This is a genomic window from Myxococcales bacterium (assembly GCA_016717005.1).
Lineage (GTDB): Bacteria > Myxococcota_A > Polyangia > Haliangiales > Haliangiaceae > UBA2376.
Window position 1 is genome coordinate 475,661 of sequence record JADJUF010000007.1, and the last position, 57,671, is coordinate 533,331.

The 57,671-nt window shown below is 74.5% G+C and carries 44 protein-coding genes and 3 pseudogenes (2 of these 47 running past the window's edge); 21 read left to right on the forward strand and 26 right to left on the reverse strand.

Annotation, left to right across the window (positions count from 1 at the left end; all coding sequences use genetic code 11):
• The 4 genes in view from IPL61_08930 to IPL61_08945 are tightly spaced (at most 53 nt apart) and all read right to left on the reverse strand, a layout consistent with a single transcriptional unit that may run on beyond the window.
• On the reverse strand, window positions 1–325 hold the start of the coding sequence (locus IPL61_08930) for a serine/threonine-protein kinase (protein MBK9031445.1). 2,321 nt of this gene lie to the left of the window's left edge; only the first 325 of its 2,646 coding nucleotides appear in the window; it begins with the start codon at window positions 323–325; the stop codon falls past the left edge of the window.
• Window positions 326–342: 17 nt separating this feature from the next.
• Window positions 343–1,632, reverse strand: a complete 1,290-nt coding sequence (locus IPL61_08935) for a hypothetical protein (protein MBK9031446.1) — start codon at window positions 1,630–1,632, stop codon at window positions 343–345.
• 53 nt (window positions 1,633–1,685) lie between these two features.
• Window positions 1,686–2,486, reverse strand: coding sequence for a transcriptional regulator (locus tag IPL61_08940; GenBank protein MBK9031447.1), 801 nt, complete (start codon window positions 2,484–2,486; stop codon window positions 1,686–1,688).
• Window positions 2,474–3,874 carry a hypothetical protein gene (locus tag IPL61_08945; GenBank protein MBK9031448.1) on the reverse strand — a complete coding sequence of 467 codons (1,401 nt, stop codon included), beginning with the start codon at window positions 3,872–3,874 and terminating at the stop codon, window positions 2,474–2,476. The genes IPL61_08940 and IPL61_08945 overlap by 13 nt, the downstream gene beginning before the upstream one ends.
• Window positions 3,875–4,016: 142 nt before the next feature.
• Between IPL61_08945 and msrP the strand changes: the two genes are divergently transcribed.
• From msrP to IPL61_08960, 3 genes are all read left to right on the forward strand, one after another.
• On the forward strand, window positions 4,017–4,985 hold the full coding sequence (msrP, locus tag IPL61_08950; GenBank protein ID MBK9031449.1) for a protein-methionine-sulfoxide reductase catalytic subunit MsrP: 969 nt from the start codon (window positions 4,017–4,019) through the stop codon (window positions 4,983–4,985).
• The gene (locus IPL61_08955) at window positions 4,972–6,669 is read left to right on the forward strand and encodes a ferric reductase-like transmembrane domain-containing protein (GenBank protein MBK9031450.1); all 1,698 of its coding nucleotides are present in this window, start codon (window positions 4,972–4,974) and stop codon (window positions 6,667–6,669) included. The genes msrP and IPL61_08955 overlap by 14 nt, the downstream gene beginning before the upstream one ends.
• A gap of 74 nt (window positions 6,670–6,743) precedes the next feature.
• Window positions 6,744–8,363, forward strand: a complete 1,620-nt coding sequence (locus IPL61_08960) for an FAD-dependent oxidoreductase (protein ID MBK9031451.1) — start codon at window positions 6,744–6,746, stop codon at window positions 8,361–8,363.
• 31 nt (window positions 8,364–8,394) lie between these two features.
• Here IPL61_08960 and IPL61_08965 read toward each other — a convergent pair whose 3' ends face one another.
• The gene (locus IPL61_08965) at window positions 8,395–9,891 is read right to left on the reverse strand and encodes a putative metal-binding motif-containing protein (protein ID MBK9031452.1); all 1,497 of its coding nucleotides are present in this window, start codon (window positions 9,889–9,891) and stop codon (window positions 8,395–8,397) included.
• Window positions 9,892–9,954: 63 nt separating this feature from the next.
• Entirely contained in the window at window positions 9,955–11,451 is a 1,497-nt protein-coding gene (locus IPL61_08970; protein ID MBK9031453.1) for a putative metal-binding motif-containing protein, read from the reverse strand.
• Window positions 11,452–11,564: 113 nt separating this feature from the next.
• On the opposite strand from IPL61_08970, the gene IPL61_08975 reads away from it, so the two are divergent.
• Together IPL61_08975 and IPL61_08980 are read left to right on the forward strand one after the other, a co-directional pair.
• A complete protein-coding gene (locus IPL61_08975; GenBank protein MBK9031454.1) occupies window positions 11,565–12,353 on the forward strand; it encodes a GNAT family N-acetyltransferase in 789 nt (262 codons plus the stop codon).
• Between the two features lie 109 nt (window positions 12,354–12,462).
• Window positions 12,463–13,023: an outer membrane beta-barrel protein gene (locus IPL61_08980; protein ID MBK9031455.1), complete on the forward strand. Its 561-nt coding sequence runs from the start codon at window positions 12,463–12,465 to the stop codon at window positions 13,021–13,023.
• A 192-nt stretch (window positions 13,024–13,215) separates the two neighbouring features.
• On the opposite strand, the gene IPL61_08985 is transcribed toward IPL61_08980, so the two are convergent.
• From IPL61_08985 to IPL61_09000, 4 genes are all read right to left on the reverse strand, one after another.
• Complete coding sequence (locus IPL61_08985; protein MBK9031456.1) at window positions 13,216–13,938, reverse strand: NUDIX hydrolase; 723 nt, start codon at window positions 13,936–13,938, stop codon at window positions 13,216–13,218.
• The gene (gene nadE / locus IPL61_08990; protein MBK9031457.1) at window positions 13,938–15,962 is read right to left on the reverse strand and encodes an NAD(+) synthase; all 2,025 of its coding nucleotides are present in this window, start codon (window positions 15,960–15,962) and stop codon (window positions 13,938–13,940) included. Before nadE ends, IPL61_08985 begins: the two co-directional genes overlap by 1 nt.
• Window positions 15,963–16,572: 610 nt before the next feature.
• Complete coding sequence (prs, locus tag IPL61_08995) at window positions 16,573–17,490, reverse strand: ribose-phosphate diphosphokinase (protein ID MBK9031458.1); 918 nt, start codon at window positions 17,488–17,490, stop codon at window positions 16,573–16,575.
• Complete coding sequence (locus IPL61_09000) at window positions 17,487–18,974, reverse strand: nicotinate phosphoribosyltransferase (GenBank protein ID MBK9031459.1); 1,488 nt, start codon at window positions 18,972–18,974, stop codon at window positions 17,487–17,489. Before IPL61_09000 ends, prs begins: the two co-directional genes overlap by 4 nt.
• 148 nt (window positions 18,975–19,122) lie before the next feature.
• Here IPL61_09000 and IPL61_09005 point away from each other — a divergent pair, with 148 nt between their 5' ends.
• Entirely contained in the window at window positions 19,123–20,007 is an 885-nt protein-coding gene (locus tag IPL61_09005; GenBank protein ID MBK9031460.1) for a hypothetical protein, read from the forward strand.
• On the forward strand, window positions 20,004–22,136 hold the full coding sequence (locus IPL61_09010) for a hypothetical protein (GenBank protein ID MBK9031461.1): 2,133 nt from the start codon (window positions 20,004–20,006) through the stop codon (window positions 22,134–22,136). The genes IPL61_09005 and IPL61_09010 overlap by 4 nt, the downstream gene beginning before the upstream one ends.
• Window positions 22,137–22,821: 685 nt before the next feature.
• Here IPL61_09010 and IPL61_09015 read toward each other — a convergent pair.
• From IPL61_09015 to IPL61_09045, 7 genes are all read right to left on the reverse strand, one after another.
• A complete protein-coding gene (locus IPL61_09015) occupies window positions 22,822–24,924 on the reverse strand; it encodes a choice-of-anchor D domain-containing protein (protein MBK9031462.1) in 2,103 nt (700 codons plus the stop codon).
• A 205-nt stretch (window positions 24,925–25,129) separates the two neighbouring features.
• A complete protein-coding gene (locus tag IPL61_09020) occupies window positions 25,130–26,071 on the reverse strand; it encodes a hypothetical protein (protein MBK9031463.1) in 942 nt (313 codons plus the stop codon).
• A gap of 1,066 nt (window positions 26,072–27,137) precedes the next feature.
• Window positions 27,138–28,421, reverse strand: a complete 1,284-nt coding sequence (locus IPL61_09025; protein MBK9031464.1) for a hypothetical protein — start codon at window positions 28,419–28,421, stop codon at window positions 27,138–27,140.
• A 4-nt stretch (window positions 28,422–28,425) separates the two neighbouring features.
• Window positions 28,426–29,262, reverse strand: coding sequence for an FAD binding domain-containing protein (locus tag IPL61_09030; protein MBK9031465.1), 837 nt, complete (start codon window positions 29,260–29,262; stop codon window positions 28,426–28,428).
• Complete coding sequence (locus IPL61_09035) at window positions 29,259–29,396, reverse strand: hypothetical protein (GenBank protein ID MBK9031466.1); 138 nt, start codon at window positions 29,394–29,396, stop codon at window positions 29,259–29,261. Before IPL61_09035 ends, IPL61_09030 begins: the two co-directional genes overlap by 4 nt.
• On the reverse strand, window positions 29,393–29,923 hold the full coding sequence (locus IPL61_09040) for a (2Fe-2S)-binding protein (protein MBK9031467.1): 531 nt from the start codon (window positions 29,921–29,923) through the stop codon (window positions 29,393–29,395). Before IPL61_09040 ends, IPL61_09035 begins: the two co-directional genes overlap by 4 nt.
• Window positions 29,920–32,208 (reverse strand): xanthine dehydrogenase family protein, encoded by a 2,289-nt coding sequence (locus IPL61_09045; GenBank protein ID MBK9031468.1) that lies wholly within the window; start codon window positions 32,206–32,208, stop codon window positions 29,920–29,922. Before IPL61_09045 ends, IPL61_09040 begins: the two co-directional genes overlap by 4 nt.
• A 64-nt stretch (window positions 32,209–32,272) precedes the next feature.
• Between IPL61_09045 and IPL61_09050 the strand changes: the two genes are divergently transcribed.
• Together IPL61_09050 and IPL61_09055 are read left to right on the forward strand one after the other, a co-directional pair.
• Window positions 32,273–33,283, forward strand: coding sequence for an aldo/keto reductase (locus tag IPL61_09050; GenBank protein ID MBK9031469.1), 1,011 nt, complete (start codon window positions 32,273–32,275; stop codon window positions 33,281–33,283).
• Complete coding sequence (locus IPL61_09055) at window positions 33,273–34,178, forward strand: hypothetical protein (GenBank protein MBK9031470.1); 906 nt, start codon at window positions 33,273–33,275, stop codon at window positions 34,176–34,178. The genes IPL61_09050 and IPL61_09055 overlap by 11 nt, the downstream gene beginning before the upstream one ends.
• A 751-nt stretch (window positions 34,179–34,929) precedes the next feature.
• Here the strand turns inward: IPL61_09055 and IPL61_09060 are convergent.
• The gene (locus IPL61_09060) at window positions 34,930–35,481 is read right to left on the reverse strand and encodes an alpha/beta hydrolase (protein ID MBK9031471.1); all 552 of its coding nucleotides are present in this window, start codon (window positions 35,479–35,481) and stop codon (window positions 34,930–34,932) included.
• A 70-nt stretch (window positions 35,482–35,551) separates the two neighbouring features.
• On the opposite strand from IPL61_09060, the pseudogene IPL61_09065 reads away from it, so the two are divergent.
• From IPL61_09065 to IPL61_09085, 5 genes and pseudogenes are all read left to right on the forward strand, one after another.
• Window positions 35,552–36,016: pseudogene (locus IPL61_09065) on the forward strand (class I SAM-dependent methyltransferase).
• A 67-nt stretch (window positions 36,017–36,083) separates the two neighbouring features.
• Window positions 36,084–36,434 carry a hypothetical protein gene (locus IPL61_09070; GenBank protein ID MBK9031472.1) on the forward strand — a complete coding sequence of 117 codons (351 nt, stop codon included), beginning with the start codon at window positions 36,084–36,086 and terminating at the stop codon, window positions 36,432–36,434.
• A gap of 51 nt (window positions 36,435–36,485) precedes the next feature.
• Window positions 36,486–36,719: pseudogene (gene secG / locus IPL61_09075) on the forward strand (preprotein translocase subunit SecG).
• Between the two features lie 479 nt (window positions 36,720–37,198).
• Window positions 37,199–37,606 (forward strand): annotated as a pseudogene (locus tag IPL61_09080) (diaminopimelate epimerase).
• A 109-nt stretch (window positions 37,607–37,715) separates the two neighbouring features.
• On the forward strand, window positions 37,716–38,117 hold the full coding sequence (locus tag IPL61_09085; GenBank protein ID MBK9031473.1) for a hypothetical protein: 402 nt from the start codon (window positions 37,716–37,718) through the stop codon (window positions 38,115–38,117).
• Between the two features lie 195 nt (window positions 38,118–38,312).
• Here IPL61_09085 and IPL61_09090 read toward each other — a convergent pair whose 3' ends face one another.
• Window positions 38,313–40,454, reverse strand: coding sequence for a DEAD/DEAH box helicase (locus tag IPL61_09090; protein ID MBK9031474.1), 2,142 nt, complete (start codon window positions 40,452–40,454; stop codon window positions 38,313–38,315).
• A 124-nt stretch (window positions 40,455–40,578) separates the two neighbouring features.
• Here IPL61_09090 and IPL61_09095 point away from each other — a divergent pair, with 124 nt between their 5' ends.
• Together IPL61_09095 and IPL61_09100 are read left to right on the forward strand one after the other, a co-directional pair.
• The gene (locus tag IPL61_09095) at window positions 40,579–41,493 is read left to right on the forward strand and encodes a cation transporter (protein MBK9031475.1); all 915 of its coding nucleotides are present in this window, start codon (window positions 40,579–40,581) and stop codon (window positions 41,491–41,493) included.
• Between the two features lie 323 nt (window positions 41,494–41,816).
• Complete coding sequence (locus IPL61_09100) at window positions 41,817–43,949, forward strand: hypothetical protein (GenBank protein MBK9031476.1); 2,133 nt, start codon at window positions 41,817–41,819, stop codon at window positions 43,947–43,949.
• Between the two features lie 83 nt (window positions 43,950–44,032).
• Here the strand turns inward: IPL61_09100 and IPL61_09105 are convergent, their stop codons facing one another.
• Window positions 44,033–45,292: a hypothetical protein gene (locus IPL61_09105; GenBank protein MBK9031477.1), complete on the reverse strand. Its 1,260-nt coding sequence runs from the start codon at window positions 45,290–45,292 to the stop codon at window positions 44,033–44,035.
• A gap of 76 nt (window positions 45,293–45,368) precedes the next feature.
• Between IPL61_09105 and IPL61_09110 the strand changes: the two genes are divergently transcribed.
• Window positions 45,369–46,058, forward strand: a complete 690-nt coding sequence (locus IPL61_09110) for a hypothetical protein (protein ID MBK9031478.1) — start codon at window positions 45,369–45,371, stop codon at window positions 46,056–46,058.
• Window positions 46,059–46,060: 2 nt separating this feature from the next.
• On the opposite strand, the gene IPL61_09115 is transcribed toward IPL61_09110, so the two are convergent.
• From IPL61_09115 to IPL61_09125, 3 genes are all read right to left on the reverse strand, one after another.
• On the reverse strand, window positions 46,061–51,481 hold the full coding sequence (locus tag IPL61_09115; protein ID MBK9031479.1) for a FecR domain-containing protein: 5,421 nt from the start codon (window positions 51,479–51,481) through the stop codon (window positions 46,061–46,063).
• Window positions 51,478–52,113, reverse strand: coding sequence for a sigma-70 family RNA polymerase sigma factor (locus IPL61_09120; protein MBK9031480.1), 636 nt, complete (start codon window positions 52,111–52,113; stop codon window positions 51,478–51,480). Before IPL61_09120 ends, IPL61_09115 begins: the two co-directional genes overlap by 4 nt.
• Before the next feature lie 206 nt (window positions 52,114–52,319).
• A complete protein-coding gene (locus tag IPL61_09125) occupies window positions 52,320–52,625 on the reverse strand; it encodes a hypothetical protein (protein ID MBK9031481.1) in 306 nt (101 codons plus the stop codon).
• Window positions 52,626–52,669: 44 nt separating this feature from the next.
• On the opposite strand from IPL61_09125, the gene IPL61_09130 reads away from it, so the two are divergent.
• Window positions 52,670–53,491, forward strand: a complete 822-nt coding sequence (locus tag IPL61_09130) for a hypothetical protein (protein MBK9031482.1) — start codon at window positions 52,670–52,672, stop codon at window positions 53,489–53,491.
• A 24-nt stretch (window positions 53,492–53,515) separates the two neighbouring features.
• Here the strand turns inward: IPL61_09130 and IPL61_09135 are convergent, their stop codons facing one another.
• Window positions 53,516–54,013 carry a Uma2 family endonuclease gene (locus tag IPL61_09135; protein ID MBK9031483.1) on the reverse strand — a complete coding sequence of 166 codons (498 nt, stop codon included), beginning with the start codon at window positions 54,011–54,013 and terminating at the stop codon, window positions 53,516–53,518.
• Window positions 54,014–54,201: 188 nt separating this feature from the next.
• Here IPL61_09135 and deoD point away from each other — a divergent pair, with 188 nt between their 5' ends.
• Window positions 54,202–54,912: a purine-nucleoside phosphorylase gene (gene deoD / locus IPL61_09140; GenBank protein MBK9031484.1), complete on the forward strand. Its 711-nt coding sequence runs from the start codon at window positions 54,202–54,204 to the stop codon at window positions 54,910–54,912.
• Between the two features lie 59 nt (window positions 54,913–54,971).
• On the opposite strand, the gene IPL61_09145 is transcribed toward deoD, so the two are convergent.
• Window positions 54,972–55,688 (reverse strand): hypothetical protein, encoded by a 717-nt coding sequence (locus IPL61_09145; protein ID MBK9031485.1) that lies wholly within the window; start codon window positions 55,686–55,688, stop codon window positions 54,972–54,974.
• A 9-nt stretch (window positions 55,689–55,697) separates the two neighbouring features.
• Between IPL61_09145 and IPL61_09150 the strand changes: the two genes are divergently transcribed.
• The gene (locus IPL61_09150) at window positions 55,698–56,156 is read left to right on the forward strand and encodes a hypothetical protein (protein MBK9031486.1); all 459 of its coding nucleotides are present in this window, start codon (window positions 55,698–55,700) and stop codon (window positions 56,154–56,156) included.
• A gap of 12 nt (window positions 56,157–56,168) precedes the next feature.
• Here the strand turns inward: IPL61_09150 and IPL61_09155 are convergent, their stop codons facing one another.
• On the reverse strand, window positions 56,169–56,837 hold the full coding sequence (locus IPL61_09155) for a hypothetical protein (protein MBK9031487.1): 669 nt from the start codon (window positions 56,835–56,837) through the stop codon (window positions 56,169–56,171).
• 157 nt (window positions 56,838–56,994) lie between these two features.
• Here IPL61_09155 and IPL61_09160 point away from each other — a divergent pair, with 157 nt between their 5' ends.
• Window positions 56,995–57,671 carry the 5' portion of a trypsin-like peptidase domain-containing protein gene (locus tag IPL61_09160; GenBank protein MBK9031488.1) on the forward strand. It continues 544 nt past the right edge of the window, so only the first 677 of its 1,221 coding nucleotides appear in the window; the start codon lies at window positions 56,995–56,997; its stop codon lies off the right edge, out of view.

Sequence of the window (57,671 nt, forward strand, 5' to 3'; positions counted from 1 at the left end):
GGGCCTCGACCAGCAGCCGGCGCGACCACGCGCCGTCGGGGTCGGCCAGCGCGAGCACCTTGACCGCGACCGCGCGCCGGAGCTCCTCGTCCCAGCCGCGGAACACCGTGCCCATCGCGCCGGCGCCGAGCCGCTGATCGAGGCGGTAGCGCCCCAGCCGTCGGCCGGCGAGGTCATCGACGCCGCCGGACCCCGCGTGCGCCAGCTCCGCCACCACCGCCGCGCAGGTCGCGCACTCGGCCAGGTGCTCCTCGAGCGTCGGCGCGTCGGCCAGCGCGCCGGCGTGCGCCAGCTCGACCAGCTCGTCCTCGGCCAGGCACTGCACGGCCATACGCTACGCCTTCACCGCGCGCCGAGCCACTGCGCCAGCGGCGCCCAGGCCTCGGTCGGCGCGTCGACGCCGAACAGCAGATCGCCGTGGCCGACGTCGCGCGCCTCCTGCCCAACCGGCTGGTGCCGGACGACCAGCGTCGTCACGTCGGTCGCGCCGACCAGCGTCGTCGTGTGCAGGCCGGCGTCGCCGTAGCCGCCAGCGGCGCCGAGGTACAGGACCGGCACCTCGATCGCGCCGAGGTCGAGGTCGAACGGGCCGCTGCCGTCGCCGCACCAGAGCGCGTCGGTGTCGGCGACCTCGCGCATCGCCTGGTGCGGCGGCGCGGTCTCGAACCAGGTCGCGATCACCGGCTCGGGCGACTCGGTGAACCCGACCGGCGCGCCGTCGACGAGCGCGGCCGCGGCCAGGTGGTAGTGCGGCGTCGGCGCGAACACCTCGAAGGTCTGGCCGCCGAAGTGGTAGAGCGTCTCGCGCGCGGTCCACTCGGGGATGAACGGGAACGGCTCGTCGGGCGCGGTCCGCGCGCGCTCGCCCAGGAGCTGCACGAAGCTGTTGTCCGAGTCGGTCCAGCCGTCGGCCAGGAGTTCGTACTCGAACGCCGCGCCCGCGCAGGTGGCGGCGCGGACGTCGGCCGCCTCGGGCGGCAGCTCGCCCCAGACGTCGAGCGCGATCAGCCCGCGGATCTGGCGCACGAGCGGCGGCCGGGCCGCGTCGCGCGCGGCCGCGGCGTAGGCGATCAGGCCGCCGCGCGAGAACCCCGCCAGGTGCAAGCGGCCGCCGCCCGCGCCGGTCACCAGCCGGATCGTCCGCGCCAGCGCCAGGCCGCGGTCGGTGTCGTCGAGCGCCTGGACCAGGCCGAGGTCGCCGAAGTCCGACAGATCGCCGTCGAGCGGCGTCGTGGCCCAGCGGCGATCGATGCCCCAGACGTCGAAGCCGCGCTCGGCCAGCCACACGCCCAGCCCCGGGCTCGCCGCCGGATCGAGGGTGATCGGCGCGAAGCTCGAGCCGAACGACGAGAAGTCGCCGTGCAGGAACATGACGCCGCCGCGGGTGGGGCGGACCCAGCCGGGCCCGCGCTCGCGCACGAGCCGGTGGACCCGGAAGCGGGCGTTGGGCCCCGCGCCCATGGTGACGGTGAACGTGGTGTGGGCGACGTCGCCGCGCACCAGCGTGCGCTCGATCGCGACCGTGGGCGCGGTGACGGCGGCGGTGGTCGCGCCGAGCTCCGGCGCGGTGGGGGTGTCGACACAGGCGGCGAGCGCGAGCGCGCCCAGACAGGTAGCAGACCAGCGAATCATCAGGACCTCCTACCGACCAGACGGAGGCCACCGCCGACCTTGCACAGAAATCGTCAGCCCTGCAGCAGCCGGGCGATCGACAGGTCGAGCTGCGAGCGCACCATGCGCGCGATGCTGTCGAGCTGATCGGCCGGCAGCGCCAGCCGCTCGGTCAGGCGCGCGCGCGCGGCGTCGGCCACCGCCTGGGCCGCGTCCCGCACCCAGCGCGACACCGTCGACTCGTGCACGCGGTAGAGCCGCCCGATCGCCGCCAGCGGCGTGCCCTCGACGAAGTGCAGCCGCAGCACCACCCGCGGCCGCCCGCCCAGCGCCGCCAGCGCGTCGGTCAGCGCCGCGCGCCACTCGACCTGGAAGCGGGCCTTGAGCGCGCGCAGCTCCGGGTCGGGCTCGCGCGCCGCCAACTCCGCGAGCACGTCGACCGGGACGTCGCCGCGCACCAGCGCGCGCTGGTGATCGATCGCGACCCGGGTCACCGCCACCCGCAGCCAGCCCGCGAGCGGCCCGGTGCCGCGGTACCCGGCGATGCGCGGTGGGCGATCGTCGCTGGCCACCAGCACCCGCACCCGCGCCAGCTGGCGCACCTCATCGCGCGCGGCCGGGTCGAGCCCGCGCGGGGCGATCGTCGCCATCAGGTCGTCGACGGCGCGGACCGCCGCCGGATCGCCGCGCCCCGCCGCCCACGCCACCAGCAGCTCGTCGAGGTGCTCCGGCCGAGCGCCGGCGCCGACCTGGGCCACCGCGTGCGCCGCGAACCCGGCGGCGGCGATCGTCGGCCGGCGCGCGCACGCCGCCGCGATCGCGTCCTCGAGCGACGCCACCGTCGGCGCGTCCGGGCCCGCCGTCAGATCGGGCACGGCCCCGTGCCGCAGAAGTACGCGGACACGGTGGTCGAGGCGTTCATCGTCAGGGTGCAGGTCCCGCCCGCCAGCGTGCAGCCGCTGATGTCGATCAGCGCATACCCTCCCGCCGGCGCCGGCGTCAGGGACACCGCGGCGCCGCGGTTGAAGGTCAGCGTGCACAAGGTCGTGTTGGGATCGGTGCTGGTGCACACGCTCGGGCCCATGACCGGCGACGGCGACGACCGCAGCGTGCCGCTGCCGTAGACCGACAGGGTCAGCGTCACCGTCGGCGCGAGATCGAACGTCGCGCGCGCGGACCGGGCCTGCGACATCGTCAGCTGGCACGGCCCGAACGCGCCGGTGCAGTCGCCGCTCCAGCCGCTGAACACGTTGTCGGCCGCCGGGGTCGCCAGGAGCCCCACCATCATCCCGGCGTTGTAGTTCTCGGTGCAGTCGGCGCCGCAGTTGATCCCGGTGCTGCCGCTGAGGTTGTTGACCGTGCCGGTGCCCGTGCCGGCGCGGGTGACCGTCAGCGTGAACTGGCGCAGGTCGAAGCGCGCGTCGACCGCGGTCGCGGCGTCGATCGTGACCACGCACGTCGTGGCGGCGCCGCTGCAGGCCCCGCTCCAGCCGACGAAGGTCGAGTCGGCGGCGGGCGTCGCGGTCAACGTGACCATCGTGCCGGGCGCGTAGACCTCGGCGCAGTCGGTGCCGCAGGTGATGCCGGCCGGCGCCGAGGTCACGGTGCCGCCGCCGGCGCCGCTGCGGGTCACGACCAGGCTCTGGCTCTGCCCGAACGCCGCGCTCACCTGGACGTCGTCGTTGACGGTGATCGCGCAGGTGCCGCCGCCGGTGCAGGCGCCCGACCAGCCGAGGAACGTCGACCCCGGGCTCGCGGTCGCGGCCAGCACCAGCGACGTGCCGTGGTCGACCGTGATCGTGCAGGTGCCGGGGCAGTCGATCCCCCCGGCCGGCGAGGTGACGCGCCCGGTGCCGTTGCCCGCGGGCATGACCGTGACGGTGTGGCGCTGGATGTCGAAGCCGGCGTTGACCGCGCTCGCGGCGTTGACCACCAGCGAGCAGGTCGGCAGCGCGCCCGAGCAGCCGCCGCCCCAGCCGGTGAACGACGCGCCGGCGGCCGGGGCCGCGGTCAGCGTGACCAGCGTGCCCACCGGGAAGCTGCCGGTGCAGCTGGCGCCGCACGTGATCCCGGCCGGCATCGACGTGACCGTGCCGGTGGCCGTGCCGCCGAGGACGACCGTGAGCTCGGCGGTCGCGGTGCCGCCGCCGTCGATCGCGGCGTCGACGCCGGGTGGCGCGGCGTCGGTGACCGCCTTGACCGGGTCGCAGCCCGAGGACGCGACGATGAACAGCGCAACCAGCGCGAGCAGACGACCGTGCATGAATCCTGACCTCCGCGCAGCCGAGCCGCGCCGCGGCATCGTAGTGCACCTGCCCAGTGAGCGCACGCGGGGTCGATCACACGTCGGGCCCACCCGTCCGCGGTAACCGCGTGCCCCAGGCGGCGTACCCTCCCGCACAGCGATGAGCGACCCGAGCCCGTCCGAGATCACCCCGCCGGCCGTCTACTGGAACCGACGCGCGTTCCTGCGCGGCGGCGCGATCGCCGCCGGCGCCCTGGCCAGCGCGGCGCTGTATCGCCGCTGGAACGGCGTCGAGCTGCGCCAGGTCGACACCGCCGCGATCGACGGCGTGCGCGCCGCGCCGGCGGCGACCGACCCGCGTGGGTTCCGCGTCGACGAGGCCCTGACGCCGCTGGCGAGCGTCGCCAACTACAACAACTTCTACGAGTTCACGACCGACAAGGACGGCGTCGCCGCCGCCGCCGCCGGCTTCGACACCCGCGGCTGGACGGTCGAGGTCGACGGCCTCGTCGGCAAGCCGCGCCGCTTCGACCTCGACGACCTGCGCCGGCTGGCCCCGCCCGAGGAGCGCGTCTACCGGATGCGCTGCGTCGAGGCCTGGTCGATGGTGATCCCGTGGGTCGGGTACCCGCTGGCCCGGCTGCTGGCCGCGGTCGAGCCGCTCGGCGACGTCCGCTACGTCGCGTTCGAGACCCTCCACGATCCGGCCCGCATGCCCGGGCAGCGGACCGACGTGCTCGACTGGCCGTACCGCGAGGGCCTGCGCCTCGACGAGGCGATGCACCCGCTGGCGATCCTGGCGACCGGCCTGTACGGCCGCGACCTGCCGCCTCAGGACGGCGCGCCGGTGCGCCTGGTGGTGCCGTGGAAGTACGGCTTCAAGGGCGTGAAGTCGATCGTCAAGGTCACGCTCACCGCGGGCGAGCCGCCGACCAGCTGGAGCCGCGTCGCCCCCGACGAGTACGGCTTCTACGCCAACGTCAACCCGGCGGTGCCGCACCCGCGCTGGAGCCAGGCCACCGAGCAGCGCATCGGCGAGTCAGGCCGGCGCAAGACCCTGCCCTTCAACGGCTACGCCGACCAGGTCGCGAGCCTCTATGCCGGGATGGATCTCCGTGCCCAGTTCTGACGCCGGCGCGGTCGCCGTCGACGCCCCGCCGCGACGCGCCGCCGCGCTCGGGTTCGACGCCAGCTTCGCGCGTCGGTTCGCGTGGGCGTGCGGCCTGGCGCCGCTGGTGGTGCTGGCCTGGGACGCCTACCGCGGCCAGCTCGGCGTCAACGCGGTCAACTACGCGATCCGGACCACCGGCATGCTCGGCCTGGTGTGCCTGGTCGCGGCGCTGGCGATCACGCCGGCCCGGCGGCTGACCGGCGCGGCGACGCTGATCGCCGCGCGGCGCCCGCTCGGCCTGCTCGGCTTCGGCTACATCGCGCTGCACTTCGCGATCTTCTTCTGGTTCGATCGCGACGCCAGCCTGGCCAGCACCGCCGAGGAGGTGCTCGAGCGCCGCTACCTGCAGATCGGGTTCGGCGCGCTGGTCGCGATGGTGCCGCTGGCCGTGACCTCGACCGATCGCATGATCGCCCGCCTCGGCCCGCGCCGCTGGAAGGCGCTGCACCGGCTCACCTACGCCATCGTCGTCGCCGGGGTCGCGCACTTCTACCTGCTGGTCAAGGCCGACGTGGCGCGCCCGCGGGCGTTCGCCGTGGTCGTCGGCGGCCTCTTGCTCCTGCGCGTCGCCGCGCACTACCTCGAGCTCCGCGCCCGGGCCGCGCGCCCGGCCGCGGTCGCGGCCCCGACCGCGGCGCCACGACCCTGGCGCGGCGCGCTGCGGGTCGCCCGGGTCTTCGACGAGGCGCCCGCCGTCCGCACCTTCCGGCTGGTCGCGCCCGACGGCGGCCCGCTGCCGTTCACCCACGCCCCCGGCCAGTACCTCACGCTCGAGCTGACCGTCGACGGCGCGCCGCTGTACCGCTCGTACACGATCGCGTCGGCGCCGACCCGCACCGGCGCGCTCGAGATCACCGTCAAGCGCGCCCGCGACGGCCACGGCTCGGCCCACGTCCACGCGACCCTGCGCGAGGGCGCCGAGGTGACCGTGCGCGGCCCCCACGGCCGGTTCGTGTTCGACGGCGCCGGCGCCGACCGCGTGCTCCTGATCGCCGGCGGCGTCGGCATCACGCCGATCATGGCCATGGCGCGCGCGCTGACCGATCGCGCGTGGCCCGGCCGGATCGATCTGATCGTCGCGGTCCACGCGCCGGCCGACGTGATCTTCGCCGACGAGCTGCGCTACCTCGCCGGCCGGTTCCCCAACCTGCACCTGTGCATCACCGCGTCGGCGCCCGACGACGCCTGGCCCGGGGCCCGCGGCCGGATCACCCCGGCGCTGTTGACCGAGCACGTCCCCGACCTGGCCGCCGCGCCGGTGTACCTGTGCGGGCCCGAGCCGATGATGGACGCCGTCACCGCGATGCTGCGCGCGCTCGGCACGCCGGCCGCGGCGATCCACACCGAGGCGTTCGTGGCCGCAGCCGCGCCGCCGCCGATCGACGCCGGCCCCGGCGAGGTCCGGTTCGAGCGCGCCGGCAAGCGCGGCACCGGCCTGACCGTGCTCGACGCCGCCCTCGCGTGCGGGGTCGAGCTGCCCTACGAGTGCCGGTCGGGGATCTGCGGCCAGTGCAAGACCCGGGTGGTGCGCGGCGACGTGGTGCTGGGCCCGGTCGAGGCCCTGACCGCGGACGAGCGCGCCCGCGGCTACATCCTGGCGTGTCAGGCCCGGCCGGCGGGCGAGGTCGTCGTCGACGCCTGACACCCGACCGCTACCCGCAGGGCGCGTGCGGTTGCCCTGGCATCGCCCCCCGACAATTTCGTAGACTGGTCGGAATGGCCCGCACCCCAATCGCATCGTCCTTGCGTTCGCTGTGGCGTGACCTGACCCGCGCCCGCGCCGCCGGCATCCCCGTTGACGAGCTCCGCGACCGCCGCGCGGCGGGCACGCGCCCGAGCCGCCGCGACGTGCTGCTCGGCGGCGCCGCCGGGGCCGCGCTGCTGGCCGCGCCCAAGCGCGCCCGCGCCGCCGGCAACGATCCGACGATCGCGATCGTCGGCGGCGGCATCGCCGGGCTGTCGTGCGCCCTGACCTTGCTCGACAAGGGCATCGAGTCGACCGTCTACGAGGCCTCGGGCCGGATCGGCGGCCGCATGTTCTCCAACCGCACCGGCTACTGGAACGCCGGCCAGGTCAGCGAGTGGGGCGGCGAGCTGATCGACACCGGCCACACCACCGTGCGCGGCCTGGCCGATCGCTTCGGCCTGCCGATCGACGATCTGTTCGCGGCCCAGCCGGCGAACTCGGTCGAGGTCTACAAGGTCGGCGGCGGCTACTACCCCAAGACCCAGGCCGACGCCGACTTCGACGCGATCTACCGGATCGTCCGCGACGACCTGCACGCGGCGCCGTTCCCGACCACCTTCGACTCGTTCACCGCCGCGGGCGCCGCGCTCGACGCGATGAGCGTCTACGACTGGATCGAGGCGCGCGTGCCCGGCGGCCACGCCAGCCCGCTGGGCCAGGTGCTCGACCTCGCCTACGCGATCGAGTACGGCGCCGACACCACCGCCCAGTCGTCGCTGAACCTGCTGTACCTGCTCGCCTACCAGCCCAAGCCGCGCGACCACACGCTGGCGGTGTTCGGCGAGTCCGACGAGCGCTACCACATCCGCGGCGGCAACCAGCGCCTGCCCGAGGCGATCGCCGCCTACCTGGGCGCGCGCGTGGTCACCGGCGAGAAGCTGGTCAAGCTCAAGGAGACCGCCGGCGGGCGCTACAAGCTCACGTTCGAGCGCGGCGCGCAGTGCGTCGATCGCACGTTCGACTACGTGGTGCTGGCGCTGCCGTTCGCGGCCTACACCTTCGACTACGCCCAGGCCGGCTTCGATCCGCTCAAGCTCGAGACGATCTCGACCCTGGGCCGCGGCCACAACGGCAAGCTCCAGCTGCAGTTCGACACCCGCGGCTGGCTCGGCAGCGGCCCGTGGCCCGGCATCTCCAACGGCTCGACCTACGCCGACACCGGCTACCAGTGCAGCTGGGACGTCACCCGCGGCCAGGCCGGCACGCCCGGCATCCTCAACCTGTACTCGGGCGGCGCGGTCACCGACGGCATGCGCGCCACCAGCGCGTTCGGCACGGCCGGCAACGCCCAGGTCCGCCAGGACGTCAACGCCGGGCTCGCCCAGCTGGCGCCGGTCTATCCCGGCCTCAGCTACAGCGGCAAGGCCACCCAGTCGATCTGGCACAAGGCGCCGCTGTTCAACGCGTCGTACTCGTACTACGGCGTCGGCGCGTACACCTCGATCGCCGGCTACGAGGCCGCGACCCAGGGCGGCGTGTACTTCTGCGGCGAGCACACGTCGATCGACTTCCAGGGCTTCATGGAGGGCGGCGCCGTGACCGGCGTCGACACCGCCAAGGAGCTCAAGCGCGCGATCCGCCACGCGTGAGCCGCGGCCGCGCGGCCGCCGCGCCGCGCGGTCAGTACGACCGGTCGTTGGTCGTGACCCAGTAGCCGGTCGTCATGCCCGGCGGGTGCAGCGGGGTCAGCGTGCAGCCGGTGGTGACACCGCCGACCACCGTCGGCGTCGCGTCGACCACGCGCCACATGTCGCCCGCGCCGAAGCCGCCCGACTGATCGAACGCGGTCACGACGTCGGGCGCGGCGCCGTAGGTGCCCAGCAGCCGACCGCCGCAGTACACGTTCACCAGCGGGCTGGCGACGCCGGTGCCGCTGTAGTAGTGGGCCATGACCCGGTAGGTGCCGTTGTTGACGGGCGTGTCGACGTTGATGTTCTCGGGCGTGCCGTTGCGGAAGATGCTGTCGATGTCGAGGCGCGGGTTGCGGCAGTACCCGAGCAGCGTCCACGACGCGCCCTCGGGCCCACCCGAGCACTCGGCGATCGGGCTGTTGGCGTAGCCCCAGTTCGCGGCCGGGCTGTCGGTGGCCGAGCAGTTGCGGTAGTAGCAGTCGTCGTTGTTGACGGTCGACCCGGTCGCGGTCGTGGTGAACCAGTAGCGCTGGCCGGTCGTGCCCGAGCGGTACAGGTGCAGATCGATGTCGGTGTTGGCGGTGCGATCGGAGCACTGCTCGATGCGCAGGCCGGGGCCGGCGACGTGGACGATGAACGTGCACTCGTAGACCACGCCGGCCGGGGTCGTGATCCGGACGTGCACGGTGTAGTCGCCCGACAGGGTCGGCCGCAACGTCAGCGTCGGCCCGTTGGCGCCGGTCAGCGTGAACGTCTGCACGACCGGGCTGGTCGTCGTCAGGAACAGCCGATCGCACGGGCCGCCGGTCACGTCCCACGCCCACGTCGCGACCGCGCCGCCGTAGAACTGGGTCCCGTCGATCACGTAGTTCTCGAACGGCGCGCCGTCGGGCAAGGACCCCGGCGCCGGGCACGCCAGCTCGACGATGCAGCACGCGGGGTTGTCGTCGACGCACCCGTTGCAGTTGTTGTCGAGGCTGTCGCACGGCTCGGCCGCCCCCGGCGCGATGCCGCCCACGCACGGCCCCCACTCGCGGAACTCGCCCGTCCCCTGGCAGGTCTGCATGCCGTCGACGCACGCGCCGACGTGCCGCCGCCCCGGCGGGCCGTTGAAACACTGCTGCACCGCCCCGGCCGTGCAGCCGCAGCCCTCGTCGACCATGCCGTTGCAGTTGTCGTCGGTGCCGTTGTCACACAGCTCGATCGCCATGCACCCGTCGTTGACCGGGTTCGTGCACGTCAGGTCGCCGCAGATCTCCGCGTCGGTCTCGGGGATCGCGTCGATCGGCAGCGCCGGCGCGTCGATCGGCACGTCGGGCGCGTCGACCGTCGACACGTTCGCGTCGGGGTCGGTGCCGGTGGCGTCGCCGCCACCACCGGGCGCGTCGACGTCGCCGCCGCCGGTGTTCGTCGGGCCGCAGCCCCAGGCGAAGGCGATCGCCAGCGCGATCACCGCCATCGAAGCCCCGCGCGTCCGCTTGTGCATGTCGGGCAGTCCCATCCGGCGCAGCCGCGCCACCGTGAACCGTTCGTCGAGGTAAGATCAGGATCAGTACGTGCGATCGCCGGTGGTGACCCAGTAGCCGGTCGTCATGCCCGGCGGGTGCAGCGGGGTCAGCGCGCAGCCGGTGGTGACGCCGCCGACCACGGTCGGCGTCGCGTCGACCACGCGCCACATGTCACCGCCGCCGAAGCCGCCCGACTGATCGAACGCGGTCACGGTGTCGGGCGCGGCGCCGTAGGTGCCCAGCAGCCGACCGCCGCAGTAGACGTTGACCAGCGGGCTCGCGACGCCAGTGCCGCTGTAGTAGTGGGCCATCACCCGGTAGGTGGCGTTGTTGGCCGGCGTGTCGATGTTGACGTTCTCGGGCACGCCGTTGTCGAAGATGCTGTCGATGTCGAGGCGCGGGTTGCGGCAGTACCCGAGCGCCTGCCACTGCGTGCCCTCGGGGCCGCCCGAGCACTCGGCGATCGGACTGTTGGCGTAGCCCCAGTTGACCGGCCCCTGCGACGCGAACGACGTGGCCTTGCAGTTGAAGTAGTAGCAGTCGTCGTTGTTGATCTGCGAGCTGCTGCCGGCGCCGCCGACGACGGTCGAGAACCACGGCGTGGTCGTGCCAGGCTTGTGGACGTGCAGATCGATGTCGGTGTTGGCGGTGCGGTTCGAGCACTGCTCGATGCGCAGGCCGGGGCCGGCGATGTGGACGATGAACGTGCACTCGTAGACCACGCCGGCCGGGGTCGTGATCCGGACGTGCACGGTGTAGTCGCCCGACAGGGTCGGCCGCAACGTCAGCGTCGGCCCGTTGGCGCCGGTCAGCGTGAACGTCTGCACGACCGGGCTGGTCGTCGTCAGGAACAGCCGATCGCACGGGCCGCCGGTCACGTCCCACGCCCACGTCGCGACCGCGCCGCCGTAGAACTGGGTCCCGTCGATCACGTAGTTCTCGAACGGCGCGCCGTCGGGCAAGGACCCCGGCGCCGGGCACGCCAGCTCGACGATGCAGCACGCGGGGTTGTCGTCGACGCACCCGTTGCAGTTGTTGTCGAGGCTGTCGCACGGCTCGGCCGCCCCCGGCGCGATGCCGCCCACGCACGGCCCCCACTCGCGGAACTCGCCCGTCCCCTGGCAGGTCTGCATGCCGTCGACGCACGCGCCGACGTGCCGCCGCCCCGGCGGGCCGTTGAAACACTGCTGCACCGCCCCGGCCGTGCAGCCGCAGCCCTCGTCGACCATGCCGTTGCAGTTGTCGTCGGTGCCGTTGTCACACAGCTCGATCGCCATGCACCCGTCGTTGACCGGGTTCGTGCACGTCAGGTCGCCGCAGATCTCCGCGTCGGTCTCGGGGATCGCGTCGATCGGCAGCGCCGGCGCGTCGATCGGCACGTCGGGCGCGTCGACCGTCGACACGTTCGCGTCGGGATCCCCGGCGTCGCCGCCGCCCCCGGGCGCGTCGATCTCATCGCCGCCGCCGGTGTTCGTCGGGCCGCAGCCCCACGCGAAGGTGATCGCCAGCGCGATCGAGGCGAGGCAAGTCCCGCGCATGTTCATTGGCCGATGCTAACCAAACCTGCGGCAATCCGCGCGGTGCGTCGATATCCGACACCGCCTACACGCGCCCGCCGACTCACCGGGGCGAGATCGAGTAGCGTTCGGTGGTGCAGCCGCAGAGCCTCGTCCTGCGCACCGAGCTCGCCGTCGCCCGGCTGTCCAGCGCCGTCGACGATCGCGGCGATCACCTGGTGATCACCACGGCCGCCGAGCCCGACTTCTTCTGGGGCAGCTTCCTGGCGATCGCGCCACCGCGCACCGCCCCCGCCGCCGAGGTCTGGCTGGCGCGGGCCGCCGCCGCGACCCCGCCGGGGGCCGCCCACGCGGCGCTGATGATCGACGCGATCGATGGCGCGCTGGCGCCGAACGTGGCCGCGGCGCTGGTCGCCGCAGGCGCGACCATCGAGACGACGATCGCGATGGTCTGCGATCAGCCGCTGCGCGCGGTGACGGCGGCCGACGTGACCGTGCGGCGGTTCGATCGACCCGCCGACTGGGCCGCGCTGCTCGGGTTGTCGCTGACGATCGATCCCGAGACCCCGGCCCTGCGGCGCTTCCTCGAGGTCCGGATCGCCGCACGCGCCGCCGCAGCAGCCCTGGATCAGGTGCGCTGGTGGGGCGCGTTCGCCGGCCCCACCCTGGTGGCGTCGGCCGGCGTGGTGCCGCTGGCCGACTGCGCCCGCTACCAGGACGTCCAGACCCACCCCGACCATCGCCGGCGCGGCCTGGCCTCGGCGATCCTGGCCGCCATCGCCGTCGATCAGCGCGCCGCCGGGCGCACGCGCCTGGTGCTGGTGGTGGCCGAGGACAACGCGCCGGCGCGCGCGGCGTACCAGCGGCTCGGCTTCGTCGAGCGCGACCGCGCGGTCAACGCGCTGCGCCCGCCGCTCGCCTAGGTTTTCAGAGACTCTGCGTTTGCGCCCGTCGTCGCCTCAGGAATCCGAGGTCCGCGCCCGTGGTTTCGCACGCCTGGCGGTGGCACACCCCGTGCTAAACCTGGGACCGATGCGCCTCCTCCCCGCCGCCATCCTCGCCTCCGCCGCCCTCCTCGCCCCCTCGCTCGCGCACGCCGGCCGCTTCGCGGTCGGCGTGTCCCTCGGCCGCACCCAGACCGAGGCCGACGCCAGCCTCGACGCCAGCTCGACCGCGGCGCTGTGGGGCCGTGTCGGCTTCGGCAAGCGCTTCGGGCTCGACCTCGAGCTCGGCAAGATCAGCACCGAGGACGACACCACCCGGATCCGCACCCTCAACCTGGTGGGTCGGATGTCGATCGCCGATCTGCACGGCGGCGCCGTCCACCCGATGGTGCTGATCGGCCTCGGCACCGACTCGACCGACGCCGCCGACTACACCCACGGCGAGTTCGGCGCCGCGATCGAGGTCGACCTCGCCAAGGACTTCGTGCTCGGCGCCGACTTCCGCTTCGGCGATCGCACGGTCGACGCCCAGCCCGCCGTCGACGGCCTCACCGACCCTGTCACCCCGCAGCCGGCGTTCCGCCAGCCCTACGATCTCACCGACGGCAGCTACCGCGCCGGGCGCCTGTACCTCGGCGTCCGGCTGTAGCGCCCCCGCCGCGCGCGCCGCGCACGCCGCGCAACCGTCTGGGTCCAGCACCGGTCCACCCGCCGGGAGTTTTGCGTCCTGGTTGGGGGCCCGTCGGGGCTGGCGCCCGACGTACCGACCCGATCGGGGCGCGACCGTGGACCTCCGAGTCCCCCTGCGCCTGCCGGGGTTCGGCGACGAACTCGTTGGCGCTCAGATCGCGAACTCGAAGCCGTGCTTGACCAGCCGGTCGTACTTCTTGCGATCGAACCGGTACAGGCGCGCGGCCCGGTGACGGACGCCGGTCTGCCACTCGTCGGTCTCGATCACCAGATCGAGCGACAGGATCTTCTTGCGGAAGTTGCGCTTGTCCAGCTCGCGCTCGAGGATGATCTCGTAGAGGCGCTGGAGCTGGGTCAGCGTGAACCGGGGCGGGAGCAGCTCGAAGCCGATCGGCGCGTAGCGGACCTTGCCGCGCAGCCGGGCCACCGCGGCGTCGATGATCGTCGCGTGGTCGAACGCCAGCGTCGGCAGCCTCGCCAGCGGGTGCCAGCCGGCCGCGGCCGCGTCGGTGCCGGCCGCCAGCCGGAAGTCGGCCAGCTTGGCGAGCGCGTAGTACGCGACCGAGATGACGCGGTGGCGCGGATCGCGCTCGGGCGCGCCGAAGGTGTAGAGCTGCTCGAGGAACACGTCGGTGATGCCGGTCTCCTCGGCCAGCTCGCGCCGGGCCGCGTCCTCGAGGCCCTCGCGCTCGCCGACGAACCCGCCCGGCAGCGCCCAGGCGCCCTGCCACGGCTCGAGGCCGCGGCGGATCAGCAGCACCTTCAGATCGTCGGTGTCGAGGCCCAGCACCACGCAGTCGACCGCGACCGCGGGCCGCGGGTAGTCGTAGGTGTGGCGGCCGGGCGGCGGCGGGGTCCAGCGCGCGGTCGCCATCAGCGCCCCCGCTCCGCGACCCAGGCCGCGAACTCCGCGGTGGTCGTGTAGGCGCGCAGCGCCGCCAGCTCGCGGGCGAACCCGCCCGACAGGATCGGGAACCGGCACCACGATCGCGGATCGAGGTTCTTGTCGTCGAGGTGGAAGCCCGGCGCGAACCGCTCGCGCTTCCACTGGTTCCGGCACCACAGCGTGAAGAAGCGCTCGATCCACACGACCAGATCGGCCAGCGCGTGCGCCGGGAACATCGGCGCGACCTCGGCCAGCACCTCGAGCGGCATGCGCTTGTCGCGGATGGCCTCGTCCTCGATCGCCTCGAGCACGTCGTACGGCATCAGGTCCTTCTCGTCGGTCTGGCCCTGCCCCGGCGGCCGCAGCTCGGCGGTCGGCTGCTGGGCGTTGATGAAGCGCAAGGCCGGGATCGGCGCCAGCCCGCTGACGCCGGTGGTCTCCATCCACCGCAGCCACACCCGCAGGTAGGTCTTGTCGATGCCGCCCAGCGGCGCCAGCCCGCCGGCGGTGTCGCCGTCCATCGTGGCGTAGCCGACCGCGGCCTCGGAGCGGTTCGACGTCGTCAGCAGGATCGCGTTGCGCAGGTTCGCGAGCAGCCAGATCGACGGCGCCCGCACCCGGGCCTGGATGTTCTGCAGCGCCACGTCGTCGCGCTCCCAGGTGAGCGGGCGGCCGATCGCGGCCTCGACCGTCGCGGTGTAGCCGCGCAGCAGCGCGTCGACCTCGAACAGGTGGAACTCGGCGCCGACCGCGGCCGCGACCTCGCGCGCGGCGGTGCGCGTGACCTCGCCCGAGTTGGCGGTCGGCTGGTACGCGCACGCGAGCAGCTGGTGGGTCAGCGCCGCGGGGTCGGCGGCGGTGGCGGCGTCGATCGTCAGGTGGCCCAGCGCCGCGCGCACGCCGTCGGTGCCCAGCTCGGCCAGCGCCAGGTCGAGCGCGGTCCGCACCAGCACCGCGCACGCGGCCGAGTCGGCGCCGCCGGAGATCGACACGACGTAGCCGCCGCTGCGGCTCTTGCGCAGGTAGTCCCACAGCCCCAGCGCGACCGCGCGCGCGAACTCCTCGTGCCGGGTGTCGGGCCCGTCCTCCCACGACGCGGCCAGGGTCGTCGGCGCCTCGGGGCGGCGGGTCGGCCACGCGAAGTCGATCTCGACCACGCCCATCTCGGCGTCGTGGCGCGGGCGGTGGCTGCCGCGCCGGGCCTGCTCGCGCCGGTTCGACTCGACGTCGACGACCGCGATCGCCAGCTCGACCGGGGCGAACCCGAGCCGCCGGCCCCGGGCCAGGAGCTCGCCGCCCGACGCGACCATCGCGCCGCCGTCGTAGACCACGCGCCCGGCCTCGTTGCCGAGCAGGTTGGCGTAGAGGTAGCCGACGCCGAACGCGCGGCTGCCCTCGACCACGAACCGCTGCCGCACGATGAACTTGCCGAACGCGAAGTGGCTGGCCGACGGGTTGAGCAGCAGATCGACGCCGCGCAGCGCCAGGTCCGAGCCCGGGCGGTTCGCGACCCAGGCGTCCTCGCAGATCTCGAAGCCGATGCGCACGTCGCCGACGTCGAACAGCACGTCGCCGATCGGCCACTCCTGATCGCCGTGCTCGAGCACGTCGCGCTCGCCGGCCGGCCACTCCTTGAACCAGCGCGGCTCGTAGTGGATGCCGTCGCCGGCCAGGAACCGCTTGCCGACGAAGCCGGCGATGGCCCCGTCGACCACCAGCGCCGCGGCGTTGTAGAGCGCCTTCTCGTGGTAGAGCGGCAGGCCGAACGACACCACCAGCCCGCGGGTGTCGGGGACGAGCTCCTCGAGGCAGCGGAACGCCTGCTCCTGCAGCCCCGGCGCGAAGAACGCGTCCTCGCAGCCGTAGCCGGTGATGCACAGCTCCGGCAGACACACCACCGTCGCCCCGGCCGCGCGCGCGCCGGCCAGCGCCGCCCGGATGTTGGCGAGGTTCTGATCCCAGTCGAAGGGGATCTGGTTGAGGCACGCAGCGGCGACCTTGACGAGCTTCACAGGGGGCTCCATGCGATGAGCGATCGGGAGGGAGTCGGATCGGAGTCGGGATCGGAGTCGGTTCGGAGTCGGCGTTCGGATCCGGCGTTGGGATCGGGATCGGAGTCGGGATCGGGAATCGGGAGTCGGGATCGGAGTCGGGATCGGAGTCGGAGTCGGAGTCGGGGTCGGAGTCGGGATCGGAGTCGGAATCGGAATCGGCGTCAGGGTCGGAACCGGAATCGGAATCAGGATCGGACCGGAGTCGGATCGGCGTCAGGGTCGGGTCGGAGCCGGAGTCAGGAGCCGGAGTCGGAGTCGGAGCCGGAGTCGGAGCCGGATCCGGAGTCAGAGCCGGAGCCGGAGTCGGAGCCGGAGTCGGAGTCGGAGCGGAGTCGGAGTCGGAGCCGGAGCCGAAGTCGGAGTCGGAGCCGAAGTCGGAGCCGGAGTCAGAGTCGGAGCCGGAGTCAGAGCCGAAGTCGGAGCCGAAGTCGGAGTCGGAGTCGGAGTCGGAGTCGGAGTCGGAGTCAGAGCCGGAGTCGGAGTCGGAGTCGGAGCCGGAGTCGGAGCCGGAGTCGGAGCCGGAGCCGGAGCCGGAGTCGGAGCCGGAGTCGGAGTCGGAGTCTCGCGCCTAGTGACTCTCGCGCAGGTGCTCGACCAGGAGCGGCGCGACCGACTCGACCTCGAGGAAGTCCGAGGCCAGCTCGACCGCGCGCGGGTGGCTGTCGGTGACCACGACCCGGCCGAACAGGCCGGTCGCGCGGATGCTGTCGATCGAGTCGCCCGGGAAGATGCCGTGGGTCGCGATGGCGTCGATGCCGACGGCGCCGGCGTCGCGGTAGGCCCGCGCGGCGTTCACCAGCGAGCCGCCGGTGCGGATCATGTCGTCGTAGATGACGACGCGCTTGCCGTGGACCTCGGCCGACACGCCCGTGACGGCGGTGTGGGCGCCATCGAGCCGGCGCTTGTAGACGAACGCCGCCGGCACGCCCAGATCGTTGGCGAGGCTCTCGACCCACTTGGCGCGGCCGGCGTCGGTGCAGGCCAGGACGAAGTCGTCGCCGCCGAGCCGGCGCGCGGCCGCGGTGACGATCGGCTTGCCGTAGACGTGGACCGTCCGGATCGCGCCCTCGAAGTAGTGCGCGATCGTGCCGACGTGGAGGTCGAGCAGGAACACCCGGTTGCCGCGGCTGGCCTCGGGGATCGACGACAACAGCCGGGCCCGAGTCTTGGCGGTCACCACCTCGCCCGGGTGCACCGACCGCTCCATCGTCGAGTAGCCGTAGTACGGCACCACCAGCGTCAGGCGGTAGGCGCCGGCCGCGACGATCGTCGACGCCAGGTCGTAGATCTCGCAGGTGGCGTCCTCGTCGAGGGTGCCGCCGACGATCACGACGTCGCGATCGGCCACCGGCGTGACCACGCGCTGGTAGTGCTCGCCGTCGGGGAAGCGGTGGCGCTCGACCTCGCCGCACGGCCACGCGCTGCACTCGGCGATGCGATCGGCCAGGTACTGGTAGCGGCTCGACGCGAACACCAGCGGGGTCATGGCGCGCCCACCTTGGCACGGGCCGCGGCGATCAGCGCCAGCTTGCGGTCGTGCAGCACCGGATCGAGGCCGACCGGGTACGGCTGCGGGTTGAGCGTGCGCCGGGTCCGCGGCGACAGCGCCGCCAGATCGGCCGCGCACCGGGCCCGCGCCACCGCCAGATCGCCGTGGGCGCCGACCAGCTCGCCGTCGCGCAGGGCCGGCACCAGCAGATCGTCCTCGCGATCACCGGCGATCGCGAGCCGGCGCGTGGGATCGCCCAGGTCGTGCGCGACCCGCGGCGACGACGGCCCGGCCTCGGCGTCGTAGATGACGTCGCCCGCCAGCTCGCCGCCGCGCCAGATCCGACGCACGCCGACGATGCCGGGGGTCGAGATCTTGACCGGCTGCTCCGACAGCTTGATCGGGTAGCGCCAGGCGCCGTCGGGCTCGCGGACCGCGCCCAGCTTGTAGACCCCGCCCAGCGCCGGTTGATCGTACGCGGTGATGAGCTTGGTGCCGACGCCCCAGGTGTCGATGCGGGCACCCTGGAGCTTGAGGCTGGTGATCAGCCCCTCGTCGAGATCGTTCGACGCGACCACGCGGGTGTCGGTGAAGCCGGCGGCGTCGAGCTGGGCCCGGGCGTTGATCGACAGGTGCGCGAGGTCGCCGGAGTCGAGCCGGACGCCCAGGAGCCGGTGGCCGGCGGCGCGCAGCTCGCGCCCGACCGCGATCGCCGAGGCCACGCCCGCCTCGGTGTCGAACGTGTCGACCAGGAAGGTGGTCGCGCCCGGCACCGCCGCCGCGTACTCGCGGAACGCGCGGTCGTCGTCGCCCCAGAACATCACCCACGAGTGGGCGTGGGTGCCGCGGACCGGCAGGCCGTAGAGCTTGCCGGCCAGCACGTTCGACGTCGCGGACACGCCGCCGATCCAGGCCGCGCGCGAGGCGGTGACCGCGCCGTCGAGGCCCTGGGCCCGACGCAGGCCCATCTCGAGCACCGGATCGCCGTCGGCGGCCGCGACCACGCGCGCGGCCTTGGTGGCGATCAGCGTCGAGAAGTTCACCAGCGCCAGCAGCGGGGTCTCGACCAGCTGCGCCAGCACCATCGGCGCGCGCACCCGCACCAGCGGCTCGTGCGCGAACACCGCCGCGCCCTCGGGCACGACGTCGACCGTGCCGGTGAAGCGCAGGCCGGCCAGGTAGTCGAGGAAGCCGGCGTCGAACAGCGGCTTGCCGTCAGCGCCGGTGACGGTCGCGAGGTACGCGCAGTCGGACGGCTCGAAGTGGAGCTGGCGCAAGAAGTCGACCGCGAGCGCGGTGCCGGCCGCGATCGCGTAGCCGCCGCCGAACGGCTCGCGCCGGAACGTCAGGTGGAACACCGCCTCGCGCTCGGCGACGCCGGCCTTCCAGTAGCCGTAGGCCATGGTCAGCTGGTACAGGTCGGTCGCCAGCGCGAGCGACGAGCGATACAGCGTGGCCAGCGGCGAGCTCGGATCGGTCATGGGGGGCTCCGACAGGTGGTGGTGGCGATTTTCGACAGCCGGCGATGGCAAGCCGGCGCGAGTTCGCGACAATGCCGGCTGCGACGCCGGATCCGCGCTGGGACGGCTTAAAGTGTAATATGTACACGAACAAGCCCGCCGTCAAGCCATGGTGATCGTCTGGGGCGAGGTCCTGTGGGATCAGTTTCCAGACGGCGACCAGCTCGGCGGGGCGCCGGCGAACGTCGCGTGGCACCTGGCCGGCCTGGGCGCGCGGGTCGAGCTGGTGACCCGGGTCGGCGCGGACGCCGACGGCGCCCGGGCCCGCGCGCGCCTGACCGAGCGCGGGGTCGGCCTGGCGCTGGCGCAGGTGGATCCGCTGCGCGCGACCGGCGCGGTCGCGATCACGCTGGTCGACGGCGAGGCCCGCTACCGCCTCGAGCCCGGGCGCGCGTGGGAGCACCTCGAGCTGACGCCCGAGATCGCCGCCGCCCTGCCGGGTGCGCGCGCGATCGTCTACGGCACGCTGGCCCAGCGCACGCCCGCCGGGTTGGCCGCGCTGACCGCCGCGCTGGCCGCCGCGTCGCCGCGGGTGCTGCGGGTGTGCGATCCCAACCTGCGCGGCAGCGCGGCCACCGCCGCCGACGACCTGGCGCTGACCGCGGCGTTGACCGCCGCCGACGTGGTCAAGCTCAACGAGCGCGAGGTCGACGAGGTCGCCCGGCGCCTGGGCCACGCGGATCCGGTGGCGTGGCTGCTCGACCGCGGCGCGCGCCTGGTGGCGATCACCCGCGGCGCCGCCGGCAGCACGTGGTACGCGCCCGGGCGCACGCTCGAGGTCCCGGCGATCGCGGCGACCGCGGGCGGCGACAACGTGGGCTGCGGCGACGCCTACGTCGCTGGGCTGGTGTACGGGTTGATCAACGGCTGGCCGTGGCGACGCGTGGGCCACCTGGCCAGCGCGCTCGCCGCCGATGTCGCCGGCGTCCGCGGCGCGACGCCCGCGATCGACGGCCGCGCGCGGGTCGAGCGCCTGCCGACGGAGGCGGCGTGACCGCGCCCGCACGGCCACCGCCGATGCGCCGGGCCACGCCGGCGCCGGCCGACGGAGCCGGCCTGACCGCGCTTGGGCGGCCGCCGCTGCTGGCGCGCGCCGGGCCGCTGCTGGTGCTGGCCCTGGCCACGCTGTACGTCGCGCTGATGTACCGGCGGGTGTTCGCCGGCGAGCTGGCGGGCGACGACAACACCTTCCACTGGGCCGAGGCCGTGCGCATCGCCGACGGCCTGCGCCACGGCGACCTCGACCTGTGGAACCCATCGGCGAACGCCGGGTTCCCGACCGGCTACTACTACCAGCTGCTGCCGGCCGCGGTGCCGGGCGCGCTGGCGGCGGTGTTCGGACACACGCTGTTCTGGTTCCAGCTCGCCATCTTCCTGCCGCTGGTGCTGGTGCCCGCCGCCGGCTACCGCGCGCTGCGGGTGCTCGACATCGATCCGTGGCCGGCGCTGGGCGGCGGCGTGGCGATCGCGGTCACGCTGTCGAACTCGAAGTGGGGCCACGGCGCCGACGGGGTGTTCGCGGTCGGGCTGTTCACGCAGGTGTCCGCGTTCGCGGCGTTCCCGCTAGCGCTGGCCCACGGCCTGGTGTGGCTGCGGCGCGGCACCAACCTCGCGAGCGCGATCGGCTGGGGCGTGTTCGTCGGTGTCAGCCACCCGGTCGCGGGCATGGCGCTGGGCGCGGCCCTCGCGCCGATCGCGTGCACGACCGCGTTGGCGCAGGTGCTCGCGTCGGTGTCGTGGTGGCCCTACCCAGCGCCGCAGCCCGGCGCGCCGGCGTGGCGGCCGCTGGTGCGCGTGGTCGTGCTCGGCGCCGGCCTGCTGATCGCCTCGGCCGCGGCGTGGGCGCCGACGCTGATCGACTACCAGGCGTTCGGCGGCTTCCCGCACCGGCTGCCCGACGAGGCCGGCCCCGGCTTCGCGAAGCTCGCGCGCTGGCTCGCGAGCGGCAAGTTCCTCGACGAGGGCCGGCGCCAGATCCTGACCGCGCTGGTGCCCTTGGGGCTGATCGTCGGCGCGCTGCTCGATCGCCGCGCCCACGCGCTGCGCGCGTTCCTGGTGGCGGCGCTGGTGTTCGCGTTCGTGATCGGCATCGGCAAGACGCTCAAGAGCCAGGACGATCTGTTCCCGGCGGTGCGCTTCATGGGCGCGCTCCAGATCGTGCTGGCGATGGGCGTCGGCGCCGGCGCGATCGGCCTGGCGCAGCGGGTGATCCGGTGGGCCGATCGGCTGCGCGACGGCGTCTACCTGCAGGGCGCGATGGGCGCGCTCGTGGGCGTCGTGCTGGTCGGGCTGGCGCCGACGTTCGCGACCCAGCACGATCGCGTGCGCATCTCGACCGACTGGGACACGGTCTACCGCGACGAGCTGCGCACGATCATCCCGGCGATCGCGGCGGCGCGGCCGGGGCGCTTGCAGAACCGCGGCCCCGAGAACCACTGGGCGATGATGCTGCCGTACATCGAGGTCGACCGGCCGACGCTGGTCGCCTACGGCGGGGCGGCGCTGCAGTCGTCGCCGAACTTCGTCTACCTGTGGGCCACGCCGTCGCCGGTGCGCGCGGCCTGGATCTACGACGCGCCGCTGGTGCTGACGACGCCCGAGCGCGGCCCCGACATCGGCGGCACGTTGCTCGCGCACACCGCCCACTTCGAGCTGCGCGAGCTGGCGGCGCCGGGGCTGGTGGCGCCGGTCCAGGTCACCGGCGAGCTGCCGGCCGGGCGCGCGGCGATGCGCAAGGCCGTGCTGCACTGGCAGGACACCGACGCCGCGATGCACAGCCAGGTGCTGGCCCACCACGGCCACGGCATCGCCGGGCCGCCGCCCGACGGCGACGCCCGCGCGATCGTGCGCGGACGCTCGCGCATCGACGCCGATCTCGACGCGCGCGCGGCGACGACCTTCGCGATCCGCGAGAGCTGGCACCCGCGCTGGCGGGCCACGCTCGACGGGCGCCCGGCCCGCGTCCGCCGCATCAGCCCCGACATGATGGCCGTCGACGTCGTCCCCGGCATGCACCACCTCACGCTCAGGTTCGTCCGGCCCTGGTGGACCTGGGCCTCCTGGTCGCTCTGGCCGCTCGCGATGATCCTCGCCGCGTGGTGGTCCCGCCGCCGCGCGCCGTGACTCGAGATCGCCTCGCTCCCGATCGGCTGACACCCGGCCGGCCTCACGGCCGGCGACACCCGATCGGCGGATCACCCGGCCGGCGCTCCCGATCGGCTGACACCCGGCCGGCGCTCCCGATCGGCTGACACCCGGCCGGCGCTCCCGATCGGCTGAAACACCCGGCCGGCGCTCCCGATCGGCTGACACCCGGCCGGCGCTCCCGATCGGCTGAACACCCGGCCGGCGCTCCCGATCGGCTGAAACACCCGGCCGGCGCTCCCGATCGGCTGACACCCGGCCGGCGCTCACCGATCGGCTGACACCCGGCCGGCGCTCCCGATCGGCTGAACACCCGGCCGGCGCTCCCGATCGGCTGAAACACCCGGCCGGCGCTCCCGATCGGCTGAAACACCCGGCCGGCGCTCCCGATCGGCTGACACCCGGCCGGCTGACACCCGACCCGGCCGGCGCTCCCGATCGGCTGACACCCGATCGGCGGACCTCCCGATCGGCTGACACCCGGCCGGCGCTCCCGATCGGCTGACGTCCCGATCGGCTGACACCCGGCCGGCGCTCCCGATCGGCTGACACCCGGCCGACCGAGACACCCGGCCGACCGAGCGGCTCGGAATGTCAGCCGATCGGGACGCCAGGCATCAGCCGCTCACCTGACGTGGGGCAGCCGTGCGCCGGTAGGTGGAGGCTAGTGCGCCGAGCCGACGTAGTCGAACAGCCGCACCGGCAGGGTGGGCGGCGTCACCGAGCACGCCCCGCCCGAACCAGAGCCGACGTCGACGCCGACGGTGCCTGCGAAGATCAGCCCGCCCGAGCCAGTGGCGTTGATGCACGGGTCGCCGCTGCCGGCCAGTCGGAACGGCGCGCCCGAGCCGCCGTACGCGGTGATCGTGTGGAAGGTCTCGCTGGCCGGGTCGACCGTCGAGAAGTCGAAGATGAGCGACAGCGGGATGCCGATGTCGGTCACCGGCGAGAGCGACGCGCTCTGGGTGCCGTCGTTGCGGGTCGACCAGCCCTTGGTGTCGGACACGAAGCACACGAAGTCGAGCGGCACCGGCGCCGTCAGCACGAGCTCGGCGCCGTCGAGCGTGCGCGTCAGGGTGGTCGTGCGCTGGTTGGTGAGCGGCTCGTTGGTCGTGCAGGCCAGGGTCGCGGTGACCGCGCCGGCGCCGCCCGGGCCAGGGCCGTGATCGATCGTCGCGAACGCGCTGCCGCCTGCCGGCGCCATGATCGGGTTGGGCGTGACGACGGGGGTCAGGCCCGACGGACCTCCGCTGACGTCTTCAACGCAGTTCATCGACAGCGGCTGCGTGCCGATGTTGTTCACCGACAGGTTGGTCGTCAACGCCGCCGGGGGCGGGCACGTCGCGAACGTCGCGGCCGGGGTGATCACGGGGAACGGCCCATCGCCGCCAGCCACCGGGATCGAGATCGGCCCCGAGCACGCGCCGACGGCGTCGATCGTGATCGTCGCGGTGACCGGCGCGCCCGCGGGCGGGTTGTACCGCAGGGCCCCGTCGGCGAACGCGCCAGCCGCGATCGTCGCAGGCAGGGCGCTCGCGAAGTCGCCCGTCGCTACGATGGCCAGGGTCGCGGGACCGTTGCCGCCGTTGGTCACGCGGATCGGCGCGTCGGTGGTGGAGCCCGACTGCTGAAAGCCGAAGTCGACTTGACCGACGGCGCTGGTCGTGAGGAATGGTCCGCGCTGGGTGTGACGCACCGGCACGTCGGTGGGGACACCGTTGGCCACGACCCGGACCACCGCGTCGACGACCCGCGGTGCGAACGGCGTCGCGATCGCCAGCCGCGTGACGGTCAGGGTCGCCATCGTGCCCGGCGCGACGGTGCCGCTGGCGGGCGTCACGGTGTAGCGCAGGTGATCGCCGTCGACCTCGACCGGCAGCGTCGCCGTGAAGGTGGCGGTGATCGAGCTGGTGTTGTTGATCGTGATCGATTGAGTGTCGGTCGAGGTCGCCCCGCACGCGACGTCGCCGAAATCGATCGCTCCCGACACCAGCACTCCGCCGGTGGTCGAGCCGGAGCCCGACAGCCGCAGCGTCGACGGCGGCGTGCCGCAGCGCGGACCGCCCCCGAGCTCGAGCGGGACCACCTCGAGATCCGCGCCGGTGCCGGTCGGTGCGTAGCGGACGGAGCCGGACACCAGCGCGCCCGGCAGCAGATCAGCGAAGCCGTTGGTGCCGAAGGTGATCGTGAAGTCGGGGTTGGACAGCGGCCGGAACCCCAGGTTGGTGGCGCCATTGCCGGTGTTCGACACCACGAACGACAGGGTCGAGTTCGTACCCAGCGGGACGTCGCCGAAGTTGATCGACGGCGGGCTGATGCCGATCTGGGCGCCGCGCGTAGTCGCGGTCGCGGTGACGCTCTCGGTCGTGTGGCCCGGGATGTCGGTCGTCACCGTGAGCATCGCCGTCAGCGGTGCGCCGGCGATGGCGGTGGCCGGCACCTGGGCCGTGACCGTGAACGTGGTCGAGGTGCCCGCGAGGATCGTCACCGCCGCCGGCGTCACCGCGAACGCCGGATCCGAGGACGCGAACGAGATCGCCACGTCGGCAGCGCCCGCGGGGTTGGTCAGCGTGACCATCGCCTGGGCCATGCCGCCGCAGTCACCCGCCCCCAGATCGATCGAGCGTGGCAGGTCCAGCGGGCCGACCGCCGACGCATCCGCGCCGCGGCTGTCGGCACCAGCCGCGTCGATGATCGCCGTCGACGAGTCGTCGCATGAACTGGCGGCGAGCGCGAAGAGCGTGGTGAGTACGGCGAGCTGGCGCATGCGGGGTCCCCCTGGGGCGCATCGTCGCACAGGCCCGCGCGTCCCGGGCGAGCTCGAGCCATCCGCGTCGACAGGTCGGTCCGCGGGTGTCCGCACCCGCCCGGCCGACGAGTCTCCATCGACGGACCCTCGCGATCCGACGACTGTCGGCGGTGGCACCGACGTTGGAGGTCCCGGGGAGGGCCGGCGCTCGGACGCGACGGAGTCAGGCGGTACGATCGTGATCTGCGGCGTGCCGGTGAGATAGGAGGACCGACCGGACCGCGGGCGAAGGTGTGCGGTCGCGCGGCCTCGCGTCGCAGCGACCAGGAGCGAGGCGATCGGTCCAGGGTGGCCGGAAGCTCGCTGGCGGCCGGACGTACCATCGTGGGCGCGGCATTGCGCCCAGCGGGAACGCGGTGAGCACGTCGTCGGTCGACGCGTCACCACGCTCACGGACGCGCGCGGCGGCGGCCACGAAGGTTGAGCGGAACGACCGATAGCTCTCGACGTACCTGGCGCGAGACTCGACCGAGGAGGCGTGACACGGCGGGGCCGGCGTCGGGCGAAATCCCCGTGCGCGGCGGGTCGTCGAGACCCGGCAGACCGCCTCGGCGCCCTTGACGTCGGCACCTTCGTGCTCGGCCTCGATCGACCTGAGCATCTCGAGGTGCTTCGCTCGGAGTTGCTCGCTCGACAAGTGGGCCCACGGTCGGATCGGGGCGAGCTCGATGTCGACGCACTCGGCCAGCGCCTCGATCGGACGTGGGTTGACCCGCCGCGCATTGCGGGTGAGGACGTCGAGCGACGTGTACCGCGCCTCGACGACCATGTCGCTGACGAGCGCGCGGGTCGACGACGCGCCGGGCCACTCGATCGGCGAGGCGACCAGTCCCGCCTCGGGCCCCTGCGCCATCAGGTAGCGCAGCCGCGCGATGATCGCCTCATCGTCGACGATGGCGATCGGGCGACCACGTCGGCTCCAGAACGGTCCGCGACGACCCCGCAGCTTGTTGATCTGCCGAGCGATGTTCGAGTGGACGTAGTTGCGGAACAGCGCGAGCTGATCGCCCTCCGTGCCGCTGTACGCCATGTGGAGGTGGTTGACCTGTACCTCGTAGGCGTGCAGCCGCACGCTCGGATACTTCTTGAGCGCCTTGCCAATCACGCCGTCGACGACGCGCTTGCACTCCGCGTCAGGGCGAAGGAGAAACAGCCCGTCGATCGTTCGGATCGTGTCCTCGTACGTGACTTCAGGCAGATACCAACGCAGCGGATACCCCATGCGCGCCTCCGTGCACGGGTCCCTATCAAGCCTCGGGCCAACTCCATGCACGCGAATTCAGGTCGGTGCCTGTCCGGCTCTGGCCGGATACCGCGCCCGGCGGCCGGTATCCGGCGGACATCGGACGGCTGAGGCCGGCGGACGGGTAAGGTGCATCAACCTACGGCGTCCGACGAATGGGTGGCGCGGCCGACGGACGGGTGAGGTGCGTCAGCCCGGGGGGGTTGAGGTGCGTCAGCCCGGGGACGGGTGAGGTGCGTCAGCCCGGGGCGTGCGTCAGCCCGGGGACGGGTGAGGTGCGTCCGCCCGGAAGCGCCCGGAAGGGGTGCGTCAGCCCGGGGGGGGCGGTCGACGAACGGGTGAGGTGCGTCACCCCGAGGCGGTCGACGAACGGGTGAGGTGCGTCACCCCGAGGTGCGTCAGCCCGGGGCGCGTCAGCTTGGGGGCGATCGACGAACGGGTGCGGTGCGTCAGCTCGGGGCGGTCGACGAACGGGTGAGGTGCGTCAGCCCGGGGAACGGGTGAGGTGCGTCAGCCCGGGAAGCAGTGCGTCAGCTCGGGGGCGGTCGACGAACGGGTGAGGTGCGTCAGCCCGGGGAACGGGTGAGGTGCGGCAGCCCGGGGAGGTGCGTCAGCCCGGGGAAGTGCGTCAGCTCGGGGGCGGTCGAGAAACGGGTGAGGTGCGTCAGCCCGAGGAACGGGTGAGGTGCAGCCCGAGGAACGGGTGAGGTGCGTCAGCCCGAGGAACGGGGGAGGTGCGTCAGCCCGGGAACGGGTGAGGTGCGTCAGCCCGAGGAGCGGGTGAGGTGCGTCAGCCCGGGAACGGGTGAGGTGCGTCAGCCCGGGATCGGGTGAGGTGCGTCAGCCCGGGAACGGGTGAGGTGCGTCAGCCCGGGAACGGGTGAGGGGCGTCAGCCCGGGGTGCGTCAGCCCGGGAACGGGTGAGGCGTCAGCCCGGGACGCGCGGCAGCGGCATCTTCAGCGTGTACAGCGCGAGGCGCCAGACGCCGTCGATCTTCACGAACTTGAAGCTACCCTTGACGGTGTAGTTCTTGAACTCGATGAGGCAGTCGACGCTGGTCGAGGTCTTGTTCGGCGAGATCCGCGCCCAGGTGACGTCGAGGACGCGCACGAACGCGCCGAGGGCGGCGTGGCGCTCGCGCTCGGTCCGCTGGAAGTCCTCGAGCGTGATCGACTCGCGGAACCCCTCGGCGGCGTCCTGGTAGACCGCGTCGACGTCGCCATCGAACGAGCGCGTGATCACGTCGTTGACCAGGCCCCGCAGCTCGATCCGGTTGCCCTCGACCCGGTCACGCCGGGCCTCGGCCGAGCCGACCACCTTGGCGAGTTCGGGGGGCACCTCGACCGAGAGGCCGAGCAGCTTCCACGCCCCGGCCTCACGCCGAAAACTGACGCTGCCGCGGGTCGCCGCCCGATCGAAGGCCAGGCGCACGTCGACCCGGCCGGTCTGCCCGCCCGGGCCTCGGTTGGTCTCCGTGGAGATCACCGACGTGACCTCGCGGAACCGACCCAACGATTGGTTGAGGTCCGTCATCTTGGCGACGAACGTGTCCTCGAGCACGATCTCCTGGAACCGCTCCGACGACGCGTCGTAGACCTCCTCGAACGCGCCGTCGCGCAGCTGCACGAAGATGCGCTCAGCGTTGGGGCGAAAGTCGGGCGGGTGCCGGCCACGCAGCTGCAGTCCGACGATCACCGAGATCCACGCGAAGACGAGGCAGAAGCCGACCACGACCCCGCGCGCGAGCACGCGCCCGCGCCGGGTCCGCGGCACGCCCGGCAGGATCGTCAGCGACTCACCGACGACGTCACCGATCTTGCCGCCGACGCGATCGGTCAGCTCGGCCACGCGATCCGCGGCCTGGACCACGCGGTCGGTGATGACCGAGGCGGTGGTCGCTCGCCGACGACGACCGGCGGCCCGGCCCGAGGCCTGCCCCGACGCCTGCCCCGACGCGCCGACCGCGACCAGGATGGCGTCCGCCGTCGGCCCCGACACGTCCGCCGCCGCCGCGACCGCCCCGACCGCCCCGTCGATCGCGACGTCGATCGCCCCCGACGACGGCGCCGCGACGTCGACCGCGACGTCGATCGAGCCCGACGACTGGGCCGCGACGTCGACCGAGCCCGACGACTGCGCCCCGGTCGGCGCGGGCGCACCCAGCCTCGCCGGCGGCCCGGGCGGATCGTCGGGCGGCTGGTCGGACGCCACCGGCCTACCCTCGCCCGGCGTTCTCGACGAAGCGTGCCAGCAGCGTCCCCGCGATCTCGAGCCGGTAGATCGCGGTCGAGCGCACGTCGTCGATCGGCTTGATCGCCGCGCGCACCGCGGCGGCGACGGCGACGGCGGTGGCGGCGTTCGCCGGCTGCCCGAGCGCCGCGGCCTCTGCGGCGAGCGCCCGGATCGGCCGATCCGCGACCGCGCCGACACCGAACCGGACCGCGGCGATGCGATCGTCGGCGATCGTGATCGCGGCGGCGGCCATCACCTTGGAGATCGACTGCGCGGCCCGGGTGCCGACCTTGCGCCAGCCCAGGTAGGTGCCGGGGGCCGGCCGCGGCACGGTCACCGCGACGATCAGCTCGTCGGCCCCGAGCGCGGTGGTGCGGTAGCCGGTGCAGAACTCGCGGTACGGCACCGCGCGCGCGCCGCGCACCGACGCCAGCTCGATGGTCGCGTCGAGCGCGAGCAGCACCGGCAGGCCGTCGCCGACCGGCGACGACGTCGCGAGGTTGCCGCCGATCGTGCCGCGGTTCTGGATCTGCAGCGCCCCGACCTCCTGTGCCGCCGCCGGCAGGATCGACCAGCCCGCGGCCAGCTCGGCCGAGGTCGCGATCGTCCGCCAGGTGGTGCCGGCGCCGATCCGCACGCCGTCGTCGGTCAGCGCGACGCCGTCGAACCGCCCGGCCACGTCAAGCACGCCGCCGGGCACCCGCTTGTGATGCGCGCTGACCAGCAGATCAGTGCCGCCGGCCAGGACCAGGTAGTCGGGGTGCGCGGCGCGCAGCTCGAGCGCGTGCTGGTCGTCGCGCGGGCGCAGGTACGCGGTCACGCGCCACCGCCTTGACCGCACGCGTCCGAGTCGGAGCCCAGGCCCGCGACCGCGCGCTCGACCGAGGCCGCCGCCGCGCACGCCGCGTCGACGGTCCGCGGGTCGCCGGCGCAGCGATAGATGCTCGCGGTCACGCGCCACCGCCTTGACCGCGCGCGTCCGAGACTGCGACTGAGGCTGCGCCCGTCCCGACCGTCGCCGCCGCCGCGCACACCGCGTCGACGATCAGCTGGTAGCCGGTGCAACGGCAGATGTTGCCGGCCAGGAGCTGCCGCACCTGGGCGCGCGCGTCGGGGCCGCGGCCGGCGCCAGCGTCGACCACCGCCGCGGCGCACACCGCGATGCCGGGCGTGCAGATGCCGCACTGCGCGCCGCCGCGGGCCACCAGCTCGCGCTGGACCGCGTGCAGGAGCGGTCCGTCGGCCAGGCCCTCGACGGTGGTGACCGCGCGCCCGTCGGCCTGCCCGGCGATCACCAGGCAGCTACAGACCGGCACGCCGTCGAGCAGGACCGTGCACGCGCCACACTCGCCCTCGCCGCAGCCCTCCTTGGTGCCGGTCAGGCGCAGGTCCTCGCGCAGCACGTCGAGCAGGCGCCGCCACGGCGAGGCCGCGACCTCGTGGACCACGCCGTTGACCGTGAGCGAGAGCGGCGCGGTCACGACGCCACCGCCAGCGCGGCCGCGATGTCCTCGGGCAGGACCGGCACGCGATCGAACTCGACGCCGAGCGCGTCGGCCAGCGCGTTGACGACGGCCGCGGCCGGGCCGTCCATCGGGATCTCGCCGACGCCCTTGGCCCCGTGGGGGCCGAACGGGTACGGGCACTCGACGATGATCGTCTCGAGGTCGGGCACGTCGGCGAACGTCGGCACGATGCAGTTGGTCATGGTGGGGTTGGCGACCTTGCCGTTCTTGTAGCGCACGCTCTCGAGCACCGCCCAGCCGAGCGCCTGGACGGTACCACCTTCGATCTGGCCGGCCACGATCACCGGGTTGATGGCCTTGCCGACGTCGACCGCGTGCACGCACCGCACCAGCGCCACCTCGCGCGTGTCGAGGTCGACCTCGACGTCGACGAGGCACCCGGCCCACCCGTAGCAAGGGTAGGCCTGGCCGGTGTACGTCGCGTCGTCCCAGACGATGCCCGGCGGCGGCTGGTACTGCACGGTCTCGGCGATGCCGCCGTGGGCGGGGTCGAGCTCGACGCCGCGCGCGATCATGGCGGCGGCCCGCGCGCCGAGGTCACCTTCGACGCCAGCGCCCGCGGCCCAGGCCTCGATCCGCGCGCGCAGCGCGGTCGCGGCCCGCTCGACCAGGCCGCCGACCACCATGCACGTGCGGCTGGCGACGGTCGGCCCGCTGTCCGGCACGAGATCCGTCGCAGGATCCGGCACGAGCACCTGCGCCGCGGGCACGCCGAGCGCGTCGGACGCGAGCTGCGTGAAGATCGTGATCGCGCCCTGGCCCATGTCCGTCGAGCTGGCCCGCACCTCGAACCGGCCGTCGGCCCGGGCCGCGACCGTGGCGCGCCCGGCCAGGCGCTGCTCGCCCGAACCGGTGAAGCCGGCGCCGTGGAAGTAGAACGCGAAGCCGCGACCCCGCTTGACCGGCGCGCCGTGCGCGTTGACGCCGTCGCGGGCCGGCGCGTCGCCAGCGGTCGCGGCGATCGCGCGGATGATGTCGTCGGTGCCGACCGAGGCCTCGAGCAGCTGGCCGGTGGCGGTGGTGTCGCCGGCGCGCAGCGCGTGCCGATCGCGGTAGGCCCAGGGCGCCACGCCGACCGCGCGCGCGGCCTTGTCGATCTGGCGCTCGTACGCGAACGTGGTCTGGGGCGCGCCGAAGCCGCGGAACGCGCCGTGAGGCGGGTGGTTGGTGGCGACGACGCGGCCGCGCACGCGCACGACGTCGCAGCGGTAGGGCCCGGCCGCGTGCAAGACGCCGCGCGACAGCACCACCGGCGACAGCGTCAGGTAGGCGCCGCCGTCCATGACCACGTCGACGTCGATCGCGGCGATCGAGCCGTCGGCGCGCAGGCCGAGCCGGTGGTGGACCCGGGCCGGGTGGCGCTTGGTCGTCGCGGCGATGTCCTCGTCGCGCTCGTACGCCATCTTGACCGGCGCGCCGATCGCGGTGGTCAGCATCACGCAGTGCGCCGCGAGCATCGACGGGTACTCCTCCTTGCCGCCGAACCCGCCGCCGGTGACGGTCTGGGCCACGACCACCTCGTCGGCCTCGCACCCGAGCAGCACCTTGAGCGCCTTGTGCACGTAGTACGGGCACTGCATCGAGCCGGCGACGTGGATCGCGCCGTCGCGCCAGGCGGCGATCGCCTGGGGCTCGATGTACATCTGCTCCTGCGCGCCGGTGTGGTAGGTCGCCTCGATCACGCGGTCGGCCGACGCCATCGCCTGGTCGAGCTCGGCGTCGGCGGCGTGGCCCTTGCGGATCAGGAACTGCTTGAAGACGTTGTCGTCGCCGTAGAGCGTGGTCGTCGCGGCGAGCGCGTCGTCGATCGTGAGCACCGGCGGCCGCGCGGTCTGGCGCGGCCGGGCGTGGGCCCGCGCCGCCATCGCCAGGGCCTTGGTCGGCGCGGCGATCAGCGCCAGCGGCTCGTCGGGGTGCATGATCCGCCCGCCCGGCGGCACCAGCGCCGGCTGATCGCGATCGAGCATGGCGATGTAGTTCTCGCCGAAGCCGCCGGCGGCCAGGCCCGCCCCCCAGGCGAGCTGATCGGCGGTCACGACCCGCACCTGGCTCCAGTCGAACGCGGGATCGAGGTCGAGCCCGTCGAAGGTGCCGTGCGGGATCGTCGAGCGCACGGTCACGCCGTACCAGGCGCCGGGCAGATCGAGATCGTCGAGGTAGCGGGCCGCGCCGGTGACCTTGGCCACGCCATCGACGCGCGGCAACGAGAGGCCGACCGGACCCGTGGCGTTGGCTGACATCGTCGCGAGCGTATCGGCGCGACCACCGCCGCGACAAGCCCGCGGCGGCGTACAGTAGCCGCCGATGCCATCCCTGGGCCCGACCGGGCTGACCGTGAGCGCGCTCGGCCTGGGCACCCGCGGCCACCGCGCCGGCCTGCGCGACACCGATCCTCGCCTGGCCGAGCGCGCGATCGCCGCGGCGATCGAGGCCGGGTGCCAGCTCGTCGAGTGCGGCCCGAGCTGGGGCGAGTCCGAGCGCCTGGTCGGCGCGGCGGTGCGCGCGCTGCGGGCCCGCGACCAGGTCGTCGTGGCGACGCGCGTCGACGGCGACCGCGGCCGGCTGCCGATCGTCGGCGAGGTCCAGGCCCGGGTCGAGGACGCGCTGCGCGCGAGCCGGCTCGAGGCGCTGCCGCTGGTGTGGCTCGACGGCTGGCGCGACGCGTGGCTCGACGATCGCCGCTGGCCCGAGCTGGCCGGCACGCTCGCGCGCCTGGTGCAGCGCGGCGACGTCCTGGCCTGGGGCGTCGGCGTCGACGACGTCGGCGCCGCGGCGCGCGCGCACGAGGCTGGGGTCGCCGCGGTGGGCGTTCCGGTGTCGCTGTTCGATCGCCGCGCCCTCGCGACCGTCGTGCCGGCCGCGGCCACCGCCGGGCTCGCGGTGATCGCGCGCGCGCCGCTGGCCGAGGGCGCGCTCGCCGGCGAGCTGGCGCCCGGCGTCCAGTTCCGCCCCCACGACGAGCGCGCGGCCTGGGCCCCGGTCCGGCTGGCCGCGCTGCCGCCGGCGCTGGCCGCGCTGGCCGCGTTCGTGCGCAACCCGCCGCCGGCCGCGACCGCGACCGAGGCCGGCCGCGCGGTGCTGGGCCCGCTGCGGCGCCACCCCGAGCTCGTGCACGCGACGATCGCCGAGCTGGCGATCGCGGCGGTCCTGGCCACCCCGGGCGTCACCGCGGCGGTCGTCGGCGCGCGCACGCCCTCGCACGCGGGGACGTGGTGGCCCATCCCGCCCGCGCCGGTCCCGGCGGCCATCGCCACCGCGCTGGCGGCCCAGGCCTGGGGTGAAGCCTGGTACGGTCGGACCGACGATGACACGTGACGACGAGGTCGCGGAGACGACCGACGAGCTCGAGGTCGCGATCGCCGGCGTCGCCGGGCTCGGGCTCGACGAGCTGCACGTCGCCGTCACGATCGGGCCACGCGGCGGCGATCTCGAGGAGATCTCGACGGTGATGGCCGCGGTGTCCCATCGCGAACCGATCCGCTGGGAGACGCGCGGGACCTACAACGACTGGGTCGTCGCCCTCGCCACCGACGCCGCCGGGACGCCGTACGCGGTCACCGCCGACGGCGCGCTCCGGGTCGGGGTCGGCGACGATGCGCGCCGCCACGCCCTGCCCACCCGCGGCGGCCTGGCCGATCTGTGGCTCGCCGGCACTGACGATCTGCTGGTGTGCGGGCCTGGCGTCCTCGGGCGCGTGCGCCTCGGGCGCGGCCGCATCGCGGTCGAGATGATCGACGACGACGGCCCCGGCGACGCCGGCGCGATCGCCGGGCCCGGCCCGGGCCAGGTCGCCGGCGCGATCGCGGTCGGCACCCGCGGTGCGCTGTGGCGCTACGACGGCGCTGACTGGGCCGCCCACGAGACCAGCGCGCACGAGGCGCTGATCGGCGTGACCTGGCACCGCGACGGGCGCGCCTACGTCGCCGGCGCCGAGGGCGGCATCTACGCCTGGGACGGCCACGCGCTGACCGAGCTGGCCCGGCGCGCCGACGGCGCCTGGACCTCGATCGCGAGCTGGCGCGATCACGTCTACCTCGCTGGCGGCCGGGCCGGGGTGTGGCGCCTCGACGGCGATCGCGTGGTCGAGGTCAAGGCGCTGCCGGTCACGCGCGTGCGCGCGGTCGCCGATCACCTCTACGCGTGGGGCGGCGCGCTGCTGGCCCGGTACGACGGGACCGGCTGGTGGGGCGGCCCGCTGCACCTGCCGTGACCCGCCCCGACCGGTCGCCCGGGCGACGCCGCAAGCTCGGCGCGGACGCCTTCGCGTCCGCGGACGCCCCCGCGTCGACATCCACGGGTTCGAGATCCTCGGGCCGCTCGGCCGCCACGGCGCCAGCTCCCGATCGGCTGACACCCGGCCGCTCGGGCCGCCACGGCTCGGCCGCCACGGCGCCAGCTCCCGATCGGCTGACACCCGGCCGCTCGGCCGGGACACCCCGCGCCTCGGCCGGCACCGCGCCAGCTCCCGATCGGCTGACACCCGGCGCCTCGGCCGCCACGGCGCCAGCTCCCGATCGGCTGACACCCGGCCGGAAGGGCCAGCTCCCGATCGGCTGACACCCGGCGCCGCCGCGCCAGCTCCCGATGCCAGCTCCCGATCGGCTGACACCCGGCGCCTCGGCCGCCACGGCGCCAGCTCCCGATCGGCTGACACCCGGCGCCGCCGGGCCAGCTCCCGATGCCAGCTCCCGATCGGCTGACACCCGGCGCCTCGGCCGCCACGGCGCCAGCTCCCGATCGGCTGACACCCGGCCGGAAGAGCCAGCTCCCGATCGGCTGACACCGGCGCCTCGGCCGCCACGGCGCCAGCTCCCGATCGGCTGACACCCGGCCGGAAGACACCCGGCCGGAGCGCCAGCTCCCGATCGGCTGACACCCGGCCGGAATCCCGAGTTCCTGATCCCGAAGTCCGACGTCGAATCCCACCCCGACGCCCGGATCCGGGATCCCGGCCCCCGCCCTCACGCCGCGCGCTGGCTCACGAGCTGGCGCAGCAGCGCCAGCCCCTCGGGCCAGTCGCCGTGGCCCGAGGCGGCGTTGATGTGGCCGGCGCCGGGCACCACCTCGAACTCCGCGCCCCAGTCCGCCGCGAGCGCGACCGCGCGGGCCGCCTCGATGTACGGATCGTCGTCGGAGGTCACCACCAGCGTCGGGAACCGCAGCGGGCTCCGCGGCATCGGCGCGAAGCCGCGCAGCGCCGCCGTCGCGCTCGCGTGCTCGCAGTCGGGCGGCGCGACCAGCATGGCCCCGGCGATCGGGCGCGCGTGCCCCTCGGCCCACGCCGCCACCGCGATGCACCCGAGCGAGTGCGCGATCAGCACCGGCGGCTGGCCGGTCTGGGCCAGCGCGCGCACCACCGCGCGATCGATCGCCTCGATCCACGGATCGCGCTCGGGCGCGAACACCGCGGGCAGCTCGACCCGGCGCGCCCCGCGCAGCTGGGCCTGCCAGCGGGTCTGCCAGTGATCGGGGCCGGAGCCGCCCCAGCCGGGGATGAACAGGCGCGTGCGCATGCCGTCCGTTATATAGGAACCTCATCCGCTGTCAACGCCAGGCCGCCCCGGCCGCGTAGGCTGTCCCGCGATGACCGCCCCGTGCGTCGTGTGCCGCGCCGCCGAGCCGCCCGTCGAGACCGCCACCGTCACGTCGAACGTGCGGGCGTTCGCCCACGAGTCGTTCGCGCTGTGGCGGTGCCCCGCGTGTCGATCGATCCACGCGCGCGATCCGGTCGACCTCGACCACTACTATCGCGACTACCCGTTCGCCCGGGCGCGGCCGTCGCGGGTGCTGCGCTACTTCCACGGCCGCCTGTGGCGCCGGCTGCGCGCGGCCGGCGTCGACGCCCGGGCCGAGGTCCTCGACTACGGCTGTGGCCGGGGCCTCGTGGTCGACGAACTCCGCCGGCGCGGCGTCGACGCCCACGGCTACGACGCCTACGACGCCGACCACCGCGACCCAGCGGTCCTGGCGCGGCGCTACGACTGCGTGCTGGCCCAGGACGTCATCGAGCACGTCGACGATCCGCTGGCCCTGCTCGACACCTTCGCCGGAGCTGGCCCGACCAGGCGGCCTGGTGGCGATCGGCACGCCAGACGCGGCCGCCATCGATCTGGGGGTGGCGGCGCGCTGGCGCCATACCCTGCACCAGCCCTACCACCGCCACCTGCTGGCCCAGCCGGCCCTCGTGTCCGCGGCCACCGCGCGCGGCTGGGCGGTGGTGCGGCACTACCGCCGGCCCTACACCAACACGCCCGTACCGACGCTGAACCTCCCGTACTTGCTGCGCTACCTGCGCGCCGTCGACGACACCCTCGACGTCGCGTTCGAGCCGCCGCGGTTCCGCTGGGCCATGCTCAGCCCGGCGGCGATGCTCGACGCCGTCCTTGGGGGCCTCCGCTGCCCGCCCGCGGACGGCCTGACCATCTTCAGGACCCCGGCGACCGGGTTGCCCCCACCAAGATCCTAGCCGCACTGGCAGCTTGCACCCCTGTGGGGGTTGGGCTAAATGTCCCCCTCTATGTCGACCCTGGTCACGATCCTGCACGTCGTCGTGTGCTTGTTCCTCATGCTCACGGTGCTGCTGCAGCAGGGCAAGGGTGGCGGCATGGGCGGGGCGTTCGGCGGGTCCAACGCTGGCTCGGTGTTCGGCGGCGCGGGCGCGTCGACGTTCCTGCGCCGGCTCACCGCCGCCGCCGCCTCCGTGTTCATGCTGACCTCGATGGTCCTGGCGTTCATCGCCAGCCGCGACGCCGGCGACTCCCTCGAGAAGTACTCCAACAGCGAGGCCGCCAAGCGCAAGCGCGCGCGCGAGGCCGAGCGCCGCGCGTTCGAGACCACCGACGGCGGCGTCACCCCGGACGTCGTCGGCGACGCCGGCGTCGGCACCTCGACCGGCGCGGTCGACCTGGGCACCGTCGAGCCGACCGGCGCGACCGGCGCCGGCGCGACCGGCGCTGAGGTCCCGGCCGAGATCCCCGCCGCGGGATCGGCCGCCCCGACCGTTCCTCCGACGACTCCTCCGACCACCCCGCCCGCCACGGGCACGGCCACCCCGCCCGCCGCGGGCTCGGCCGCGACGGTCCCGCCGATCGTCGCCACCCCGCCGGGCGCCGCGCCCGCGGCCGGCACCGCCAAGCCCCCCGCCGCGCCGGTCGATCCGGCCGCTGGCACCGCCGACAAGCCCGCGCCGGCGGCCCCCGCCGCGCCCGCGCCCACCACCCCGTGACCGCGATGGCCCGGGTCGGCTTCACCAAGCTGCACGGCCTCGGCAACGACTTCCTGGTCGTCGATCTGCGCGCGCTGGCGCCGGCGGTCGCCGCCGAGCTGCAGGAGCCCGCGACCGTGCGCTGGCTGTGCGATCGCCAGTTCGGCGTCGGCGGCGACGGCGTGCTCGCGCTGTCGGCGCCGCGCTCGGCCGGCGCGGTCGCGACGATGCGCGTGCTCAACGCCGACGGCAGCGAGGCCGAGATGTGCGGCAACGGCATCCGCTGCGTCGCCAAGTTCCTGCGCGACGCCGACGCCGCGCTCGGCGACCGGCTGATCGTCGACACCGGCGCCGGGCCGCTGGCCTGTGACGTCCACCTCGGCGTCGACGGCACGGTCGACACGGTCACCGTCGCGATGGGCCGCCCGCGCCTGACCCGCGCCGAGATCCCCGCCACCGGCCCCGCCGCCGAGCGCTGGATCGACGGCCCGATCGCGATCCCCGGCGATCCCGCCGGCGAGCGCCGCGGTCACCGCGGTGTCGATGGGCAACCCGCACGCGGTGGTGTTCGTCGACGACGCCAGCACCGTGCACGACCTGGCCCGCGCGGTCGGCCCGGCGCTCGAGACCCACGCCGCGTTCCCGAACAAGACCAACGCCGAGTTCGCCGCGCTGACCGGCCCCGACGCGATCGCGCTCGGGGTGTGGGAGCGCGGCTGCGGCATCACGCTCGCGTGCGGCACCGGCGCCTGCGCCACCGCCGTCGCCGCGTGCCTCACCGGCCGCGCGACCACCGGGCGCCCGATCGCGGTCGACCTGCCCGGCGGCCCGCTGGCGATCACCGTCGCCCCCGACTACAGCGAGGTCGCCATGCGCGGCCCCGCCCGGCTGGCCTTCGTCGGCGAGGTCGACCTGGGCGACCGCCGCCGCGCCCTGCGCCCCTGATCGGATGAGCGCTGGGCCGCGCGGGATGCCCGCGTCGTTCCGCGATCTCGTCGGGCGCGGGTCCGAGGCCCTGGAGTTCGCGTCCCGGGCGCGGGCCCCGTCGGGGTCTGACCTCGAGCGACCGCGCCGGTCAAGGCCGCGGCCGCCGATCGCCCCGGCACCTGCCGGGGCCCGGCGCCGCGCCCGGCTGACGCGTCAGAACCGCTCGTCGACGCGGCCCAGGCAGGCCTTGATGCGCTCGGACAGCTCGGTGAACTGCTCGAGCTGCGACGCCTCGCCCAGCTTGCGCGCGGTGTTCATGCACCGCACCAGGTACGAGAACAGGCTGCCCTCCTCGTGCTCGAGGCCCTCGCGCAGGACGAAGTCGAGGAAGCCCTGCTGCTCGTCGTCCATGATCGACCAGATCCGCTTCTGCTTCTTGCCGCCGTGGATCTCCGGGTGCGGCACGAGCGCGCAGAACCGCCCCAGCGCCTCCTCCATCCGGCTCGGCACGTACGGGTGATCGCGATCCCAGTCGGCCTCGGCGTCCTCCCACGCCGCCTGGGGGTTGGCGTCGCGCAGCTCGCGCAGCCGGGTCCGGCACCACTCGCGCTTCTTGTCGTCGCCCTTGCGATCGAGGATGCGCTGGACCGCGTCGTGATCGACGAGGAGCTCGACCACGCCGCGGTAGTCCTCGTAGTCGAGCTGCTCGTTGCGCAGCAGGTAGTAGACGAACAGCCCGTCCATCCCCTGCAGCTCCTTGATCATCTGGCCGCCGACCTGGCGCCCGGCAAGGTCGAGCACGCCGATCGCGCGCAGGTTGTCGACCAGCATCGCCAGGGTCTTGTGCAGCTCCTTGCGGGTGCGCTCGTCGGTCAGCAGGTGATCGATCACGGTCACGACGTTGAGCCGCATCGACGGCGGCAGCGACGCCTCGATCGCGTCGACCGGCTCGAGCGGCGGCGCGTCGGCCGGCACGACCTGGCCCGGCAGGCGGTGCGTCGTCAGATCGGGCAGGCCGATCGCCAGCACCTGCTCGGCGGTGATCTTGGTCTTGCTGCGCAGCTCGGCCGGCTCGCCGTTGACGAGGTCGGCGTGGCTCTCGGGCGTCCAGATCAGCTCGCCGGTCCGCTGGGCGTCGTTCCTGGCCCGGCCGTAGACGGTCTTCTTGATCTTGACCTCGTCGATCGCGCCGCGCTTACCGGCCAGCTTGAGCTCCTTGCGCAGATCGACGGTGATCTGCTCGGGCGCCAGCGCGATCGCCAGGCCGCGATCGTCGAACTGCGGCCGCCCGGCCCGGCCCGCCATCTGGTGGAACTCGGCCGGGGTCACCAGCCGCGGCTCCTTCTTGATGACCTTGCGCAGCGCCGGGAAGACGACCGTGCGCGCCGGCAGGTTGATCCCGGCGGCGATCGTCTCGGTCGACACGACGAACCGCAGCTTGCGCTCGAGGGTCAGCTCCTCGACCAGCTGCTTGTAGCGCGGCAGGATCCCGGCGTGGTGGATGCCGATGCCGTGGGTCAGCAGCGGCCGCAGCTCCTTGGCGACGCCGCTGGGCAGGAGCGCCGCGTCGCAGCGCTTGTCGATCTCGTCCTTCTCGGCGTCGGTCGTGAACCGCCGGCAGCTCTTGAGCAGCCGCGCGACCTCGAAGCACAGCTCGCGGCCGAAGCAGAAGATGATCGCCGGCACGTCGCCCGAGTGCGCCAGGCCCTTGACCACGTCGATCAGCAGCTCCTCGCGGAACTGGTGCTCGAGCGGGATGCGGCGCTCGCGCGAGTCGATCGACAGCATCTTGACCTTGCGCGTCAGCTCGACCCAGTGACAGAAGCGCTCGGGGTGGCCGACCGTCGCCGACAGCACCACCAGCTGCGACCGTGGATCGAGCCCGATGATCGACTGCTCCCAGACGTAGCCGCGCTCGGGATCGTTGAGGTAGTGGCCCTCGTCCATGATCACCAGATCGGCCGGGCACACGTTCTTCTCACCGACGATCCGGTTCCACAGGATCTCGGCGACCTCGACCTGGATCGGCGCCGAGCGGTTGATCTTGTAGTCGCCGGTGGCGAAGCCGACGTGCTCCTCGCCGAAGTCGACCGACAGCTCGCGGAACTTCTCCTCGGTCAGCGCCCGCAGCGGCGTCGTGTAGACCACCTTCTGCCCGCGCGCGAGCGCCGCGAAGATGCCGGCCTTGGCCATCATCGTCTTGCCGGTGCCGGTCGGCACCGTCACCAGCACGCTCTGGCCGCCGATGATCGCGGTGATCGCCCGCTCCTGGACCGGGTACGGCTCGCGCCCCTGCGACCAGAAGAAGCGGTCGACGAACGCGAGCTCGAGATCGGCGGCGGAGGGAGCGCTCACCGACGCACCCTGGCACGGGCGGCCGCCGAGCCGCAACCCACGGGCCGCGGCCGCCGGCGGCGACGCGACCATTCGCCCCGGGGCCGGCGCTTGCCGGGCCGCCGGCGCCTGGGATGATGTCGGGATGAGCGCCGCCGCTGATCGCCCCCAGGACGAGCGCGCGCTGCGGCTGTCGCTCGCGATCTACGTCGTCGCGATGATCGCCAAGCTGGCCGCGTGGTGGTGGACCGGGGTGATGGCGCTCCTGGCCGAGGGCCTGCACACGCTCTCGGACGTGTTCGTGACCGGGTTCCTGCTGCTGGCCGTGCGGTGGTCGCGGCGCCAGGCCGACGACGTCCACGTCTACGGCTACGGCCGGGCCCAGTACATCGGCGCGCTGGTGGCGGCGGTGCTGTTCGTGTCGTTCACCGCGTTCGAGCTCTACCGCGAGGGCATCACCCGCCTGGTCGGCCACGAGGTCGCGCACCCGGCCCAGGACGTGCCGATCGCGCTGGTCGTCCTCGGCGGCTCGATGCTGCTCGGCGCGTGGCCGCTGGTGGCGCTCGTGCGCCAGCGTCAGCGCGGCGCCGCGGCCCGGGCCCAGCTGCTCGAGCTGATCAACGATCAGCTCGGCCTCGCCGCGGCGCTGGTCGGCACGGTGCTGGTGCTCGAGGGCGTGCCCGCGGCCGATCCGATCGCGTCGATCGTCGTGGCGACGATCATCCTGGTCAACGGCGTCCACCTGTTCCGCGAGAACCTGTCGTACCTGCTCGGCCGCGCGCCGGCCGCCGACGAGCTGGCCCGGATCGAGGCCACGATCCGCGCCACGCCTGGGGTCCGCGGCGTCCACCGCCTGCGGGCCGAGCAGCTGGCGCCGGCCAGCCGCCATGTCGATCTGCACGTCGAGGTCGCCCGCGGGATCTCGATCGAGGCGGCCAACGACATCGCCGAGGAGGTCACCCGGCGGATCGCGGCGCTCACCGCCGGCCCCAACTTCGTCTCGGTCCACGTCGATCCCGAGCGGCCCCACGAGCTGCTCGGCAAGAACGCCAGCGCGTGACGCGGGGCCCAGCGGCGCCCCCAGGGTTCGCGCGGGTCCCGCGCCGATCCGCACAGGCGCGCGAGGTCGAGGCGCGGCGGCGCCGGTCACCGGGTGTCGCGGGCGAGAACGCACCTCGAGCACACCGACCGCTTTGAAGTGCCTGCTGCGACGCGACGTTGCGGGCGCCTCCGGGCGTACGTCCGATGCTCGCTCGTCACGTAGGTCCCGACGCTCCTCGCTGCGCTTCGGGCGTGCGCCCGGATCTGCCTCGCACGTCCGCGTCTCGCGACGGCATCCAAACCGGCCGGTGTTCTCGCCCGCCGCGGTCTACAATGGCCGCCGTGCGCGGCGTGCCCCCAGCCCTCGGTCGCGTCGCGTGGCTGGTCGCCGCGCTGGCCGTCGGCGCGTGCGGCGGTGACGATGCGCTGATCGACGCCGGGCCCAGCGGCCCCGCGCTGACCGTGCCCGACCTGATCGCGCTGCCCTACGTCGCCGCCGGCGCCGGGCCCAGCGAGCTCGCGGTGACGATCGCCAACCCGGGCACCGAGGACGTGCGCGGCGCCGACGGCGGGCCGCTGGCGTGGCGCGTCGACGGCGACGCCGACTTCGCGATCGTCGACGGACCCGCGGCGGTCAGCGCGGGCGGCACCGCCACCCTCGCGTTGCGCTGGGCCGGCGCCGCCGCGCCGCGGATCGCGGGCGCCACGCTCGCGGTCGACTCGAGCGCCGGCCCGCGCGCTGCCGAGCTGTGGGCCGTGGCCGGCGATCCGACGCTGCCACCGGCGACGTTCACGCCGGTGACCGGCCCCGGCGGCGTCACGATCGGCGCCAGCGCGGAGGTCGCGATGCCGACGGCGCCGTTCCCGGCGCCGGGCCGACCGTGGACCGACGCGCGCGTGCACCTGTTCGTGCCCGCGGACTATCGCCAGCGCGACGCGCACGACGTGGTGTTGCACTTCCACGGCCACAACACCACGCTGGCCGCGACGATCCCGGCGCACGGCTACCGCGAGCAGGTGTGGGCCAGCGGCGTCGACGCGATCCTGGTCGTGCCCCAGGGCCCGGTCGACGCGGCCTCGGGCGACTTCGGCAAGCTGGCCGACCCGGCCGGCACCGCGGCCTTCCTCGACGAGGTGCTCGCGGTCCTGTACCGCGCCGGCGCGATCACCCGGCCGGTGCTCGGCGACGTGACCTTGACCTCGCACTCGGGCGGCTACGCCGCGGTCGCTGCGAACCTCGCGGCCGACGCGCCGTTCGCGGTCGGCCAGGTCGACCTGTTCGACTCGCTCTACGGCTACCTCGCGACCTACCGCGACTTCGTGCTCGGCGGCGGCCGGCTACGCTCGAGCTACACCAGCGGCGGCGGCACCGACGGCAACAACCAGACGCTCGCCGCGATGCTGGCCGGCGCCGGGATCGCGGTCGCGGCCGCCCCGACCCCGGGCGCGCTGCGCGACGCCCGCGGGGTCATCTACTTCACCGCCGCGAGCCACGACGGCGCGACCCGCGACGACGGCGCGTTCGGCGAGCAGCTGCGCTGGGGCGGCCGCCACAGCCGCCGCGGGCCCCGGGCCGAGCTGCGCACCGCGGTCGCGGCCGCCGGCGGCGCGACCGTCACCTGGCTGGCGCCGCACGACGACGACGTCACGGGCTGGCGGGTCGAGACCTCACCCGACGGCGCCGCCTGGACCACGGCGGCGACGACCGCCGCTGACGCGGCCACCGCCAGCATCGCGCTGCGGGCCCCGGCGCTGGTGCGCGTCGTGCCGATCGTCGCGGGCGTGGCCGTCGGCGCGGCCCAGCCGACCGACACCGTGCGGGTCGCGCCCGGCGCCGACGCGCCGGTACTGATCGTCGACGGCTTCGATCGCTTGATCGATGGCTCTTCGGGCCGCCTGGCCCACGACTTCGCGGCGCAGGTCGGCGCCGGCGTGGGCCCGCTCCACGCCGCCTCGGCTCGGGCGATCACCGACGACGGCCTCGCGCTGGCGCCGTACCGCGCGGTCATCTGGCTGGTCGGCGACGAATCCGTCGCCGATCACACGTTCACCGCCGCCGAGCGCGCCGCGATCGACGCCTACGTCGCCGGTGGCGGCCGCGTGATCCTGTCGGGCAGCGAGATCGGCTACGAGCTCGGCCCGACCACCGCCGGCAGCGCGTGGCTGGCCGGCCTCGCCGGCGCGAGCTACGCCAGCGACGACGCCGGCGCCAGCGCGGTGCGCGGCGCCGGGCCGCTGGCCACGGTGCCCGACCTCGGCTTCGGCGGGCCCGCCGCCGCCTACCCCGAGGAGTACCCCGACGTCTACGCGGCCACCGGCGCCGGCGTGGTCGTCTTGACCTACGCCACCGGCGGCGCCGCCGCGGTCGGCATCCCCGGCCGCGCGGTCGTCGTCGGCTTCCCGCTCGAGATCGTCGATCGCGCCGAGCAGCGCGCCGCGCTCGTGGCCGCGCTGCTCGCCTTCGTCGCGCCGTGAGTCACCGCGGCGGCGCCGGCGGCGCGTCAGCCCGACGAACGCGGCGATCTTCAGCTCGGCGGCCGCCTTCGTCGCGCCGTGCGTCACTGCGGCGGCGGCGGCTCCGGCGGCGCGTCGAGCCCGACGAACGCGGCGATCTTCAGCTCGGCGGCCTCCTCGACGTGGTCGACCCCAGCGGTGTACGAGCGGGCGCGATCGAGGTTGGTCACGACCAGGTCGGCGCCGATCAGGGTCAGCATCAGCACGTTCGACTCGAACTTCAGCACGGTCAGCACGACGTCGGAGATGCGCAGGTGGATCATCTTGACCAGGCCGGAGAGCGCCGCGACGATCAACACCGCCGAGAGGAACATCGTGATCATGTAGATCAAGCGGACCTGCTTGACGTACTTGACCGCCTCCTCCTCGGACAGCGGCCGGGCCAGGCGGAACCCGGATCGGGCCAGCACGCCCTGCCCGACCACGACCAAGAGGATGCCGGTGATGAAGCGGGTGTCGCCGGTGAACTGGTACGGGATGATCAGGATGACGTACGCGAGCAGCGCGTACATCGGCGCCGCCATCGCGATCAGCCAGCCCGGGGCCGAGCTGCCCGGGAACAGGAGCTTGACCACCATCGACGCGCGGATCAGGCCGGGCATCACCGAGATCGCCTTGGGCGCGAGCTGCAGCATCGCGATCATCGAGAACACGAACGGCATGAGGACCTGGTCCTTCATGCGCCGGACCTCGGCCAGGCTGCCGAAGCCCATCGCCTGCAACGACCTGGCCTTCTCGACCATGCCGGCCTTGGTGTGGGGCAGATCGTCGAGGATCGATCGCAGCGGGTACACGAACACGATGAACGGCGTCAGCATGAACAGCAGCCAGCCCCAGAACAGCCACCGCCGCTGGGTCCGCCAGTGGGCCCAGCGCTTGAGCTGGGTCCAGCAGATCACCAGGAACAGCGCCTCGGCCACCGCCGGCGCCACCTTGACGAACCGGATCGGGCTGGGCAGCGTGCCCGACAAGCCGTTGTACAGACCGATGACGGTGAGCGGCACCAGCGCGCACGCCACCAGGAACAGCACCGAGCGCCGCCACGCCAGGAACGCCTGCAGGTTGGGCTCGGTGATCGGCGGGCTGGCGTGGGCCAGCGCGTAGCGCTCGGCCGGCAGCACCTCGGCCGGATCGATCCGGAGCCGGAACGCGCGCTTGGCGGAGATCTTCAGGAACTTGAGGAAGCTCTTGGCGGGCACCTCCTCGAGCAGCGACACGATCGCGTTTCTGGCTGAGCGCGCGGCCGACGCGGGCGCGGCGGCCTGGGGCGCACCCGGCTCGGCCGGCGGGTCCGAAGGATCCATCCGTCGATAGTAACGTCGGGGCGGCGGCGGGTGTTCCGGGTGGCCGGCGTTCGCGCGGCGTGCGAACGTCGCGCCGATGCGCGCCGAGATCGCTTGCCTGCTCGCGCTCGGCGCCTGCGCGGCCCCGCCCACGACCGTGACCGAGCTGCGCCTGACCGCGCCGGTGGGCGTGGCCGAGCTGGTGCCGGTGCCGGGCGAGGCCCTGACCGTGACCTGGACCGCGACCGCGAGCGGCGCGGCGGAGCTGCGGCTGACGCTCGCGCCCGGGCGCCCGGGCGATCCGGATGTGGCGCTGGGCGACGTCGACGTCGCGCTGGGCGCGCTGACCTGGGGGCTGCCGGCGCCGGCGCCGCGGGCCGGCACGTTCCAGATCGTGGCGACGGCCCACGCCGGCGACGACGTCCTCGCCGAGCTCCGCGGCAGCGCGATCGTGATCGTCCAGGGCGTCGAGTTCCGCGACGCCGAGCTGACCTTCGCGGCGACCGACGTCGAGCGCGACGTGTGGATCACCGCGACCCTGGGCCGGCCGATCGACGTCGAGCTGCGCGCGACGCCGCGGGGCGCCGCGGCGCCGAGCTACCTGCTGGCGACCACGCACGTCGCCAGCGACCTCGCGCCGATCGGCCGGGTGTTCCGGTGGACCGGCGCCGCCCTCGACGGCGCCGCGCTGCCGGCGGGCAGCTACGACGTCGCCGTCACCGTCGCGCCCCAGGGTCGCGCCGGCACTTACCAGGCCGGCGGCCTGGTCGTGCACTGGACGCCGTAGCGCTACAGCGATCGCCGCGCGTCCTGGGCCCACCAGCGCACGCCGTCCCAGCGCACGTGCCACGTGCGGTCGAGGATCTTCTGCACGGTGACGCGGGCCGCGGCCTTGTCGCCCTGGGCCAGCTCGGTCATGGCCTGGCGCTGCAACCAGGTCGGGTTGGTCGCGTCGATCGCGAACGCCCGCCGCCACAGGCCTCGCGCCTGGTCGAGCTTGCCGGCGCGCTCGAGCACCTCGGCCGCGCCCTGGAACGACGTGCCCTCGCGCGGCGCCCGATCGATCGGCGACGACAGGTAGCGCCACGCCTCGTCGTCCTGGCCGACCGCGAGCAACAGCTCGGCCAGCGCGCGCTCGCGCTGGGCGTTGTCGGGATCCATCGCGCGCCAGTCGCGGCCGGCGGCCAGCGCCGCGGCCACCTCGGCGTCGCGGCTCGCGCCGGTGGCGGCGCGCGCGAGCTGCCCGTGCAGGGCGATCAGCCGGGTGTAGTCGGCCTGCAGCTGCGCCAGCGCGACCGGCTGGTCGGCCTCGCCGGTCATCGCGCGGTCGAGCAGCGCGGCCGCCTTGCCGGGATCGCCGACCTGCTCGGCGGTCGCGCTGGCCAGGCGCAGGAGCGCCGGGTGGCCGGGCCGGCGCGCGAGCGCACCGTCGAGGATCGCCTGGGCCTTGGCGGCGCGGCCGGCGTTGACCGCGAGCGCGTACAGGCCGCCGACGGTGTCGACGTCGTCGCCGGCCAGCGCGAGCGCGCGATCGAGGCCCGCGTCGAGATCGTCGCCGGGGGTCATCGCCGCCGCGCGGACGAACGCCAGCACGTGGTCGAGGCGATCGCTGGTGAGCACGCGCTGCCGCCACGCGGTCAGCGCCTGGGTCCAGCCGAGCTGGCCGCGGGCGCTGCCGACCACCATGCTGTAGGCCTGGTAGTCGATCGTCGGCGGGGCCGCGGCCAGGTCGACGTCGGTCATGAGCGCGATCCAGCGCTCGGCGGCGGTGCCGGTGCGGCCGCGGTAGCTCGCCAGGTACGCGGCCTCCTGCCGGATCTGGTTGCGGTACGGGCCCACGGCGATCGTGTCGAGCGCGCTCACCACCGCCGGGTCGTCCCACGCGAACGCGGTGGCCATGCGGATGCCGGCGATCGTGCGCAGCACCTCGCCGCGGCCGCGATCGGCCAGGGCGCGGAACGCCGCCAGCGCGGCCTTGCGATCGCCGCGGTCCACCGCGGTCAGCACCAGCCGGTGGGCGGCGATCAGGCCGACGGGTCCGTCGGTCGTCGCCAGCTTCGCGAGCGCGTCGCGGCCGGCGCTGACCAGGCGCAGGTGGTCGACCACGGCGCCGGTCTGGGTGCCGAGCGCGCGGCGCAGGGTCGCCGCGTCGATCCAGCGCGCGCCGCCGCTGACCAGCGCCAGCTCGGCGGGGGCCAGCGCCCCGGCGCTCACGAGCTCGCCCGCGATCGCGGCCAGCTCGGCCGGGATGCCGAGCGCGAGCGCGGTGGCGGCGCGCTGGTGCTGGAGGTGCCGCCACGCGTCGGAGCCGGCGGTCGCGGCCGCCGCCTGCTGGCGCGCGAGGGCCAGCGGCGCCAGCGGCAGCTCGACCGCGACCGTGGCCGGCCCGGCGTCGTCGACGGTGGCCGCCGGGTCGGCGTGGTAGCGCGCCACCAGCGTGCGTCCGCCGGTGGTCACGGCCCAGCCGTCGGCGCTCCGGCGCGCGGTCTGGAGCACGCGCACCTCGGCGCCGTCCACCTCGGCCAGCTCGCCGATCACGCCGTCGGCGGTGAGCGTCATGCGCACGGTCGCGCCGCCGGCCACCGGCGCCAACGCCAGCTGCCGATCGCCGAGCTTGGTGACCCGGTAGAACCGCGCCAGCTGCGCGGGCCGCGGCGGCACCAGCGGCGTCAGCGTCGCCAGCAGCGCCGGCTCGTGATCACCGACCAGGCGATCGACCCCGACGCCGAACTGCGGATAGCGGAACGCCAGCGTGCTGCCGTCGTAGACCTGCGTCTCCTCGACGCCGGTGTCGAGGGTGCGGTGGACGCCCAGGCGACCGCGACCGTCGATCGTCACCTCGGGGTCGCTGCCCCACTGCCAGCGCCCGGGCGCCAGCGCGGCGCGGGCGCGGGTCAGGACCTCGGCCGCGTCGGGCGCGACCGTGCCGGCGGCGCCGCCGGCCCGCTGCTCGAGCACCTCGGCGGCGTCGTCGTACGGCGTGCGCGCCAGGCCGGGCAGCCACAGCGTGAGATCGTCGATGCGCCAGTCACCGCTGGACGCCAGGGCGATCGGCATCAGCCGACCGTCGTTGTAGTAGCGCCACGTCGCCTGCTGGCGCTGCGCGAGTGGCTGGCTGATCGCGGTCGTGCGGTCGCTGGCGCGGCCGACGCTCCGGGTCCGCGCGACGGGCGGACCGCTGGCGGGCTCGGCCTCGGCGCGCGCCGGCGGCGGCGCCGGCGGCTGGGCCGCGCTCGCGCTCCCGCTCGGCATCGTCGGGGTCGCGGTCGTGACCGCCCCGGTGTCAGCCCCGGCGCGATCGCCGGCCTTGTCGGCCTCGGTGACGTCGAGCGCGGCGACGACGTCGGTCGGCTTGTAGTCGCCCGAGCTCTTCGTCCGGTTGTCCTGCGGATCCTCCAGCGCCGCGCCGGCCGACTCGCGATCGCCATCGTCCATGGCCGCGTGCTCGACCGGCATCGGCGCATCGGCGCGGTCCTTCTTGCCGACCTTGGCCTCCTCGGTCCCAGCGGCCGTGGCCGCGGCCTTGCCGCCGCCGCCGCGGCCGAAGCCGGTGCCGCCGAAGCCATAGCCGCTGCCCGTACCGCTGCCGTGGCCGATCGTGCCACGCACGCCCAGGCCGATGGTCCCGAACGACTCCTCGCCCGCGAGCCCACCGGCGAGGGCGTCCAGGCCGAACGCAGCGCCGCCGCCGTCCTCGTAGCGCCACGCCAGCGGCAGCCGCCACACCGGCGCGGTCGCGACCGGGACCGGCGCCACCGCGGTCGCGGCGATCGTCGCCGGCAGCGCGTACGGCGCCCAGGTCGCGCCGGTGCCCTTGCGCACGCCGTACTGCGCGTACATCGCGTCGTTCTCGAGGACGATCAGCGAGGTGTGCTGCGACAGCAGGAAGTGCTCGGTGCCGAGCGCGACCATCTCGCGCTTGCGCGCGTGGTAGGCCGCGATCGCGCGCTCCTCGTCGGTCGGGCACGGCGTGCTCGCGCACGGCGCCAGGGCGCGATCGCCCGCGGTCACCAGCGCCTCGAGCCGCCGCTGAGCCCACAGCCGCGGCAGGTAGCCGCCGTCGCCGGGCGCGCGCGCGGCGCTGGCGAGCGTGATCGTCTGCGACCACGGCTGGCCGCCGGCGTCGCCGCGCAGCGTGACCGCGCGGACGTCGTCCCGGGCCGGCGCGCGCACGACCAGCTCGATGTCCTCGCCGGCCGCGACCTGGTGGCTGCGCAGGAGCGCGACCGCGTCGGGGCCGGGCCCGTCGAGGGTCGCGGTCAGCCCGGTCACGCGGGTCGTGTACAGCGACGCCACCAGATCGAGCGAGCGCCACGCCAGGTCGTCGCCCAGATCGATCGCGCTGGCGAGCCCGCCGGTCGCGTCGGCCAGCGCCGACAGGGTCGTCAGGTCGGCGCCGTCGCCGACGCCGAGGCCGATGAACGTGGCCTTGCCGGCGATCGCGTCGCGCAGCTCGTCGATCGTGCGGCGCTCGCCGGTGGCGGTGCCATCACCGACGTAGACCACGTACCCGGGCTGCCCGTCGAGCAGCGTGACCGCGCCGGCCAGCGCCTCGGCCAGGTCGGTCTCGCCGAGGCCCGCGTCCCGGCCGAGGAACTCGGCCAGCGCCCGGCGATCGATCGCCATCGCGTCGCGCCACGGCCCGAACCGCCGATGGGTCGCGTCGAACGCGATCACCATCACCTGGTCGTGCTCGTCGATGTCGTCGATCAGGTGATCGACCAGCGCGGCCTGCGCGCGCAGCTCGGTCGGGCCGCGCGAGGCGCTGGTGTCGTCGAGGATGATCCAGCGGCTCGGCCGCGCGGCCACGGCCGCGGTCGGCATCGTCGGGCGCGCGCGGACCAGCACGTAGCGCTGGGCGTCGGCGATCGTCGTCGCGACCGCCACCGCCGGCGCGGGCTGGCGCACGCGCAGCACCAGCGAGTCGCCGAGCGTGGCCTTGGTCGCGCGGTAGCTCACGGCGGCGTCCGCGCCGACCGCGCGCACGTCGACCGCGTGGCTGGGCGAGGTGATCTCGCACGCCGCGCAGCCGATCACGTTGACCTGCATCGCGACCTCGCCGACCGGCTGATCGAGCTCGGGCAGCGGCACGGTCAAGGTCAGGTCGTCGTACGTGCGCGCGAGCGGCTGCGTGTACGCCAGCACGACGCGCTTGTCCTGGTGCGGCGGCAGCGGGAAGATCCGCATCGACACCTTGCTCGCGCCCATCTGCTCGAGCAGCGCCGGATCGCGCCGCTGGTAGACGATGTCCTCGTAGATCCGGCGCGCGGCCATGCGCTCGACGACCGCCGACTCCATCAGCTTGCCGTCGACGTACATCGCCAGCCGCGACACCGCCGCGCCCGGCGGCAGCGCGAACTTGTAGACGCCCTCGAGCGTCTGATCCTGCGGGTTGTGGAAGGTCTGGTCGAGCGCGACCCGCGCCACCTGGTTCTCGAGGTGGACGTCGAGGGTGAACGCGCTCATCGGCAGCGGGAACTCCTGGTCCTGCCAAGCCGGGTTGCGCGCCACCAGCGCGCCCGAGCGCATCGGCCCGGCGTCGGGCCGCTCGTCCTTGCGGCGACGCTCGGCGACCCAGCTCACCAGGTGCGACAGGCGCGGCGCCGGGCCCCGGGTCGGCCGCACGCCCTGCTGCATCACGCCCTGCTCGCCGGCGTGGAGCACCTCCTCGGCCCCGCCCGAGCGCAGCGCGACCACGCCGCGCAGGACCGACGTGGTCGTGCGGTCGGCCAGGGCCTCGACCAGGAACCGGGTGCCGAGCACCGACAGCTGGCCGCCGCGGGTCTCGACCTGGAACGTGCCCTGGCCCGGCGCCACGTCGAGCAGCACCGCGCCCTCGACCCGGACCCGACGCGGCCCCAGCTCGGTGAGCGAGCCGCCGGCGCCGAGCTCGGCCTTGCTGCCGTCGGCCAGGACGATCGCGTCGGCCTTGGCGCCCGGCGTGGTCGGCGCGCTGATCGTGCGCCCGTCGCCGCCGCCGCCGCCGCCGCCCACGACGTTCGCGATCACCATCGCGCCCGCGGCCGCGGCCACCAGGCCCCAGCCGGCGATCGCCACCGGCGATCGCCGCGGCCGGTCGTGGCCGTGGCGGGCCAGCAGGCGCGCGCGCATGCGGGCCCGGGCCTCGGGGCTGGGCGCCTCGGGGCCGGCGCCGGCGAGGAGCGTGGTCAGGTTCTGCTCGAGGACGTCGTCGTCGCGATCGGTGGTCATGGCTGCACCTCGCTGAGCGCGTGGCCCAGGGTCGAGAAGGTCTCCTTGAAGGCGCGGCGAGCCCGGGCCAGGAGCGACTTGGCGGCGTCGACCGACACCCCCAGATCCGCCGCCAGGTCTTCGAGGCTCTTGCCGTCGACGTACTTGCTCGCCAGCGCGGTGCGGTACTGCTCCGGCAGGTGGGCGATCGTCATGTTCACGAGGTCGCGGGTCTCGGCCCGGGCGATCACGTCGCCCGGCAGCGGCGACCGCGCCAGCGCGTCGTAGATCTGCGCCAGGGACGCGTCGATGCGATCCCAGCGGGCCGCGACCTCGTCGGCGCGGCGGTGGTGGCGCAGGTGATCGCGGATCACGTTGCGCGACAGCGTCGTCAGCCACGAGCCGAGCGAGCCGCGCGCCGGATCGTAGTCGTCGACCCGGCCGAGCGCGGCCGCGAAGGTGTCCTGGACGATGTCCTCGGCCAGGCTGGCGTCCTTGCCGGCGCGGTAGAACACGAACGCGTACAGGCCGTCGACGTGCTCGTCGTACAGGCGGCTGAGCGCGTCCTTGTCACCGGCGGCGGCGGCGCGCAGGAGCGCGTCCGGGCCGCGGCGAAACAGGCGTGTCAGCACGCTGGCAAGCGGTAGGCTCATGGGGTCCCCTCGATCGTGTGCGCCCGCGCGCGGGCGGCCGTAGCCGGTCCTCGGTCCATGCAGTCCCAACTGTCAGCCACGCCGCCCGAGGTGTCGCCCGGATCGCCGCGCGAACCGGCGCCGCCGGCCGGGCAACGATCCCGACCGGTTGCTGGTCCAACGGGGGTGCGGTTCGGGCCCCTCGCCGTGCTGGCGTCGGTCATCGCTCACGTCGGGCTGATGGCCTGGGTCGCCAGCGTCGACCCGCCGGCGCCCCGACCACGTCCGACGCCGACCACGGTGACCGTGCTCGACGCGCCGCCGCCGTCGACGCCGATCGACATCGCGCTGGTGAGCCTGCCGGCCGCGACCGGGCCGGCGCCGGCGGTCCCGCCCGCCGCGATCGCCCCGCCGCCGAGCGCGCGCCCGCGCGCGGCGACCGCGCCCGCGATCAGCACCGGCGCGACCGCGGTGCCCGAGCCCGGCGCCGGGGTCGAGGTCGGCCCGCCCGGCGCGGCCAGCGGCGAGCCCACCGGCCCGACCGACCGGCGGCGCCGACGGCACCGGCATCCTCGACATGCGCCGCCCGCCCGCGGTCGATCTATCGCCCCGGGCCGTGGCCGAGCGCGCCCACGTCACCGGCGGCGCCCCGCCGCCGCCCCGGGCCCGGCCCACCGGCGAGCTCGCCCCGTCCGGCCACGGCACCTTCCGCTCGGACCAGCCCGGCTTCACCGCCAAGGTCGCGCGCAACGGCGAGGTCACGTTCGAGGACGCCGCCGCGTTCTCGTACCACTTCCCGATCGTCGACATCGCGCCCGAGCTGCCGCACATCATCGGGCGCAAGCTCGAGAGCTACTACAACGACCCCTGGGCCGACGTCCGCGCCGCCAACCGCGATCCCAACCACGGCGAGGGCGTCGACGTGCCGCTGCCGCTGCGCCCCGACGACGCCGACGACAAGGCCGTGATCGTGCCGATCGTCGGCGGCACGATGGAGCTCACCGACTACGTCATGCGCAAGGGCGGCATCGATCCCTACGCCTCGGCCAAGCGCGACTTCCTCGAGCGCACCCGCGCCGAGCGCCTCGAGCTGCGCGCCGCCGACGAGGCCCGCCAGCTCAAGGGCGCCCTCGCCACCGCGCGCGCCCACGCCGCCCGCGCCTGGGCCCGCGCCGACCTCGACGCCGCCGCCCGCCGGATCGCGCTGTTCGAGCTCTGGGACGACGCCGCCGAGGACGGCCCGCCCGCGCTCGTCGCCGCCGGCGACGCCGCCCGCCTCGGCGTGCTCGGCTTCATCCGCAGCCACCTCCCCGCCGGCAGCCCCGACGCCTTCACCGCCGCCGAGCTCGCGACCCTCAACGCCCGCCGCCTGTCGAAGCAGCCGTTCGCGCCGTACTGAGCTTCGCGGGAGCGTGTCGGCGCGCTACGCGTCCCGCAGCAGATCGGCCAGGGTCAGCGGCGGCAACGCGACTGCGGCCGGGACGATCGGCGCGCCCTCGGGGTGGGTCGTGATCGAGCCCCAGGCTCCGGCGTCGCGCGCGCGGTGCACCACCACCACGCGGCGCATCAGGTCGATCACCCAGTACTCATCGACCTCGCTCTCGGCGTAGAGCGCCGCCTTGGCGCCGAGGTCGTAGTCGACCGAGGTCTCGGCCACCTCGATCACCAGCGCGGCGGCGGCGGGGTGCGCCTCGCGGTACGAACGCCGGGCGACGATCGCCAGGTCCGGCTCTGGCTCGGAGTCGTCCGCGCACGCCAGCGGCTGCTGGCTGCGCACCATGAGGTCCGCCGCCAGGGCCCGCACCAGGCGTTCGGTCAGCGCCGTCACCACCGCGCTGTGCGCGCTCCCGATCGGACTCATCGTCACCAACTCTCCCCGGACCAGCTCCACGTGCTCGCCGTGGAACAGCCCCGCCCTCACCATCTGGTCGTACTCGCCGCGCCGGAGCCTCCGTCGCGCCCGACCATCGAGTGCCACCATCCGATCAGGCTAGCAGCGCGGCCCGGGGCGGCCAAGCGGCACCAGGCCTGCGGCCGATCCGCGGGCCGCCGGACGGGCGCGAACACCGCCCGCGCGCGCGCCCGACGCGCCTCCGGTACCGTCGGGCCATGACCGTCCACCTCGAGGCCCAGCCCGGCGACATCGCGCCGGTCGTGCTCCTGCCCGGCGATCCGCTGCGCGCGCAGTTCGTCGCCGAGCAGTTCCTCACCGGCGCGACCTGCCACAACCGCGTGCGCAACGCGCTCGGCTACACCGGGCGCTTCCGCGACCACCGGGTGTCGGTGCAGAGCACCGGCATGGGCATGCCGTCGTGCGCGATCTACGCCCACGAGCTCCTCGCCGACTACGGCGCGCGCGTGCTGATCCGCATCGGCACCTGCGGCGCGCTGCAGCCCGACCTCGAGCTCGGCGACGTGGTGCTGGCGATGAGCGCGTCGACCGACTCGGCGATGATCCGCCATCGCTTCGGCGGCATGGACTACGCGCCGACCGCGAGCTTCGAGCTGCTGCGCCGCGCCGCCGACCTCGGCGCCACCCTGCCGCGCCCGCCCCGGGTCGGGCCGGTCCTCACCAGCGACACGTTCTACGCCGCGCGCGACGACTGGTGGAAGGCCTGGGCCGAGCACGGCGTGCTCGCCGCCGAGATGGAGACGGCCGCGCTCTACACGCTCGCCGCGAAGGCCGGCGCCCGCGCGCTGTCGATCCTCACCGTCAGCGATCACGTCCTCACCGGCGCCCACACCACGCCCGCCGAGCGCCAGCGCGGCTTCGCGCGCATGGTCGAGCTGGCCCTCGAGCTGGCGGCCCAGGTCGCGTAGCGCCGCCGGCGGAACACGCCGCGCGCGGCCGAGGAGTCGGCCGGTGATCGGCGACCTCCTCAGCGCAGGCGCGGCCGATCGGGCAGCGCGGAGCGGAGCACTTCGACCGGGTCGGCCGACAGGCCCGAGTCGTCGGGCCGGTAGCGCACCGTCGGGAGAATCGCGCCCAGCTCGACGATCGCGAACTGCGCGAGCTCGGCGCACGCCGCGGATCGCGGCAGGTCGAGGGCGCGCACGGTGCCGAGCCCGCCGTCGTCTCGGTCTGCGAGCGCGCTGATCCAGAGCTCAACGCCGGTGCCGGTCGGGCCCAGGCGCGGGTCGCGCAGCCGGAACGAGCCCCCGACGAGCGGGCCATCCGGATCGGCCGCCCCACCGAGCGCGCCGTCGGCCCCGAGCATCCGGACCTCGAGCTGGTAGCCGTGGGCCGTCAGGCGCGTGACCAGCTGCGCGATGCTCGGCGCCGCCGCGTCGCGGTAGGTCGACGTCCGCGGGACCACGCGGGCCATCGACAGCACCCATCCCGTCGAGCGCGTCGAGCGCCCGCGGCCGAGCCGCCGGCCGAGCCCGTAGCCGACCGCGGCGGCGAGCCCAACGACCCCACCGACGAACGCGTACGGCCCGCGCTTCACGACACCGGCGGCCGCGTCGCGGCGCGCGTCGCCTCGGACCAGCATCCAGCTCCCCAGTGCTGCCACCAGCGCGAACGCCACACCGAGCACGACGCCGAGCACCACCGGACGCAGTGAGGGGCGGAGCGAGGGCACCGGGGATGACATGCCCCGAGTATCGACCTCGGGCCGTGGCGGTTGCGCGCGGGAAGAGCTCGCTGGCTGCCGATCCCCATCGTCGGCGCCGCCCGAGCGCGGCCCCTGCGCACCGGACTTCACCCGATCGTCGCGCGGGACTACGCGCCGACCGCGAGCTTCGAGCTGCTGCGCCGCGCCGCCGACCTCGGCGCCGCCCTGCCGCGCCCGCCCCGGGTCGGGCCGGTCCTCACCAGCGACACGTTCTACGCCGCGCGCGACGACTGGTGGAAGGCCTGGGCCGAGCACGGCGTGCTCGCCGCCGAGATGGAGACCGCCGCGCTCTACACGCTCGCCGCGAAGGCCGGCGCCCGCGCGCTGTCGATCCTCACCGTCAGCGATCACGTCCTCACCGGCGCCCACACCACGCCCGCCGAGCGCCAGCGCGGCTTCGCGCGCATGGTCGAGCTGGCCCTCGAGCTCGCGGCCCAGGTCGCGTAGCGCCGCCGGCGGTCAGCCGCGGTAGCCGGTCCCGGCCACGCGCCGCGCGAACTCGTCGCAGTGGTACGTCTCCTGGACCGACCGCTCGGCCCGCGCGAGCACCGGCCAGAACGCCTTCTTGGAGCGCACCGCCAGGTACTCGGCCTTGACGTTGCGGAAGCACGCCATGTCGCCGAACAGGCCGTGGCCGCTCGGGCTGTAGTCGGCGTAGAGACAGTTGATGCACGCGCGCACGTAGGCGCCGACGGGCAGCTGGCGCTGGATCTCGAGCAGCTCGTCCTCGAACCAGCCGCTCCGGCCGGAGCCCGCGACCCGCCCGCGCGCCCACGCCAGCGTCAGGCGCACGCGGACGTCGTCGATCCCGCCGTTGTGGGCCGGCGCCCCGAGCCCCAGCTCGAGCGTCAGCGTCGCCGCCGACGCCCCGTCCGCGTCGACCACGGTCTGCGGGATGTCGCACGCGATCTCGCACTGACACAGGCACCCGTCGTGCACGGCGAACGACGCCAGCCGATCCGCCGGTGTCTCCGGCGCGGGCGACAGCGTGTCGAAGTCCCGACCGCTCCACGCGACCCCGCGCACCACCATCCGCAGCGTCGCGCCGTCGTTGGTGATCGCCGTGTCCTCGCCACCGTGGGCGTCCCGATACCGCGCGGGGTACCCGGCCAACCTGTCGTCGCTCACGTGCGCACAGTAGCGCGTTCCCGCGGCGCTCGTCGCGGCCACCACGCCGGGGCGGCCCTCGCCAATCGCACGATTCCACGCAACCGGCGGCGGCGGTGGCCGATAGGGGGGCATGTTCGAAGCCAGACGAGTTCGAGGTAGGGCGCCGGCGGCGGTCGTGGCGGCGATGCTCGCGGCGGGCGCGAGCACCGGCTGCTACCACAGCGCCCATGTGCGGCACGTGCAGGAAGGCAACAGCGGATGTCCGTCGTCTCGCGGTTCGCTCGCGGCGCTCGATACCATCGGGTTCCTGGGCTCCGTCGCCCTCGCGGCGGCCCCGGCCTACACCGATGACCAGTTCGCCGGCGCCCTCGCCGCCGGGACCGGAGGCGTGATGGCGCTCCTGTACGGCCTCTCGCTGCTGGCCGCCGCGAAGGCCGACTGCCACCAGACGCCCGAGCAGATCGCCTACGCGGCGGACGCCCAGGCCTGTGCACGCGGCGACGCGGCGTCGTGCTACGCGGCCGCCCTGGTCGCCGATCGGCGCGGGCTCTCGGGTCCCGCGGCCGCGTTCGCCGCCGACACGCTGTTCGCCAGGGCCTGCGAGCTCGGCGAGCCGCGGGCATGTCGACTCCAGGGCGAGCGGCGACGGCTGATGCAGCCGGACCAGGCGGCCCGCTACTTCGCGCGGGCCTGTGAGCTCGGCGACACCGAGAGCTGCGGCCCCGAGCACCGGCGCGACCATGAGGCGGAGGCCCAGTCGGGGTCGTGCTTCTTCGCCGCGGACGACGTCGTCGTCACCAACAACCACGTCGTCGCCAGCGGAGGAACGATCACCGTGCTCGATTCGCAGGG

Coding starts and splice junctions, on each gene's coding strand:
- deoD (MBK9031484.1), top strand. CDS start 54,202: ATGACCGTCCACCTCGAGGCCCAGCCCGGCGACATCGCGCCGGTCGTG.
- IPL61_09000 (MBK9031459.1), bottom strand. CDS start 18,974: ATGACCGATCCGAGCTCGCCGCTGGCCACGCTGTATCGCTCGTCGCTC.
- IPL61_08980 (MBK9031455.1), top strand. CDS start 12,463: ATGCGCCTCCTCCCCGCCGCCATCCTCGCCTCCGCCGCCCTCCTCGCC.
- IPL61_08970 (MBK9031453.1), bottom strand. CDS start 11,451: ATGCGCGGGACTTGCCTCGCCTCGATCGCGCTGGCGATCACCTTCGCG.
- IPL61_08960 (MBK9031451.1), top strand. CDS start 6,744: ATGGCCCGCACCCCAATCGCATCGTCCTTGCGTTCGCTGTGGCGTGAC.
- IPL61_09095 (MBK9031475.1), top strand. CDS start 40,579: ATGAGCGCCGCCGCTGATCGCCCCCAGGACGAGCGCGCGCTGCGGCTG.
- IPL61_09110 (MBK9031478.1), top strand. CDS start 45,369: ATGCGCGCCGAGATCGCTTGCCTGCTCGCGCTCGGCGCCTGCGCGGCC.
- IPL61_08965 (MBK9031452.1), bottom strand. CDS start 9,891: ATGCACAAGCGGACGCGCGGGGCTTCGATGGCGGTGATCGCGCTGGCG.
- IPL61_09105 (MBK9031477.1), bottom strand. CDS start 45,292: ATGGATCCTTCGGACCCGCCGGCCGAGCCGGGTGCGCCCCAGGCCGCC.
- IPL61_09085 (MBK9031473.1), top strand. CDS start 37,716: ATGGGCAACCCGCACGCGGTGGTGTTCGTCGACGACGCCAGCACCGTG.
- IPL61_08945 (MBK9031448.1), bottom strand. CDS start 3,874: ATGCACGGTCGTCTGCTCGCGCTGGTTGCGCTGTTCATCGTCGCGTCC.
- IPL61_09130 (MBK9031482.1), top strand. CDS start 52,670: ATGCGCCGCCCGCCCGCGGTCGATCTATCGCCCCGGGCCGTGGCCGAG.
- IPL61_08935 (MBK9031446.1), bottom strand. CDS start 1,632: ATGATTCGCTGGTCTGCTACCTGTCTGGGCGCGCTCGCGCTCGCCGCC.
- IPL61_09005 (MBK9031460.1), top strand. CDS start 19,123: ATGGTGATCGTCTGGGGCGAGGTCCTGTGGGATCAGTTTCCAGACGGC.
- IPL61_09060 (MBK9031471.1), bottom strand. CDS start 35,481: ATGCGCACGCGCCTGTTCATCCCCGGCTGGGGCGGCTCCGGCCCCGAT.
- IPL61_09120 (MBK9031480.1), bottom strand. CDS start 52,113: ATGAGCCTACCGCTTGCCAGCGTGCTGACACGCCTGTTTCGCCGCGGC.
- msrP (MBK9031449.1), top strand. CDS start 4,017: ATGAGCGACCCGAGCCCGTCCGAGATCACCCCGCCGGCCGTCTACTGG.
- IPL61_09045 (MBK9031468.1), bottom strand. CDS start 32,208: ATGTCAGCCAACGCCACGGGTCCGGTCGGCCTCTCGTTGCCGCGCGTC.
- IPL61_08985 (MBK9031456.1), bottom strand. CDS start 13,938: ATGGCGACCGCGCGCTGGACCCCGCCGCCGCCCGGCCGCCACACCTAC.
- IPL61_09015 (MBK9031462.1), bottom strand. CDS start 24,924: ATGCGCCAGCTCGCCGTACTCACCACGCTCTTCGCGCTCGCCGCCAGT.
- IPL61_09115 (MBK9031479.1), bottom strand. CDS start 51,481: ATGACCACCGATCGCGACGACGACGTCCTCGAGCAGAACCTGACCACG.
- prs (MBK9031458.1), bottom strand. CDS start 17,490: ATGACCCCGCTGGTGTTCGCGTCGAGCCGCTACCAGTACCTGGCCGAT.
- IPL61_09055 (MBK9031470.1), top strand. CDS start 33,273: ATGACACGTGACGACGAGGTCGCGGAGACGACCGACGAGCTCGAGGTC.
- IPL61_09145 (MBK9031485.1), bottom strand. CDS start 55,688: ATGTCATCCCCGGTGCCCTCGCTCCGCCCCTCACTGCGTCCGGTGGTG.
- IPL61_09050 (MBK9031469.1), top strand. CDS start 32,273: ATGCCATCCCTGGGCCCGACCGGGCTGACCGTGAGCGCGCTCGGCCTG.